Raw genomic sequence first — 57312 nt, forward strand, 5'->3', positions numbered from 1 at the left:
GTTCGATCATTTTTTCGATATCGGCCTTCAACAGCTCCAGACGCTCCCGTTCCTTGCGCCGGAACTCAGCCTGCGCCTCCTTGGAGAAGGAGGTTGCCTTCTTTGCTTCAACATCCCCCTTCTTGACCTGCCCGGATTGCCGGGTCAGATCCTTGCCGCCGCCCTGGAGTACGCTGGTCGCATCGCCCGAGCCCGCCCCCCCTTGCTGGGACAGCTTGAGCGGGTTCTGGAAGAAGTCGGCAATGCCCTGCAAATCGCCCTTGGCGGTCGAGCCGAGCAACCACATCAGCAGGAAGAAGGCCATCATCGCCGTCACGAAGTCGGCATAGGCGATCTTCCAGGCGCCACCGTGCGCCCCGCCTGCAACGACCTTCTTGCGCTTGATGATTATCGGGCGTGTCGAATCGTCGCTCATCTCTCAAACCTGATCATTGGCAACTTAATCACTTACCCTTGCGCGCCTTGAGTTCCTCCTCCAGTTCACGGAAGCTCGGACGCGAGTGGGAGTCCAGGGTCTTGCGACCGAACTCGATCGCCACCTGGGGAGCGTAGCCGGACATCGAGGCCAGCAGGACCATCTTGATGCACTTGTAGATGGTCGAACTTTCGTGCGCCTTTTGTTCGATCAGCTTGGCGATCGGCTCAACAAAGCCATACGCAATGAGAATACCGAGGAAAGTACCGACCAGCGCCCCACCGATCATTTTCCCCAGTACGGCAGGCGGCTGGCCAACGGAACCCATCACGTTGACCACCCCCATAACCGCAACGACGATACCGAAAGCCGGCGTCGCACCGGCAATGTTCGACACTACATGCCCCGGCTCAGCCCCCTCGTGGTGATGGATTTCCAGTTCGACATCCATCAGGCTCTCGATCTCGACCGTGTTGAGATTGCCACCGACCATCATGCGCAGGTAATCGGTCGTAAACTCCATGATGTGGTGGTCATGAACGAGCGCTGGGTACTTGCTGAAAATCGGGCTGGCCTCGGGATTCTCGATATCCCCTTCGATGGACATCAAACCTTCCTTGCGAACCTTCGCCAGAATCTCGAAAAGCATCGCCAAGGCATCAATATAGAAGGCTTTATTGTATTTGGAGCCCTTGACCACGCCAGCGACGGCAGCAACCGTCGCCTTGATCACCTTCATATCATTGGCGGCAACGAAGTAGCCAATCACCAGGCCAACGATTGCCACGTACTCGGTTGGCACCCACAAAGCGAGCAGGCTGCCGTGAATGGCGTAGGTGCCCAGCGCCGCTGCCAGAATGATGACATAACCGATGATTAGAAACATGTAGAACCCCTGAGTGCGCCTAACTGGCAGTGGCGCAGATACGCATACTTATTTTGTGTTCGCTATTGTAGCCACAGGCTCCGCCGTAGTGCAAAGGAAGACGCAGCCGCCGCCTGCTTATCACCCCTCTTTCCCGCAGATGGACAGTGATAAACTTAAGTTCATTGCCTTCGACAGGAATTCGCGTGATCCGATTCTGCAACCGCTGCGGCGCCGATGTCTCGTTTATCGTACCGGCAGGCGACTCACTTCCCAGATACGTATGCAATAGTTGCGGCCATATCCACTACGAAAACCCGCGCCTTGTTGTCGGCTGTGTAGCGACCTGGGAAGAACGCATCCTGATTTGCCGACGGGCCATCGAGCCGCAACTCGGCTTCTGGACCTTGCCGGCCGGCTTCATGGAAAATGGTGAAACCACCGCTGAAGCCGCAACCCGGGAGACCATGGAGGAAGCGGGCGCAAAAATCATCGTGGACGCCCCCTTTGCCATGGTCAGCATTGCCCACATCAACCAGGTACATCTGTTCTATCGCGGCCACCTCGCCTCACCGAACTATGCGGCAGGCGAGGAAAGCCTGGAAGTCGCCTTGGTCAGCGCCGATGAGATTCCCTGGAACGAACTGGCTTTTCGCAGCGTAAGGCATTGCCTGGAGCGCTTTCTCGAAGATCGTGCGAACGGCCGCTTCCAATTCCACGAAACTGCACTGACCCCGTTGCCCAGCACGCCTTGATCACTCGTCAAGGGAATAACGCACCGGCAGGCTTACGCTAACCGCCTTGCCGCGCAACGACTCGGGCAGCGAGGCGGCGAGCACAGCCTGGCCGATCATCTCCAGCGCCTGACGATCCAGAATCTCATGGCCGGAGCTTTTGCCCAGGGAAACCAGAGGCAAAGCCCCGGGCAGCGGAATGCTGATGGTGACGGTCACCACCCCCTCCCAGTTACGCTCACGGGCCAGCGCCGGATAGCGTTTATAGCGCCGCGCCTCTTTGGCCAGCGCCAGACGATACTGACGCAGACCATCGGCATCAATGACATCTGTCGGCACAGCTGCGATCGTTTGTGCAGTAGGGGCTGGCCCCCCACCATCCTTGGCTGACGAAACAGAATGCACTGCTGCGGTGGACGGTACATTTGCAGCCAAAACCGGCGCCTCGGAACGTGAGTTTTCACGCGCTGGCCCAATGATTCTCTCCCGCCTATCCGTGACAACTTTCGGAACGGGCCGCTCCTGCACCGAATGAGCCGGCGCCTCTGGCACCGCCGCTTTCGAGAGAACAGCCTCCAGCGCCTTGGGTGCGGCAGCACTCAGCGGTGCCAACGGCAACGCCATGCCCCGCAAGCCAAAAAAAAACAGCAGATGCAGAAGCAGCGAGACAATCAGGGAGCGCAGCAACATAGTCCCGATTATTCGCTAATTCGAAGTCCAAAAAAACAACCCCCACCAGAAATACATGGTGGGGGAAATTCCGCTCGAAAGCGGAGGACGCCGCAAGGGCTTATTTACCGAGCTTGCGGGACTCTTCTTCCATCTTGCTGGAATAGAGTTTGCCCATCACGCCCCCGATCACCAGAACGCCAACAATGACGACCAGGCTCATCAGACCGATATCGCTACTAAACAACAGTTCCCATGCCATGTGCCACCTCCCAGTAACAAAATAAAACTACTTATTAGCCCTGGCCGTCAGGCTCAGTGGCTCCTCTGAATCAGCCAGCCAGTCGCCCTGCAAGCGCCACTGACCAGCGGGATCCTCAATCGACACCAACCAGCGCCCAGCGACATCTGCACTCAGCTTTCCGGTGTACAAACCCTGTCCGTCAGAAGTCAGTTCGATCAACTGATCCTGCCCGGCTCGAGTCGGATGGGCGAGCTTCAAGGTGATCGTCGATGGCAGCCCGGCATCGCCGTCTGCACGAAGCAGCAGGCGAAGATTCAAGCCTGCACGCATCACGTCACCATGCAACCCCAGGCTGCTCGCCTGATGGTCACGCTTAAGGGTCTGATTTACCGCCAACCCCTGCTTGTAATAGTCATCGGTCACCAGACCGTCGTTGCTGACCACGGCCAGCCATGTGGTGACCACACCGGCAACGATCACGATTGCCGGACCAGCCATCAACAGCCAGGGCCAGCGCTCCTTGTACCAAGGCTTGTTGCTTGTACGCAGTGTCATTGCATTACTCATGTCAGGGCATCAGGAAAGAGGCCTTCTCATGAACCGCGATGGCATCGTGATTCAAGGCCTTGATATCAAAATAAATCGTGTTGGCACCTTTCTTCCCGGACTCTGGCGGCACCCGCACAACAATGGTTACTTCGTGATTTTCCGCACTGTCCACCGCAACGATTCGCTCGCCGACAATCTCTATCCCATCCATCCCCTCCACCGACAGCGCATAACGCTTGGGCTCCTCAGTGGTATTCATCACCTTCAGGTTATAGACGTTTTCAATCCGGCCATCATCCGCCTCCCGGGCGAGAATCGAACGGTCGCGGATGACATCGACCTTTAACGGCACGCGCGAAGCCAACGACCAGGCCGAGGCCACGATAATGCCAAGCAGAATGAGCGTGTACAGCAGAATACGTGGCCGGACCACATGCGCAACGACATCCTTGGGCGAAAAATGCTTGGCCAGTGCATTTTCGGTCGTATAACGAATCAGGCCGCGCGGCAAGCCCACCTTTTCCATTACCGGGTCGCAGGCATCGATACAGGCGCCGCAACCGATACATTCGTACTGAATACCGTTGCGAATATCGATACCGGTCGGACAAACCGCCACACAAAGACCGCAATCAACACAATCACCGACACGCCCAGCCGTCGCATCAGCACTCTTCTTTCGCGCCCCACGCGGCTCACCACGCTCGGGATCGTAGGTAATAACCAGCGTATCAGGATCAAACATCACCCCCTGGAAACGCGCGTAGGGGCACATGTACTTGCACACCTGCTCGCGCAGGAAACCAGCCTGCATGTAGCAGAAGCCACCGTAGAACAGGATCCAGAAAAGCTCCCAGCCGGAAAAATCAAACGGCAGGGCCGCCAACAACTCCCGCATCGGCGTGAAGTAGGCCACCAACGTAAAGCCGGTCCAGATCGAAATCAGCAACCAAACGGCGTGCTTGCTCGCCTTCAGACGAAGTTTGCGTGCCGTCAGAGGCCCTTTGTCGAGTTTCTGTCTGGCCGAGCGATCACCCTCGATACGGTTCTCCACCCACATGAAAATCTCGGAGTAAACCGTTTGCGGACAGGCGTAACCACAGAAAAGACGACCGGCAACCGCAGTAAACAGAAAGAGAGCATAGGCTGAAATAATCAGCAGCAGCGCCAGATAGAAAACATCCTGCGGCCACAGCACCAGGCCAAACAGGTAAAACTTGCGCTCCACCAGATGGAAAAGGACTGCCTGGCGATCATTCCACAGCAACCACGGCGTGCCGTAAAAAAGAATCTGGGTGAACCAGACGAAAACCCAGCGCCAAGTATTCCACCACCCCTTGACGTCGCGAATGTAAATCTTCTTATGCTTTTCATAAAAAGACACCGCAGCCGGAGGATCTGATTTCTTGGAGTTGAGTTCGCTAGGTTCCATGCACTTGACCGTATCGGTAGCAAAATTACGCTGAGGAGCTGTTTGTAGGCAGCAAGCAAACGTAATTTTGGTACAGATCAGACACTAACAATGTTGCCAGATAAGAAAAACGGGGCGGCGAACCGCCCCGCTTCGACAAACGATATTACTTGGTGCCCTGGCTCAGGCTGAGCACATAAGCAGACAGCAGATGAATCTTGGCATCGCCGAGGAACTCCTTCCAAGCCGGCATCTTGTTCTGACGGCCGTTGGTGATCGTTTCGGTGATGGTGGCTTCGGAAGAACCGTACAACCAGACCTTGTCGGTCAGGTTCGGGGCGCCTAGAGCCTGCATGCCCTTGCCATCCGGACCATGACAGCCAATACAACCGGACGATGCAAAAGCTTCCTTGCCCTTGCCGGCACGCACCGAGTCGTTCGGCAGACCGGACAGCGAACGGACGAAGTTCGCCAGATCCTTGATGGTATCCGCACCGAGGTGTGCATGCGGTGGCATCATGCCCATACGGCCGTTGTTGATGGTTTCCTTGAGCTGCTCAGGTTCGCCACCGTACAGCCAGTCGCTATCGGCCAGGTTCGGGAAGCCCTTGGCACCACGCGCATCGGCACCGTGACACTGCATGCAGTAGGTCAGGTACAGACGCTTACCCATTTCCATGGCCTGCTTGTCGCCAGCCACAGCCTTCAGATCCATGGCCATGTACTTGTCGAACAACGGCTTGACGGTGGCATCCATCTTCTCGACTTCAGTCTTGTGCTGGCCTACAGCAGTCCAACCCAGCATACCCTTGAAGTTACCCAGCCCCGGATAAAGCGCCAAATAAACCAAGGCAAAGATCACGGTGATGACAAACAACCAACTCCACCACTTGGGCATCGGGTTGTTGTACTCCTCCAGGGTCTCGTCCCAGACATGGCCCATGGTCTTGCCGGGCGTGAAGGTCGCTTTGCCCTGAACGATCAGCAATACGGCGCAGGCAAGAATACTCGCCACGACGATCACAATCACGTACAGGTTCCAAAAATCGCTAACGAAATCGCTCATTTGCTTTCCTTTATTTCAGCGCTGGTGCGACGTTGTTGACGCCGCACCTTCGTCATCATGCTCTGCGAACGGCAGGTTGGCAGCTTCATCAAACCCCTTTTTGCTGCCCCTGGCATAAGCCCACGCAACAATCCCGAGGAAGCAGAGCAGCCCCAGAACCGTCGTGATGGAACGCAGATCGTTGATGTCCATGGCTATTACTTGGTGTTCTTCAGAGCCGTACCCATACCCTGCAGGTAGGCAATCAGAACGTCCATTTCGGTCATGTCGCCGATCGCCGCCTTGGCACCCTTGATTTCTTCATCAGAGTAGGTCGGGATACCGCGAGCATTCGCGTAGCCACGCATGATTTGCATCTTCTTCTCGATGTCGGCACCAACCGAATCCTTGGCCTTGGTGTTTGCCAGGAAGGCAAAGGCAGGCATGTTGGATTCCGGCACCACGTCACGCGGATTCATCAGGTGGGCACGCTGCCATTCGTCGGAGTAACGGCCACCGACACGATGAAGGTCCGGACCGGTACGCTTGGAACCCCATTGGAACGGGTGGTCATAAACGTATTCGCCGGCAACGGAGTAATGGCCGTAACGCTCGGTTTCTGCACGGAACGGACGAATCATCTGCGAGTGGCAAAGGAAGCAGCCTTCACGGATATATACGTCACGGCCGGCCAGACTGGCCGCACTGTAGGGCTTCAGACCTTCAACCGGCGTCGTGGTCGACTTCTGGAAGAAGAGCGGAACGATTTCGAGCAGGCCGCCCCAAATCACGGTGAGCAGCGTCAGGACGATGAGCAATCCAACGCTTTTTTCAATTTGCTCGTGCTTGATCATTATTATCTCTCCCCAATCAGGCGTGATGAGCGGCAGGAACAACCACCGGCACATCCTTCACTTTGCTGCCGGCAATGGTCTTGAACATGTTGTAAGCCATGATCAGCATGCCCGTCAGGAACAGGACGCCACCCAACCAGCGAATTGCCCAGAACGGATAGGAACCCTTGACCGACTCAACAAAGCTGTAAGCCAGCGTGCCGTCGGTATTCACCGCACGCCACATCAGACCCTGCATCACACCGGCGATCCACATCGAGGCGATGTAAAGCACGGTACCAATGGTGGCGATCCAGAAGTGAACCGTAACCAGCTTGGTGCTGAACATTTCCTGCTTGCCGAACAGGCGGGGCAGCAGATAGTAGATGGAACCGATGGATACCATGGCAACCCAGCCGAGAGCACCGGAGTGCACGTGACCAACCGTCCAGTCCGTATAGTGCGACAGCGCATTGACCGTCTTGATCGACATCATCGGGCCTTCGAAGGTAGACATACCGTAGAAAGACAGGGAGGTGATCAGGAACTTCAGAACGGGATCATCGCGCAGTTTGTGCCAGGCGCCAGACAACGTCATGATGCCGTTGATCATGCCACCCCAGGAGGGAGCCAGCAGAATCAGCGAGAAAACCATACCGACCGACTGCGTCCAGTCCGGCAGCGCAGTGTAGTGCAGGTGGTGCGGGCCAGCCCACATGTAGGTAAAGATCAGCGCCCAGAAGTGGACAACGGACAGACGGTAGGAGTAAACCGGGCGGCCTGCCTGCTTCGGAACGAAGTAGTACATCATGCCCAGGAAGCCGGCGGTCAGGAAGAAACCCACCGCGTTATGACCATACCACCACTGAATCATTGCATCCTGTACGCCGGAGTAGGCAGAGTAGGATTTGGTTAGCGAAACCGGCACGGCGGCACTGTTAACCAGGTGCAACAGGGCTACGGCGATAATGAAAGCACCGAAGAACCAGTTGGCAACGTAGATGTGGGAAACGGTACGCTTGGCGATGGTGCCAAAGAAAACCAGCGCGTAGGAAACCCAGACCAGCGTGATCAGGATGTCGATCGGCCATTCCAGTTCAGCATATTCCTTGCCGGATGTAATGCCGAGCGGCAGGGTAATCGCAGCCAGAAGAATGATGATTTGCCAGCCCCAGAACGTGAAGGGAACCAGCGGGCCGCCCCAAAGGCGGGCGTGACTGGTACGCTGAACGCACCAGTAAGATGTGGCAAACAATGCACAGCCACCAAAAGCAAAAATAACCGCATTGGTGTGCAACGGACGAAGACGTCCAAAATGCAGCCAGGGGCCAATATTCAGCTCCGGCCACACAAGTTGCGCAGCAATGATGACACCGACAAGCATGCCGACGATGCCCCAGATGACAGTCATGACGGCGAATTGCCGTACGACCTTATCGTTGTATGTGGTTTGCGTTCCAGACATGAACCCACCTCTCGTTAATGAAAAACAGAATGTCCACCTCCCTGAACCCAAGGCGGCGCATAAAAGCGGATGGTATTCTAGATTAATAGCGGGGTTTTGACCTAGATCAATCTACCGATTATCTAGCCGGAAATAGTCCTAAATACCTAGCATTGGCGCCATTTTCGCGCTTCGCGTGGACAAAAAAAGGGTGCGTCGTAACGCACCCCAACCCCAACAGAGAATTTTTGCCAGGCACTCGCCTCGCATGACCGGAATAATGCCCGGCCATCGGATCCGAAGCGTTGACGCAGGTCAAATCTTCTCCCTATTGTTGTCGTCTGACTGAGTGGCATTTTGCGCTGGAGGCGGGCGCTCATCGTCGTCCATCAAGACCCGAAAGCCCGGCCCCTCGAGATCATCGAACTGGCCGCTACGCACCGACCACCAGAAAGCAAGGGCGATACCGAAAACCAGGATGACCGAAATCGGAATCAGCAGGTAGATACTTTCCATCAATCTTTCTCCAGGCGCTGAATGCGCAGGGAATTGAGCACAACCAGCAGAGAACTGGCCGACATGCCGATCCCCGCCAGCCAAGGCGTTACATAGCCGGCAATGGCCAACGGCAACGCGACAAAATTGTACGCAAAGGACCACCACAGGTTTTGCCGAATGATGAGCAAGGTCCGCCGCGCCCGGCGCAAGCCGTGGCGCAGGTGATCGAGATTTTCGGAGAGCAGCACAAAATCGGATTGCGTCCGGGCCAGCTGCGCACCACCGCCCATAGCAATCGAAACCTGGGCCTGCGCCAGCACCGGCGCATCATTGACCCCATCGCCAACCATCGCCACCACCGCCCCGGTCGCCTGCAACTCCTTGACACAAGCATACTTGCCCTGCGGAGTAACTCCTGCCCGAACGTCGTCAATCCCCAACTCGCCAGCCACTCGCCGGGCAACCGACGGCGCATCGCCGGTTAATAACAACACATGCCGGCCAGCGGCACGCAATTCGTGAACTAGAGCCTTCGACTCGGGACGCAGTTCGTCGCCGATCCGGAAAAGGGCAAGACAGCCATGACTATCGGCGAGTATCACCACGGTTTCGCCGCTTTCCAGCCAGTCAACCGCAGCACTCGGCAGCGAGACCCCGGACAGCGCCAGCGCATAGCCCGGTCGGCCAATCCGGAACTTCCGGCCATCAATCAGCGCCTCGACGCCCTGCCCTGGCTCGCTGAGTACCTGCTCCGCGACCGGCAGATTGCTCCCGGCCGCCTGACGCAGCGCGGCAGCCACCGGATGTTCAGAGGATTGCTCAAGGGCAGCTGCGATCGCGACACATTCTAGCTCGCTCAGGTCCGCCGTCGCCTGCACGCCGCAAAGATGCATCCGCCCACTGGTCAAGGTCCCGGTCTTGTCGAAGACAAAATGGGTCGCCCGCGCCAGTGTCTCAATGGCATGCCCACGCGTCACCAGCAGACCATCCTTAGCCAGCGCACCAGCCGAAACCGTCAGTGCGATCGGTGTCGCCAACGACAAGGCACAAGGGCATGTCACCACCAGCACCGAAACCGTGATCCACAAGGCCTTGGCCGGATCAACGAAATACCACCCCGTGGCAACCAAAACAGCAATCAGCAACAAGACCGCAACAAATATGCTGGCGATGCGATCGGCCATTTCAACAATGCGCGGCTTTTCGGTCGCGGCCCGCTCCATCAACTGAATGATGGCCGACAAGCGAGTTCCGTCGCCGACCTGCTCGACGCGAACTACCAGCGGGCTTTCAGCATTGATCGAACCACCGGTCACCGGATCGCCCGGCACCTTGGCCACCGGTCTGCTTTCACCGGTCAGCAAGGCCTCGTTGGCACAACTGACGCCCTCAACAATCCGGCCGTCCGCCGGTACGACATCGCCGGCCCGTACCAAGACGTAATCCCCGGGCAGCAAATCGGCCACGACACGCTGCTCGGTGCCGCGGTCGACCGGGAAATTGGGCATTTTTTGGGCAAAGGCCGGCAACAGTTTGGCCAACGCCTCGGTGACACCCAAAGCCTTCTGGCGGGCGTTCATCTCCAGATAACGCCCACCAAGCAGGAAAAAGACAAACATCGTTACCGAATCGAAATACACTTCGCCGGACTGGACAAGCGTTGCCCACAGGCTGGCGACGAAAGCCGCCCCCACCCCGAGCGCCACCGGCACGTCCATGCCGACCCGACGCAACTTGAGATCGCGCCAGGCATTGCGGAAAAACGGCGCCGACGAATAGAAAATTACTGGTAGCGTCAGCAGCAGGCTGGCCCAGCGCATCAGGCTTTCGATATCGGCCGTCATGTCGCCGTTGGCGATATACACCGGGTAGGCGTACATCATCACCTGCATCATGCCAAAACCAGCTACCCACAGGCGCCACATCGCTTCGCGCCGCTCCTTGCGGGAAATCTCCTCATTCTTGGCGGCATCGTAAGGATAGGCGCGGTAACCGATGGCGGCGATCGCTCCCAGGATATCGGACAGCTTGATCTGCGCTTCATCCCAGCGAACGCGGGCCCGACGCGTTGCATAATTGATATTGACGGCGGTTACGCCCTTCAGCTTGCCGACATGCTGTTCGTTGAGCCAGATGCAGGCGGCACAGGTGATGCCCTCGAGCAACAGCGAAGCTTCGCGCTCGCTCTCGCCCAGCGCCTTGACGAAACTCTTCTGGAAATCGACATGATCGTAGAGCGCCAACTGCTCGAGGATCGCCGGCATCGCCTCACGCGGCGACTCGGGCAGCGCATCACGGCTCCGGTAATAGTCCGCCAGACCGTTGTCGACAATCGACTGCGCCACTGCCTGGCAGCCATAGCAGCACATGGCACGCGGCAGACCGGCCACCGTGACCGGTAAATCAACATCGTCAGGGATCGGTTGGCCGCAGTGGTAGCAGGAGTCTTCAGACATGCAAATAAAAAAGGCACCGAAGTGCCTTTTTGGTCAATGGCGGAGCCGCAGTATAGATTATTTGACCCCCATCCGGATGGCACCATCCAGACGAATAACCTCACCATTCAAATAGCTATTCTCGGCAATGTGCTTGACCAGCGCGGCATACTCGGCCGGCTTGCCCATCCGCGAAGGAAAGGGAACCATCTTGCCCAGCGATTCCTGCACTTCAGCCGGCATGCCGAGCAGCATCGGCGTTTCCATGATGCCTGGCGCGATGGTGACGCAGCGAATGCCGCTGCGCGACAGTTCGCGCGCCACCGGCAGCGTCAAAGCGACAATCCCGCCCTTCGAAGCGGCATAGGCCGCCTGCCCCAATTGACCTTCATAGGCTGCAACCGACGCGGTATTGACGATCACACCACGCTCGCCGCCGGCATCCGGCTCACCCTTCATCATCGCCTCAGCCACCAGGCGGATCATGTTGAAGGTGCCGACCAGATTGATATTGATGACCTTGGCAAAGCTTTCCAGGCGGTGCGGTCCTTCCTTGCCGACCACTTTTTCAGCCGGCGCCACACCGGCGCAATTGACCAGGCCATGCAGGCCGCCAAAGCTGGAAATTGCCGTCTGCACCGCGTTGACCGCAGAACTCTCGCTCGCCACATCGGTTTCGACAAATTTTGCGCCGCCACCCAACTCTGCCGCCAGCTTTTCTCCGGCCTCGCGGTTCAAATCAGCCAGCACTACTTTTGCGCCAGCCTCTACCAGCGTCCGCGCCGTCGCTGCGCCCAAACCCGAACCGGCACCGGTGACCAGAAAGACCTTATCCTTTACCTGCATAGCTGCTATCTCCTTCTCTCTCTTCGAAAAAACCTCAAAAAAGAACCCTTTCTCCAGACGGTAGCGTATGGAGAAAAACATCATCTTAACCCGAGCAGGCAAGGCATACATAGCCACATGAAAAATGACGGATGGCAATTCAGCCTCCCGCCAACTAAAGTGAAGGTGTACGGAAAACACCACACTTCAGACTGGAGGCAATTGCCATGTCGATATTCGATTCCCCGATCGCCCGCTGCGAAGCGGTCCGCGAAATGGTTCTGACCGACGAAACCCAGGCCGAATGCGCTCGCGAACACGACTGCGCACCGGGTCAAGTCTGCCCGCTATGCGGATACTTCAGCGAAACCAGCGGCCTCACCGAGACCCCGCCGCCCACAGCCAAGCCATCGTGCTGAGCCGCAGGACACAATCGGGAGTGATATGATGTCTGGGCAAGCCACACCCCGCCAAACCGCATAGCCACCCGATACTCACGCTGCTAATGGACGATACAGAGAGACAAACCGTACTGGTCATCGATCGCTCTGCAGCCCATCGCACCCTGATTTGCGAATGCTTGGCCCAGCTTCCTGAAATTCGCCCCTTGGGTGCCGCCACCGGTGCCGAAGCTTTTCGCTTGTACCAGCGCCACGCCCCCAGCATGGTCCTGCTCGACATTGCGCTGCACGACACCGATGGTATCGCCTTGGCCAAGGAAATACGCAACCTGGAATCGAGCCTCGGTCATTCCGGCCTCGCCAACTGGACCCCCATCATCTTCCTCTCCACCGTTCAGGATGAAGAGCAACTGGCTCAAGGCATCCTCGCCGGCGGCGACGATTTCCTCTACAAGCCGATTTCGGAAGTTGTCCTACTAGCCAAGGTACGCGCCATGTTGCGCATCGCCGGCATGCAAAAGGCAGTACACGAGGCGCACCGCAAACTTAAGGAAACCTCCCTGCTCGACGGGCTGACCAACATTCCAAACCGCCGCCACTTCGACGAAACGCTGGCCATTGAATGGAAACGCTGCATCCGCCAGGAAAGTCCGTTAAGCATCATCATTGGCGACGTCGATTTCTTCAAGCAATTCAACGATCTCTACGGCCACCAGGCGGGCGACACCTGCTTGCGCGCCGTGGCTGGCGCCCTCAACGAATCGCTATTTCGGGTCGAAGATACCGTGGCCCGCTACGGCGGTGAGGAGTTTGCCGCCATCCTGCCCGGCACGGACAGTCATGGCGCCCTCGCCGTTGCCGAACGCATGCGGCGCTCAGCACGCGAACTGGGAATTCCACACGAACAAGGGGTTGGTGGGCTGGTCAGCTGCAGCTTTGGCATCGCCACCGGCCTCCCCTCCACCGACCTGGCACCTCACCAGTTGCTACAGGCTGCCGACAGTAAGCTCTACGGCGCCAAACGCGCCGGGCGCAACCGGGTTGCCCTCGATCTGGACGCCATCTTCGCCTGCCCCCCCCGCCAAAAGCTCAACTAGTGGCGGGCCGTATCAATCAGCCGATAGGAAGCGAGGTCGCCATCGATCAGGCGAACGCCTTCAACATACACCCGCGGCACAGGATTTTCCTGGACGACCTTGCCATAGCTCCGCAGCACTTCCTGAACATATCCCCGGGTTTCCGGATAGGGCGGGATTGCATTCCCGAAGCGACGCACCGCCCCTTCCCCCGCGTTATACGCGGCAAGCGCCAAGGACACATTGTCAAAGCGATCAAGCAGATGGCGAAGGTAAGTCGTCCCCGCCTTCAAATTACTCTCCGGCTGCTCCAAGTCGCTCACCCCAAAGCGGCGGCCGGTCGCCGGCATGACCTGCATCAGCCCGACAGCTCCCTTCGGCGAGACAGCCTCCGGCCGATAGGCTGATTCGGCCTTGATCACCGCATGCACCAAGGCCGGATCGAGCCCCCGAGCGGCGGCATGCCGCTCAATCATCGGCGACAGACCCTGTGCCGCCCCTGATTTCACTTTCGGCGACGACGCATCGGAAACAATCCGGTACTCCGAACGCTGAATCTCAAGACGAAAAGGGCTGGCTTCAGGCAATCTCTTTTGAACCGGCATACGCGCCCCCAAAGGCGGCGCCTGCCGAGCATTTTCAAGTGCGGCCAACGGATGCAAAACGACCTGCACGGCCAGCAGGAAAGCGGCCAGCGATACTTCGCGGCCAATCCGGCTCACCGGGAAAGCCCGCCCCTGGCAGCCACACTCAATAAGCACTCGCATCCTTGAAGACCAGCAGGACGGTACGCACAATGATGTAGATATCCAGATGCGGCGACCAGTTACGCAGATATTCCAGGTCGTAATCAATACGCGCCTGCATCTTGTCCAGCGTTTCCGTTTCGCCACGATAGCCATTGACCTGCGCCCAACCGGTAATACCCGGCTTGACCTTGTGACGCACCATGTAGCCCTTGATCAGCTTGCGGTACATCTCGTTGTGGGCAACCGCATGGGGGCGTGGCCCGACAATGCTCATCCGCCCCTGCAAGACGTTGAGGAACTGCGGCAACTCATCCAGCGAAGTTTTGCGCAGAACCGCACCAACCCGGGTGATCCGTGCATCACCCTTGCGCGCCTGGGGAACATTCGGGCCATCCTCGCAAACCGTCATCGAGCGGAATTTGTAGACCATGATCTCCTTGCCATCCAGACCATAGCGCCGCTGCTTGAAGATGATCGGTCCCGGCGAACTCGTTTTGACCAGCGCGGCCACGACGAGCAGCACCGGAGAAATCAGCAGCAGAATCAGCAGCGAGAGCACAATGTCGCTGACCCGCTTGACGATACCGTTCAGACCGGAGAATGGCGTATCGCAAACGGCCACCACCGGCACCCGACCAACTGCATCCATCCGCGCCTGAATCAGGTCAGTGACAAAGATATCCGGGACAAAATAGACCGATGCCGTTGTATCGTTCAGCGACTCGAGCAGCGAAAGGATACGGGGCTGCGTCGCCATCGGCAGCGCCAGATAGATGATGTCGATCTCGTTCTCCTTGACGTAGTTCGCCACGTCAGAGAAGCGACCGATCAGTCGACCATGACCGATATCCAGGCGCTCGATCAAGCGGTCATCAAAGTAACCGTCGAGTTTGATGCCCTGCATCGGATGTGCGTCGATTTCGCCCGCCAGATGGCGGCCCAGTTCGTTACATCCGACAACCACTGCACGCTTGGGAAAACCACTTGCCGCAAGCACGGCCGGCGTCACAAAGCGAAATAAAAAATGGCTGAACAGCTGCGCCGTCGGCGCCATCCACAACCAATTGAGCAAGACCTCTTCTGGGAAAAGCGCATAGAGGCCAGTTGCCAGGCCGAAAAATATCAACAACGCGGCAATGCCCAACCAACTCAGGACAACCTCGCGAATACTGCCCAGCACGCTCTCCTGAATCAGGCTCTTACCGGGAAAGGTCAGCGAAAAAACGAGCACGCCAAGCACCGCATAGTGCGCATACTGATCATCGCGAAACCAAAGCATCAGGCCGAACAAGGTGGCAAGCACCGACACCGGATCAACGAGCGACTCGAAAAGCCGGAAAAGCGCCCCACCAACACGCTCCATGCCCAAAAATGGACGGTTAGCAGTGACTCCACCAAATCTGGACGAAGAGAGTATGTTCATGGAATTAAATAGAAAATATTTCCCGGTTGGCATCAGTTCGATTGTATACCAACTCTAATGTCATGCTGCAAAGCAGCATTGCGAAACATTGTGAAATATTTAATGCTAAAGAAGAGCGATGAATTGATAATATGCTGACACACTGAAAAGGTAGCAAAAAACACCAATGGCATCGCTCGACACCGCCTTCGACCCCGATCTTGTCGTCAGAATCATGCGGAACTCCTTGTCCATACAGAGCCATTTTCAACTCCTGCTCTGGCTACAAGGAGACTTCCAGGAAGCCATCCCACATGATGTTCTTATTTCTTTCAGCGGCGCAATCGGCGGCGAGACATATCACTACGATATCGTTTCTGCGATTCCCGGAATACGTACAGCAAAATTGCCGCACAGCAGCATACGTGACTTCAGAGCCGGGGTTCATCAGCACTGGTCGGAAGGTGGCGGCCGAGTAACTTCAGCCTCAATTTCAGAGGGTTGCGGCAGTAATCTTGATGTTTCAGAGCTACACACTGAATTACGTCAGATGAAACATATTTTATTCCATGCAATTCCTGACACGCGATTCAACGCAGATCACCTGTATATCCTGCTGCGGCATGACCAAGGATTTTCGGACCATGAAAGAAAGCTCTTCGAGCTTGTCCTCCCACACGTCGACGCCGCCGTCCGGAAAATCGATGGTTTACCGGTATTCGAACCCGACCAAGTCGCAGCCCCGACCCTGCTCAACTCTCTGATCAAGGCCGGCCTGACCACTCGTGAACTCGAGATTCTGGAGTGGGTACGCAGTGGCAAGACCAATATCGAGATCGGCATGATCCTCGACATCAGTTCCTTCACCGTCAAGAACCACCTGCAGCGGATTTACAAGAAGATAAACGTCAGCAACCGCGCCCAAGCGGTTGGCAAACTAGAAGACATTGCCAGCAATGGGCTTCCTGAAATGGCAAACGATTACAACTGAAAGCAATCGCCCTGGCTTAGCGGCGGCACCAAACCGCACGTAGGGTAGCTGCGGCAAGAACACTGAGTAGCCCCGCCAGCCAGTCACCAAGCCCAGGCTCACGGCCCGGCAAAACGAGCTGATGCAACTCATCCGCCGCTGAAATCAGTAGCGGAATACATAGCGCCAGCCATAGCGGCATTACCAGCGCACTGTCCAGCACAAGAAACAGGATCGCAAAAGCCACGGCATGGGTCAGCTTGTCGAAAGGCGGCGGAACAATACCCACCGCAAATGGCTGTGCCCCCAGCACAAACAAGGCGGCGACACCGAGTATTGCCACCACAAGCCAGAAGCGGCTGCGCACCCAGACAGGATGCGCAGCCATCGATTTAGCGTCCGTAACGATCTTCGAAGCGAACGATATCGTCTTCACCCAGATAGCTGCCGGACTGCACCTCGATCATCTCGAGCGGCAATTTTCCAGGATTTTCAAGGCGATGCAGCGTACCAAGTGGAATGTAGGTGGATTCGTTTTCCGAAACCAGCAGCGACTCCTCGCCCCGGGTCACCCGCGCCGTACCGGAAACCACGATCCAGTGCTCGGCGCGATGGTGATGCATTTGCAGCGAGAGACTGGCACCAGGATTCACCACAATGCGCTTGACCTGAAAACGCGGTCCGGCATCGATACTGTCGTAATAGCCCCACGGGCGGTACACCTTCCGATGGGCAGCAAATTCGGTGCGCGAATCAGCTTTCAGCCGGCCAACGATGTCCTTGACCTTCTGGATCTGCTTGCGGTCGGCCACCAGCAAGGCATCCGGCGTTTCAACGACGACCACATCCTTCAAGCCGATACAGGCAATCAGACGACTATCGCCAACCACCAGGGTATCGCTCGTATCCAGTGCCAGCACATCGCCCATCAGCACATTTCCGTCGGCATCATGGGCACCTATCTCCCACAGCGCGCTCCACGCCCCGACATCCGACCAGTTTGCTGCCAACGGCACCACGGCGACCTCACCGGTGTTTTTTTCCAGGCCGGCCAAGCGCTCCATCACGGCATAGTCGATCGAATCGGACGGGCAAGCTGCAAAAGCCGCCTTGTCCGGACGCAGAAAATCGTTATCTTGCTGCCGGCCTTCAAAAGCCTTCAGGCAAGCCGCTGCAATATCGGGACGACATTGCTCCATCTTGCTCAGCCAGGTCGAGGCCTTGATTGCAAAGATGCCACCGTTCCATAAATACTGACCCGAGGCCAGATATTGCTCAGCAGTCGCCTGATCGGGTTTTTCGACAAACTGCTGTACCAGACGGGCATCTCCCTCCAACTCGCCGAGGCGGATGTAGCCGTAACCTGTCTCCGGCGCATTCGGTTCGATGCCGAAAGTGACCAGTTTGCCCGCCTCGGCCAATTGGGCAGCTTTGGCTACAGCTTGGCGGAATGCGTTTTCATCGAGAATGACGTGATCCGCCGGCATCACCAGCATCACCGGATCCTCGCCTCCCGCCTGAGCGGCCAGCGCCGCCAGCGACAAGGCGGGGGCAGTATTACGGCCACAGGGTTCAAGCACCAGCGGTGCATGCGGTATGCCGACCTGACGCAATTGCTCGGCGATCAGGAAACGATATTCGTCATTACCAACCAACAAGGGGGTGGCCAGACGATCCCCCGCCCCCAGGGCCATGCCATTCAAGCGCAAGGCGGTGGCCTGCAGCATCGTGTGCTCACCGGTCAGCTTAAGCAGTTGCTTGGGATACTGCTCGCGGGAAAGCGGCCAGAGCCGGGAACCGGAACCACCGCAAAGAATGACGGGCTGAAGAATCATGATGGAATAAATGCCTGCAAAAATCGAACAATCGCTAGCGTAGCCGAAGGACGCGCAACTGGCACGAGCTAAGGCTTAGCAAATTATAAAAACCTTACCGATTTCGTGAAAATCGGCACCCGAAAGCAATATAAAAAGCCGCCCGAAGGCGGCTGTTTACACAAGAGCACTAAATCAGATGCTCTTCCGACGACGACGTGCCACCGCACCAACAATACCAAGGCCAGCCAGGAACATGGCATACGACTCGGGTTCCGGCACCGGTGCCAGATTCCCGTACAGGCTGTACAAACCACCACCGGATGGAGCTGCCCCCTTGATGGTCAGCGTATAACTGCCTACGCCGAGGCTGGTTGCACTGAAGGTCGCGGCATTGCCGGTATAGCTGACATTCAGACCGGGACCGGTCAGTGAAAGCTCGCTGAAATTCAGTGCCTGAACGGTAACGAAACCGAAATCGAGATCCCGGGAGCCGACACCACCGACCAACGATGACAGGCTAGTTACATTAAAGGTAAAGCTATCTTCAAAGGTGTTGCTGGAAACCTGGAAGAGACCCGGGGCACCTTGAGGCAGCGCATAGGTGCTGGCATTGGCAGCACACGCAGCAGTCAGTGCAGTAACTGCAAGCAGCGACTTGAAAGCGACAGGCATTTTCATGGTGGAACCCCTCAAAATAAATTACAGGTTCATAGTAATGGCATACCCGGAAGGCAAAAATAGCCCGAATGGACTAAGCGAAACGTCATACTGCAATGCAGCACAAAAATGCATAATCATTAGCCACAATAGATCTACGGGTGCTGCAAAGCAGCATTAGCAGTCAACCCCGGGCATCGCCCCAGCGCAACTTGCAGCGATCATCACCAACGTAAGTCGTCTCGCCAGCCCGATCTACGCAATAGCGTGGCGAAACGATCATTTCCGAAAACTCCATACCCTCGCCGATCCGGGTGTACTCGAACAACACGCTACGAATCACCTTGGCTCCCTTGCGCAGGTGGCTACCATGGCCGATCCAGGCCGGGCCGATCACCGAGCAACCCGGTTCGATCTTGACGCTCGAACCGATATAAACCGGCCCGACGATCTTCGAGCTATCCCAGTTAATCGACGTATTCGGGCCAACCCAAACGCCCGGCTTGATCTCCTTGCCCGGCATATCCATCTCAGCCACTTCGCCGCGCAGCACGCGCTGCAGCACCGACCAATAGTCGGTTACCCGACCGATGTCGATCCAGTTGAAAAAGCGGCTCTGGGCGTAAAACGGAAAGCCTTTCTCGGCCAGCAACGGAAAGAGCTGGCTGCCGATATCGAACTCGACACCGGAGGGCACCAGATCCAACACCTGCGGCTCAAAAATATAGATACCGGTACTGGCCAGATTGGACTTGGCCTCGGCCGGCTTCGGCTTTTCCTGGAAGGACTCGATCTTGCCATCGTCATCGGCCACCACGATGCCGTAGTTCTGCACCTGCTCGTTCGGCACCTCCAGCGTCACCACACTGGCCAGCGCGCCCTTGCTGCGGTGTTCGAACAAGGCGGCACCGATATCGAGGTCGATGATTGCATCGCCACAAATGACCAACGTCGTTTCATCAAAGAAACCGCTGAAGTCCTGAATGGCCTTCATGCCGCCAGCGGAACCCTTGGGCTTGGGAATGATGTCGCCGTGATCGGCCACGCCCTCGTAGGAATAGCCGATGCTGGCGCCCCAACGACGGCCATCGCCGAAATACTCTTCGATTTTTTTATGGTGATAGGCCACATTGACCATGATCTCGGTAATACCGTATCGGACCAGATGTTCGATCAGGTATTCCATGACCGGCTTGCCGAGAATCGGCACCATCGGTTTCGGCCAGTCCTTCGTCAACGGGCGGACCCGCGTCCCCTGGCCGGCGGCCAGAATCATCCCTTTTGCCACAGCCCTACTCCATAACAGCCAAAAAAAAGCCGCCCGAAGGCGGCATCCTGCTGCCTGATCCTGAAGATCAGACGTTCTTGCGGCGCTTGGCAATCATGCCAATGATGCCCAGACCAGCCAGGAACATGGCGTAGGTTTCCGGTTCGGGAACCGGGGCCATGCTGACCGACGGGGTGCCCGAGGTTGCCCAATTGACGCCATTCGGGCCACTCCAAGTACCGATGAAGCTCAACGTGTAAGCTGCACCGGAAGACAGGGAGCTAAAGGTCTTGACGAAGGAACCCGAGGTCACGCCGGCGATATCACCAGTCACGGCATCACCGAGATTATTCTTGTTGAAAATAATCTGGTTGGTAATGCTGTCGGTCAGCGTCAGCGAGTACTTGCCATCAACTTCGGTAGACCAGCCCTTTTTGGCATTGGCGGAAATCAGATCTTCCCAGGAGAGCAGGAAGGAAGCAGTGGAGGAAGTCGCCGTGAAGTTCAGCGTGGCGATATCCTGAAACGATGCCGCCTGAGCAACGCCCGGCAGAGCAGCAGCAAAAGCAAGCGCAAGCAATGTCTTTTTCATGACATACCCATTGGAAGTTAATGACAACGGGAAGGTAACAATAAAGCCCCGGGTGACCAATAGTCTGAACAGACTAACGGGCTCTCGACAACCCGCTCAAAGCCTCCGCCAGCAAGGGAAGCGCTGATTAAATCCGGCACGTCATTCCCGCGCAGGCGGGAATCCAGAAAAGTCCAGGCACAGGATCTCCGCCTGCGCGGGGATCACGAATATGAGGCTTCCAGCGTTAGCCGGTAGCCTCCCGAAAGGCAATTCCTGCTGCATCCTTGGCTGAAAGCGAGGGCATTCCGTCAATCGGCCAGGCAATGGCCAGATCCGGGTCATTCCAGGCAATGCAGCGCTCATGGGCCGGCGCATAGTAATCGGTCGTCTTGTATAGAAATTCGGCCGTTTCCGACAGGACGACGAAGCCGTGTGCCAAGCCCGGCGGAATCCACAATTGCTTCTTGTTGTCGGCCGAGAGAATCTCGCCAACCCACTGACCGTAGGTTTTTGAGTCTTTTCGAATGTCGACCGCAACATCGAATACTTCGCCCTGCACGACGCGCACCAGCTTGCCCTGCGGCTGCTGCACCTGGTAATGCAGGCCACGCAGGACGTTTCTGGCCGACTTGGAGTGGTTATCCTGCACGAACCGGACATCGAGCCCTGTGGCTTCGTGAAAGGCCTTCTCGTTGTAGCTCTCGTAGAAGAAGCCGCGCTCGTCACCGAAGACCTTCGGTTCGATAACGAGGACGTCGGGAATGGCGGTCGGTGTTGCACGCATCAGAATACCTTTTCCTTCAGAACGCCCATCAGATACTGGCCGTAGGGATTCTTCAGCATCGGTTGGGCCAGCTTTTCCAGTTGGCCGGCATCGACCCAGCGCTTGCGATAGGCGATCTCTTCCGGACAAGCCACTTTCAGGCCCTGGCGCTTTTCGATGGTGGCGATGAACTGGCTGGCGTCGAGCAGGCTTTCGTGGGTACCGGTATCGAGCCAGGCATGGCCGCGGCCCATGACCTGGACATTGAGTTGCTGGCGTTCGAGATAGACACGGTTAACGTCGGTGATCTCCAGTTCGCCACGCGGCGATGGCTTGAGATCACGAGCGATGTCGAGCACCTGGTTGTCGTAGAAGTAGAGGCCGGTGACGGCGTAATTCGATTTCGGCTGTATCGGCTTTTCTTCGAGACTGATCGCCTGCCCCGCCGGGTCGAACTCGACCACCCCGTAACGCTCGGGGTCATGCACGTGGTAGGCAAAGACGGTGGCGCCGCTCGGCTGGGTGCCGGCGGCAGCGAGATCGTTGGCGAATTCGTGACCGTAGAAGATGTTGTCGCCGAGGACCAGCGCGCTGTCGCCATTACCGACGAAGTCGCGGCCGATGATGAAGGCCTGGGCGAGGCCGTCCGGGCTGGGCTGGATGGCGTATTGCAGGTTCAGGCCCCATTGACTGCCATCGCCAAGCAGTTGCTGGAAGCGCGGCGTGTCCTGCGGCGTCGAGATGATCAGAATGTCCCGGATACCGGCCAGCATCAGCGTGGTCAGCGGGTAGTAGATCATCGGCTTGTCGTGGATCGGCAGCAGTTGCTTGGAGACGGCGAGCGTGACCGGGTAGAGCCGGGTGCCGGAACCGCCGGCGAGGATGATGCCTTTACGCATGGAGTTGTCCTTCAATCAAAGTATTTGTTGCATCACGTGGGCCAGGCCGTCTTGCCAGGCGGGCAATTCGAGTCTGAAGGTCTGGCGAAGCTTGCCGGTGTCAAGGCGGGAGTTGGCTGGACGCGGTGCGGGCAGCGGGTAGTCGCGGGTGGCGATCGGCTGCACGTCGTCGGCGCTCAGCTTGAGCGGCCGGCCGGCGACCTGGGCGGCGCGGATGACGGTCTGGGCGTATTCGTGCCAAGTGGTACAGCCAGAGGCGACCAGGTGGTAGAGGCCGAACGGGAAGTCAGCCCGGCCCTGGCGTTGGTACTGGCCGAGGATCTGCGCCGTAACGTCTGCAAGCAGCGCGGCCGAGGTCGGGGCACCGAACTGGTCGGCGACGATGTTCAGGCGGTCGCGCTCGGCAGCGAGACGCAGCATGGTCTTGGCGAAGTTGCCGCCGTGCGCGCCGAACACCCAGCTGGTGCGGAAGATCAGGTGATCCGCCCCGCTCGCCTGCAGCGCCTGCTCGCCGGCCAGTTTGCTCTGACCATAGACGCTTTGCGGGTTGGGCGTGTCGTCTTCACGGTAAGCCCCCTCTTTGCTGCCGGCGAAGACGTAGTCGGTGGAGTAGTGGATGACCAGCGCGCCGCGGCGGGCGGCTTCTTCACCGAGGATGCCGGGGGCCACGGCATTGACGGCGTGGGCCAGGGCGGGTTCGGATTCGGCCTTGTCCACCGCGGTGTAGGCGGCGGGGTTGATGATGACTTGCGGCTTGAAGTCGGCAATCAGTTGGCGGATGGCGTCCGGGTTGGAAAGGTCACATTCCTGATGGTCGACCGCAGCAATCTCGCCCAACGGCGCCAGGGCGCGCTGCAGTTCGAAGCCGACCTGGCCGTTCTTGCCGGTAAGCAGGATCTTCATGTCAGGCGCCGTATTGTTTGCCTAGCCACTCGCGGTAGGCACCGCTGGTGACGTTGGCGACCCAGGCCTGGTTATCGAGATACCACTGCACGGTTTTCTTGATGCCGCTCTCGAAGGTTTCGGCCGGTTTCCAGCCGAGTTCGCGTTCGATCTTGCTGGCGTCGATGGCGTAGCGGCGGTCGTGGCCGGGGCGATCCTTGACGTAGGTGATCTGGGCCTTGTAAGGCTGGCCGTCAGCGCGCGGGCTGAGATGGTCGAGGATGGCGCAGAGGGTATGAACGACGTCAAGATTGGGCTTTTCGTTCCAGCCGCCGATGTTGTAAGTCTCGCCCAGGCGACCGGCTTCCAACACGCGGCGGATGGCGCTGCAGTGATCCTTGACGTAGAGCCAGTCGCGGATTTGCTGGCCATCGCCGTAGATCGGCAGCGGCTTGCCGGCCAGCGCGTTATGGATGACGAGCGGGATCAGCTTTTCCGGGAAGTGGTAGGGACCGTAGTTGTTGGAGCAATTGGTGGTCAGCACCGGCAGGCCGTAGGTATGGTGGTAGGCGCGGACCAGATGGTCGGAGGCGGCCTTGCTCGCCGAGTAGGGGCTGTTCGGTTCGTAGCGGTGGGTTTCGGTGAAGGCGGGGTCATCCTTGCCGAGCGAGCCATACACTTCATCGGTCGAGACGTGCAGGAAGCGGAAGGCGGCTTTGGCCTCGTCAGGCAGCCCGCCCCAGTAGGCGCGCACGGCTTCGAGCAGGCGGAAGGTGCCGACGATGTTGGTCTGGATGAAGTCTTCCGGGCCGTGAATGCTGCGGTCGACGTGCGATTCGGCGGCAAAATTGACCACGGCGCGCGGTTGGTGCTCGGCCAGCAACTTAGCGATCAGGTCGAAGTCGCCTATGCCGCCTTTGACGAAAAGGTGGTTTTTGTTGCCTTCGAGGGTGGCGAGGTTTTCCAGGTTGCCGGCGTAGGTCAGCGCATCCAGGTTGATCACCGGTTCATCTGACTGTGCCAGCCAGTCCAAAACAAAATTGCTGCCGATAAAGCCGGCGCCGCCAGTTACGAGAATCGTCACAAAACACCTCTTATTTAATCAAACATCATTAATATGCTGAATTTGGTGCAATCGGGCAATAAGGCAAATGGATCATTCGCAAGCCATCAGCGAAAAAGCCCCTTGACCCCCGGTGGGGAAAAAACAGGAATCCGGTACTTCTGCCGAAATATCTTCAAGCTACGCAAATGCATTTTTCCAGCGTTGCTTAAGGGCCCCGCGCTGCTTGAACGCTGATGGTCGTGAATCAGGCGAACGTTAGGTGCGCAGACTACCCTGAGGCCCGCCCGCCATACTCGTGCACACAGATCGACATCTTCCATGTAAAGAAAATAGGCCTCATTCATACGACCAATTTTTTCGAACAAGGATCGACGAATGACAAAACCGGTACCCATCACCCAGTCGGCATCGAATGGCAGTCCCTTATCCCAAGCCGTGAACATCATGTGCCGATCAATCATTGGCTTGATCGGCCAATAACGCCCTAAAGGCGTACGCCGACCAACAATGTCGAGAACGCTGTAGAACCGCCGCGCCGAAAACTGCCGTTCGCCATTGGGATAGGTCAGGTCAAGGCCGACCAAACCAATGGTCTTATCCGTTTCCATGAGTTCCAGGGCACGTGAAATGCTCTGATCAACGAAGTAGGTATCCGGATTCAGAACAAGCAAAAAATCGCCTGTAGCCAAAGCAGCCCCCACATTTACCCCCGACGAAAAACCGCCGTTGCGCTCCGCCAACACGAGCCGGACATCTTTCGGCAATGCTGCTTTCAAACGGGCAAACGAATCATCCGGCGAAGCGTTCTCCACCACGATGATATCCTGGGGTTGCGCAACCCCCATCTCAATGATTGAGGCAACGCATTTCAGCGTCAGATCGGGGGTACGATAATTGACTATTATCGGATTGATTTTATTCATGAAATAAACGCTCAGCGAAGTTGGCTTGCAAGCTTTGGTTCCACAGCCAGCAAACTGCGAACCAAAATGTCGGCGGAATTTTCCCAAGTAAATCGATTCAACACCGCCTCACCCGCCTGCCGACGCCGGCCGCTCTCCGTATCGGCAGCCAGTGCATCAAACGCCGCGGCCCAAGAACGACGGTCACCCAACTCAACGAACAAGGCAGCATCGCCCAACACCTCGCGGTGCACCGGAATTCCCGAGGCGATGACCGGCGTGCCGCACGCCAAGGCCTCCAGCGGCGGAATTCCGAATCCCTCCCACTTGGAGGGATAGAGCAAGGCGGCCGCCCCCTGATACAAACGCAGCAACTCATCCCGTGAAAGGTAATCCAGAAACTCGACCCTGTCGGTCAGCCCACGAGAAGCCACGAGCTGCTCCAGATGTTCGCGGTATCCGCCCGAACACGAAGTCACCAGAAGACGAAATTTCGGCGACCACATCTCGGACATCGCAAGAACCTCATCCACGTTCTTGTGCGAATACCTGGCGCCGACCATCAGGAGATAAGGATCGCCCTCCCGCGCAGCCGGATTGGCAGAAAACGACGTGGTATCCACCCCATTGGGAACAACATAAATCCGATCGGCAGGGTAACCATAGGTTTGAGCCACATCCTGCCTTGTCGTTTCGGAAACGCAGAACACCGCGCGGCACTTCTTCAACAATCTCGGCAGGCCGAACTTGAAGAACAAATACTGTGGCTTATGTTGCGAAGGGAAGCGGAGACAAATCAAATCATGAATCGTGATGATCTGATCTCTTACCCCGGGCAAACCATGGTGCGTTGGGGAATAAACCAATGAGCCCGCATCGAACGAAAGCGAACGCATCCAAAGCTGCCGACGAATCGCCGCCAACTTCCCGCCACCGATAGCAACAGACTCAGGAGCCTTAACCAGAACCTCGCCCGGAGGACATGGGCTCTGCCCGGCAATGAAGGACGCAGTAAAGCGGCTCGCCAAAGCCTGCGAACAATGCCCCGAATACACACCCAGTCCGGTTGGCTTGGGCCCCAGCATGGATAGGTTAGCGATCAATTTCATACCGTTATTCACTCGTTCAATTTCTTGGCTGCAGCCAACTAAGCTCTTCAATCTGGAAACCGTGCTGCTGACCGGCCTCACCACCGTACCCCCCCCAACCAATCATGACTTCGCGGACATTGTTCAAATCCAGCACTCCATTGTCATCTCGCCCCCAGGGGGCCGCATGAGCCAGATTGAACAACCCTGACAACTCTTTCCTGTCAGTACCGGGTCGCAAATCGATCATCCATACACCACCACTTTTCTCAACCAACTGAGCCATCAAGGGTCGAGGAACAGACGCTACTGACTGAACATCACTTACCTGCAAGCGAATGCCCGCAAAAGAGCGCAAATCAACCTCTCCCACTTGGGCTGCCGCAAAAGCCCACGATTCACCCCGTTTAAGAATTTTCGTGGTCACCTCAATCGGTGGGCACCCGGCATTCGAGTTACTCAACAGTCGAATCGCCATGTCCTGGTTATTCGAATGACGCGCCACCCATTTCGGGCATCCGGCGGCACTCAACATCGAACGTGCCTTCAACGAACCCGACGAAGCGACATCGGGGACGACGGCAATCGTCGCCCGATCACTGGCAGTTCCATCAGTCACTTTGACGCCAATATGGCTCTGCCCTACCGCGATCAAACTGGCTTTAAAACGGCATGAAAAAGACACTCCATTCGCATTAAGGCTCGGCAAGGTTTGCTTCGGCAGCGAAGTGATCTCAACGCCACGCCCAGCAAGGCATTCAAGACTCGGCACCACACCATCCCTACCAAAAACCACGCCCGTCAACTCGATCGGCACATCGTCCGGCACGCTGATTACGCTGCGATTTACCCCCGGGCTGCGCTGACTTTTTCCGTCAACCGTCACATTTGCAGAGATACGCAATGGTGCAGGCCCTCGCAAACCTCGGCCGGGAAGATTCACGACAGTAACGCCCGCCGGCAAAGCCTTTATCCCGGATACAAACACCGGCTTGGCAGCAGAAACCTCAGCCTCAGACGCCGCATGCGCCTCCCCGAAAATATCCCTCACCTCGATACCGGCCCCCAATCGGGCGAGGCCTACGCCATCACCCCACACAACGGCCACGTACTCGCCATTTGGCTTACGGAAATAGACCGAACGACCGTTCCCTGACCGTTCCGTTGCGGCAACATTGGCCCCCGCCAGATGGCGCGTCAGCATTGCCAAAGCGAGATACGCCGGGCGTGGCGAATGGTCTTCGTGAAAAATTCCCCACGTATGCAACTCCGCCTCTACAAGCTCCCGCCAGAAAAAATAAAAAACGCGCTCATATCCGGCTGCAAAACCACCGGCATAGGTCTTCACCAAATAAGCGGCCTGCTCAATCTCAGCCTTCCGCCACGCCCCTTGCACATCCCGACGCAGTGAATACCCCATCTCCGTCAGCCACCCGGGTACCTCACTCAGCCCCGCATCACGCTCCAGGGCAAGCAAATGAGTCTTTTGAAAATCCTCAATTTCCGCCTGCTTCCCGTAATAGTGCTGGTTACGGGCATCCATGAAAGCCGCAACGTCGTTCTTATATATTTCCTCGAAAAACTTACCGGGCTGGCCAGCCGCGGCACCAATCAAGACCCGTATCCCCGGATCAACCGACTTGACCCCCGCGCTGAACGCCTTGAAACCACTCGCATAGTGATAGGGATAGCCAAGAAAAAAATCACTGTTCTGCTCGTTCCAATACTCGACGCTACGAACGAACTGCCCCAATCCCAACGCGAAGCTCCGCCCAAAGGTAAAAGCCGCAGCATCATCCATGGGCGGCAGGCGATCCCAGGTTAAGGTCGCGCCCCCACCAAGCCGCGACCACGTCGGCGAGTCATGAAAAACCTGAACAGACTCCATGCCTTTTTCGGCAACTGCCTTGGCAACAGGAAGGTACAAACTCCAATCGCTTTGGTTTCTGCTCGGCTGAACCTTGCTCCACAGCATTCGATCCCGGACGGAGCCAATGCCCGCCAGTCGCATCATTGCAAGCGACTGCTTAACCTCCTCCAAACCGCCGCCGTACCAACTCAGAGCGGCGTCCATGCCAAACCTAGGTTCATTCGGTACAGCACCAGACGGCAAAACAACCAGAGACGAAATCCACTTAGCAGCAGACCCCGCTGCTGACTCAAGCTTTACAGAAACGTCGTAATAGCCGACCGGCAACCGCCCTAAATCGACATCAACGCGCTCTCCGCCTCTGGAGGAAACCCGGCGCGAAACACTCACTTTGCCGCGATGATCCTTGAGTTCCAGCGAAAATGCCCCGGCAATGGCAGGCACGCTGGAAAAATGCCAGCGCGAAGTCGAATCGGCCGTGATCACGGTTCCATTCACAGCCTCACCAACGATAACGCTACCTGGCGATACCCGAAGATTCGAAATCCCCCAACGGCCGCTCCCCTCTTTCTTTTTGCTCTCTACCGCGGCAACAACGATCAGGCGCTTTGCCCCGGATGGAACAGCCACCGATTCATCAAGAGCAAACGAAGAAAACGTCCCGAGCCAAGGACCGCGCCTCGCAGTCCACACACGCTTTCCAAATGCATCAATAAAAGCTATCTCGAGATAGCCTCTGGCCAAGACCAACGACGAGGTTAGTTCCCCAGCGACATGAATAGCGGCCTCACCATTCAATGCGCACTCCAACGCAACCGATTGCTTGACCCGAGCCCCCTCTGCAACAACGGCAAGCTCCTTGGCTGATGGAACGCAATCCAGCGACGAAGCAGCCAAGCTAGCCAGCGATAACCCGAGGCCAAACAAGAGCAGGATGGGGCGCAACAGCCTCAGCTTCATCTAGGCGGAACCTTGCGCAGGCCAAACAAAACCGCTGCCATCAGCCTCGCATGGCCCCATCGCCCCTGCAGACAACGGCGCAATATCTGTAGTAGCGAAAAGCAGAACACACTCGGCAAGGCCCACGGATAAAACTTCCGTGTAAAAACCAGGCGATTTCGAACACCATAGTATTCGGCTAATAAACTACGCCCTTCGCTTTTACCTGAACCAAGCGCCGCACCTTCTTTATGGTAAACAATAGCGTCCGAGGCATAACCCAAGCGAAAGCCCTTCTTCCGCGCTCTTATCGCCCAGTCGATTTCCTCGTAATAAAGAAAATAGTCTTCGGAAAGCGGCCCTACAGTTTCGAGAAACTCCTTGCTGACCAACATTGAAGCGCCGGAAACGTAACTCATGCGCTTTTCAACCGACTGTTGATCGATCGGGAAACCAAGTTGAGTACGGTTGCCAATTTCCCGAACAGCCCCTGTCCATTTCTGATACTCAGCGCCCCCGTAGGCTTGAATGGTCAGCCTATCGAAATCATACACGAGCGTACTACCACAAATCCCGATATTCGAATTTCCATTCATTCGTGTGAGCATATGATTCAGCGCACAAGGCTCCACAACCGTATCGTTGTTAAGAAACCAGAAATAATCCGCTTTAATGAGAGGAGATGAATACTTAAGGGCGATATTATTACCTCTCGAAAAACCTGAATTTTCTGAATTTATAACCAATGTCACTAAAAGCTTATTTTGATAATTACCTTTTTCAAAATAATCTACAACTTCAACAGAATCATCGGTGTGCCTACAACGGGGCTCGAACGTAGCCCCCAGGAAATTCTTAAAAATTTCTGCCGAGCCATCCTGCGAAAAATTATCACAAACAACCAAATACCAATTCGAATCCGCAGAGTTCTGTATAGAGGATATGCAAGCACAAGTGTCGTTAGCGCGCTTCCAATTTACTAGAACGATTTCGGTCAGCATGACACATCCATTATTAAATTAGGCCAAAAAATAAACTTATTACACAAAAACCGTCGGGAAGCATAAAAAAACCCAGCAAACTGAGTAAATCAAACAAAGCGACGCTGCCGAATCATTTCAGCACAAACAATATGTAAGCAATATATAACCCCGCTAGCCGAGGACACTAAATATTGATTAGTAAACCCTCCAATTACAAACATTGATAAGGTCAACAACAATATGTAATGCTCTTTGAAACGCTCGCTTTTTAAAACAATCCAATAGATGTAACCAAGTAGAAAAACTAGAAATAAAACTCCAACCGAGCCTAACTTTGCAAGAAAGCCAACCCATTGAACCTCGTAGCTATAAGGCACAGAGGGATCTCGTATTACATTCTTCGAATACGCGCCGAAGCCTTTCCCAATCAGTGGGGAATCGCTCCACTCATCAAGCAACGCTGCGATTTGCTCGACGCGAATATCATCGCTTACTGCCGAACCAGATGACCTAAAACGTTGATCAAAGGCTCCTGCCAACCACTCTGCTGACAAAACCAAAACGAGCAAAACAGCAAAAATTGCTATTAGCTTTCCTCGGAATTTAAGGTTATAAACAAACGAGAAAAACCATCCAATAAACAACAACCCAAAAAGCAATCTTGAGAACGCAAACACTACGCAAGCCAAGCCAACGAAAAAAAATGAAATCTTACTTACTTTGGAGATACTCGAAAAACACCGTGGCGCCACCACCATAAATATCAAAAAAAACACAACCAAGTAATCGTAAATAATTAAATTAATTCTAACCAACCCACCAAAAATACCTGATGAAACTATTCTATAGCCAGCCTGATTCAAAATAAAATCATAAACCTGATCAAATGACAAAACTCGTAAAACCAAGCCAAGCACGACTAGAACTTTCCATGTAGCAAAAATCAGCGCACCGTAAAACGAATACGAAACGATTGTTGTGTAACTTACCTTTCCGCTATCTGTGGCAACGATAGCCAGTAAAACAACAGTTACCGCAGTAAACATACCAGAGGCTTCTTTTACGACGTAAGGAAATGGGGTTACAGCCTGAAAAGAACCAATCAAAACATAAAAAGATATATAGCAACAGAATAAAAACAAAACGACGAGCAGACCACTTTTTATAGCCATTTCGCCACGCCACCATGCCAGAGTTATCATCACTAAGGTGGCAACATACGCAGCATGTTTAAATGGAACCCCAAACAAAGCTCCTGAAGGTAATGCCGCAGAGAATAAAAGCAGAAAACCTAAGGATATTGAAATAAATTGACCAACACCCCCCCCACCATTCTCTTTAGGGCAATCAATTACACGAACAAAGCGCACAATTATTTTCTCATTTCAAACAAATTGCGCAATCCACAATCCGCTTGATTTATTACTTTTCCAGACAACGAAACGCATTCTGCACCCCCGACACTGAGGACCTTCGCAATTAAATCATTGTTGCCATCAACCGGTAGCGCAGCGGAAAACTCGTTCAAATCCCAAGTATTTAAATACTCCTGCAGTTTCCTAACCTCTCCTGTATAAGCAAGGCGAGGAATGCCAAACGACATAGCAGTAATGGCACCGTGTAAACTCGTCCCAATATATATGGCGGCCGAAGCTATCGCAGCCATGATTTCCCATACAGAGCCATTAAACATTGGATAAACATTACATGCTGCCGGAAGATGACGCCGAACTTTTTCTAACGCGATGTGATCTTCATGAGCCGTAGCCGTTCCAATCGCAAGCAACATAATTTTGAGGCCTTGTTTTGAAGCAATATCCGACACTGTCTTTGCAATGATTTGCTCGCGACCTTTGACAAACTTCGTTCCAATTTGGAAGACCAGATATTGACCGGAGTTTTCGGCCAAATAGTTTCTTAACTCATCCCTCACGCGCGTCAGTAGTGTGGGAAGGGGAAAAATCCGGCTCATGACCACTGCAGAGTCCGGCATTAGGTCGGCGTGTATTCCAAATTTGGCAAGCGCGTCGCGCGTCGCACAGTCGCGAACCGATATATAGGCAGCCTTTTCCAAACCACGACGAAGTGCCTCTAGATAACCCGGACGCAAGGAATCTATCTCAGCCCCGCCAACCGCGTTGTAAACCACGCCAACACCTTCGGGAAGCCCACCCTCTGGCACTACAAATGGCTGCGGCCAGGATAAGCCTGCAATCCTTCGAGCAAGAGTATCCGTCGTTCGCTCACCTAATAATTTTCGAATAGCGCGTACCGTCAAATCCGTTCTCGGCCCGAGCAAATACCCCAGGATTGCGGTCCAGCGAGCGTCTAGAACTTGTCCCCCGGCAATAACGAAGCGATCACAACGCTGAACAAGCCCGTTGCTGAATGCATCCTTAATGCTTATCGTCGGCAATCCACCTTGATTTGAGAAATCGCTTTCAGCAATTGCTAGATTATAAATATCGGAACCTGGGCGATATTGTTTGGCAGCCCACTCCACGACCAAGGGAAATAGAAGGTCGCCATAGTTGAATCGGTCCGTTGCTCCGTATATTGCGATTTCGTTCATTTGTCGGGCTATCTATCCAGTTTATTCAAAATTATTAATCGTTCTTAGTTCAGATCGAGCGCATAGCGACAAGTCGAAATCCGATCAAATGGATTACTGCTGCCGCCGCAATGCACAAGGCCAACTTCGTTTCCGAAAATCCACCTGAAATTGAAAGCATGGAAATTGCAGCAAAAATAAATACGACTAAAGCAATATGTATAAATGTTCTTGATTTTTGTTTTTCAAAAACAATTAGCTTAAATCCATCAATGGAGGACAGATATCGAAGCGCAACAATCAAACCAATAATCGGCATGATATTCGCCAATGTTGAAAAGTCATTTCCAAACAACAAGACAGGGATGACATCGGCACCCAGCCAAAATATTAGGGGCGAAGCCATGCTTACAGCCGCAATTGCAACCAGCATCAATTTTGGCGTTTTAACGATTCCGGTTTTTTTCTGTGCAACAAGGGTCGGAATAAAAACGTTCGACAACACTGGCAATCCTGACAAAGCAGCCTGAACAAGCCGGCTACCCGCCATATAAACCCCGGCAGCGTCAGAACCCAATACGTATTTGGCTATAAGTACATCGATATTGGTTAGCAATTGTACGGCTCCGCCATCGACTGCAAACTTGAATCCGCTTCTCAAGGTTTTGGCGGCTCGCCTAATATCAAAGAATATTGCGATTTTGCTTTCGAAACCAACCGCGTACTTGGCTGCCAAGAACTGGTAGTACAGCACCAGCATTCGCACAACAAGCATTACAAGGCATACAACAATCAAGCTATTTGTGAAATAACCAGCAGTCGCACTTCCAACACTTGCTACAAATGTTGCAAAAAAGGAGCGCAACGCTTCGTTCTGGTAACTTCCTCTAGCCCGCAACATCACACCAAAAAAATCTATCAGCGTTGCAAAGGCACACGCTATTAATAGAGGAATAATCCAATATAAACTTTTATGATCGCTCGAGTTGAATAGAGAAAAAACTATCGCAAGAATAAATAGAATGCCAACCAGTATTGACTTAGCTGCTATTAGTCTTTCCCCTTCCGTCTTTATATTCTCAGACGAATCGGATACAAGACGAATTAGGATTTGTTGAGCAAAGCCATAGTCTGACAGGGCTGCCAGTAATATTCCGATGGTGTACCAGTACGTAAACTCTCCGAACCCTGCCGGCCCCAGCATTCGCGCAAGCAAGGAATAGAGAATCAATACACCGATAAGCCTAGATGCAGTTGTTCCGCCAACAGCCAGCAGATTCCAAAAAGAACGACTGAGTCTCACGGATTAATCCTTGAGCGCTCTAGTGACACCAGACAAAATTGTGGTGGCTGAATTCGAGGAAACGGTGTCGCCAATAAATTGCGAGCGATCCACTGGATCAAGTGCACCGATCAAATCATCGACAAATTGGTCTTGTAGTTGGTAAGCGGCCACGGTGTCATCTTCAATAGATGAAACTCTGAACAGCAGGCCATCCGGAATGCGTCCGCGCAAACCAAACTGCACTCTCGCCAAGTTCTGTTCAATGGCGCCTCTAGCGAGTTTGTCTCCGACACGAATCCAGTATGTAACCGGCTCCACACGCCGCCCTTGTCGCGTTTGAACGCGCATCACGGGGATATTGCCGAAGCGGGTCTGCATTAAGTCTTTCTTGATACCCAGCAATTCGAAGCCTTGTGCTGGGTAGCAAACCTCGGGCTTATGAATTTGATTCTCATGCCTTTGGTCTGCGCTGTACGCGATTGAAAGCATGATTTTTCGGCCGCTTGAAGCTTGCACGTATATTTTGGCCACGACTTCCGAGTACAGTTCTTTCAGTTGTTCTTCTTGCTGTGGATTAACAACCAGGCTTCCTTCATTTTCCTCGGTAAGCCAATCCCCGAATTTATTGGGGATTATTTTTTCGTATCCCTTTTGTGATGACGGATCAACTTCGAAGTGCGTTGGCTTCAATACGATTGCCAATGCGGCAGCAATGAACATCAGGGCCAGCAATGACAGGTTTCGGAATGACAGGCTTTGCATGGTCATGCCGCACCTCGGGCTGTTGCGCTTTTCCATCGCCGCTCAGCGAACTGCAGCAAGGAATCGACCCCGATGATGATGAGCAAGGCCGTGATGAACAGCACCAAGCCAGCAAACCCATGTAGAAACCCCTGCCCAGCTGCATCGCCAAAATGGTAGGTAATGAGCGTCAGGGCCATGACCCGAATGACGTTGGCGATGAAGGATATTGGAATGATCAGGATGGCAAGGGTCACGTTCCGGAACAGGGAATCGTGGCGCACGACGTTGAGATACAGCAAGCCAAGCGCTTCAAGTGTGAAAAGCGTTTGTAGGCCGGCGCAGGCATCTGCAACCAGTAGTTTGTATTGGCCGATCTGCAGGATGACGCCGGTGCGCGAGATGGGGTAGCCCACCCAGTAGAGGACGTTTTCGGCGACGTAGGAGACGGCCATTTTCATAGGTAGCGTGAGCGCATCAACGAAGGTGCCGGGCAGCGGAATCATGAAGAGCAGGAAGAAGAGCGGGAACCATGCTGCGCGCGCCGCGGCCCAGCCGCGCAGGATAAGCAGCAGGCTGATGATGACGAAGATTTGCGAGCCGACTTCGAAGAGCAGGATGTCTTGCGAGCGGCCGATTACGTAGAGCAGCAGGCCCAGGACGAAGAGCGGCCAGCCGGTTTTGGCGGGCTGGGCGGCCAGTTCGTGGATGACCGGGCCTTGTTTCCAAAGGAACCACAGGGCGACGCCAAGGATGATGGGACCGTGGGCCTGCGCTTCGGCGGCCCAGATGGTGCGGGAGAGGTCGACCCAGGTGGGGACATAGAGGGCAATTAGGCCGATGAGGATGGGGAACCATTCGGCCATGACTAGGCGGCTCGAAGCCGAAAGTGCCGGGGTGTTATCTGCCATGGGATTTATTGCCAACCCCTTGGCAACTGATTGCTACGGTCAACCGCAAATTTTGCCAAAATTTGAAATGTGGCCAACCCGGCTTTTCGTAAAAACCGGGGACAGACCCCGGTTTTTTCAGCGTTCCAAACGATAGAACAATTGTGCTTTTCTCGGTAACGCACATCCAGAGGATGAAGCGAGAAGATGCTGATCGGCATTTAGCCTAGCCGTTATTGAGCACGGCGCCGACGACGGCGACACCGGCGTGCTGCAGCGAGGAAACCAGCGTCTGTAGCTGCGGCGCCAGGCTGAGGTCCTTGCGTGCGACGACGACGGCACCCCGGGTGCGGGCGGCGATGGTCTGGTTGTCGGCGGTTTCGGCCCCGGCCGGAGTGTCGACCACGACGATGTCGTACTGGCCCTGGACGGTGGCCATCAGCGCATTGAAGACCGGGCGGGCGAGCAGTTCCTGCGGGTTGGGCGGGATAGCGCCGGCTGGCAGGATGGAAAGGTCGATCAGGCCGGGAATGCGGGTCACCGCTTCGCCGAGTTCGGCGCGGCCAGCCAGCAGGCTGGACAGGCCGAGCTTGTTTTCGAGGCGGAACAGTTGGTGCTGGCGCGGGTGGCGCAGGTCGGCATCGATCAGCAGCGTGCGTTCGCCCAATTGCGAAAAGACGACGGCCAGGTTGGCGGCGGTGAAGCTGCGCCCTTCGCCCCGGCCGGCGCTGACCACGGCCAGCGTCTTGTGACCGGCTTCGGCATCGAACCAGCGCAGCATCAACTGGCTGCGCAGGGCGCGCAGTTGCTCGACAACCGGGCTGAAGGGCTTGAAGGCGGCGATCACTTCTTCGCTGACCCGCTCGTCGCCCGGCATCAGATAGGGGTAGTCATACTGGCGGGAGAGCGCCTGCTGGATGTCGGCCTCCGAGAGTAGGCCGAGCTGGATGGCGGCATCGCCGAAGCGCAGGCCCTGCTCTTTTTGCAGCTTGAGGATGCGCTCGGCCGCTTCCGGCGTCAGGCGGCCGTTGTCGATCAGGATGGCGCCGATGGAACGGCCCGAGCCGCTAGTGAGTTTTTCGTTGATTGCGTTCATCGCGGATCAGGCCTCCGAAACGGCTGGCTGTTGCTGATTGCTGTCCCGCAAGGGGACTTCCTTCGGGGCGCGGTCGACCGGCATTTTTTGCCAAAAACGCCAGCTCTTGCGGGCAGCCGGCGGCAAGGTCGAGTCGAGTTCGGCCAGGACAGGTAGGTCGAGCGCCAGCCGAAGGTCTTCGGCCGAGCGGATGCGGCGTTGCCCCAGTTCGAGGACGAGCGCGGCGCCGACGCCGAGCATGCCGCCGAGGAAGATGGAAACCAGTACGTTGAGGAAAATCTTCGGGCGGGAATGCCTGACCGGCTCGGTGGCCGGGCTGAGGACCAGCACGTTGGTCTGCTGCGACTGCCCTTCCAGATTGCTTTGCGTCATGCGTTGGCCGACTGCCTCGTAGGCGCGGCGGGCAGTTTCGACATCGTTGACCAGCACCGAGAGCTCGTCACGCTGCGACTTGATTTCGAGCACGCGCTTTTTCTGCTCTTCGATGGCGGCCTTCAACTCTTCCTGCTTGACCGCGCCGAACTTGTTGGCGACGGCAGCACCGCCGGAGATGCGGGCAATTTCCTCGCGCAGTTGCTGGCGCTGGCCCTGGATCTGGGCTTCGAGCTGCTGTACTTGCGGGTGGTTCTTGCCGAGGTTGCTGTTGAGTTCGGCCAGCTTGGACTCGGAACGGGCGATCTCGGACTTGAGGTTCTGGATCAGCGGGTTCTGCAGCACTTCGAGCGACAGTTCGCTGGTGCCGCTCTTTTGCCGGCTGGAGGCATCGGCCTTCTGGGCCTGGGCAGCGGCCAGCTGGGCGGTCAACTCGTTGAGGCGGCCGGTTTCGTTGTCCATGATGCGCTCGTCGGTGATGACGATGCCCTTGTCCTGCTGATAGGCGGACAGGCGGGCCTGGGATTTTTCCAGCGCGGTGCGCAGGCCTTTTTGCCGCTCTTCGAACCAGGCGCTGTACTGGCGGGCCGGCTCGACGCGCAATTCGATCGAGGTATCGATGTAGGCCTGGGCGAAAGCATTGGCGACGGCGGCCGCGAACTGCGGGTCCTTCGCCGAGAAGTTCACGTTGATGACGTTGCTTTCGCGCGACGGCTTGATGTCCAGCTTCTTTTGCAGCAGCGTCGCGTAGAAGCCTTCGATCGTGCCTTTACCATCGCCGTCGTCCTGCCAGGTTTCGATGGCTTCGGCGTTCTTGTCGATGCCGAGCAGCTTGACGACGCGGGTGGCAACGCGGTCGCTGTTGATGATGTCCATCTGCGTCGCCATGTAGCCGGGCGCCATCATGCCCTGCATGACCATGCCGGCAATCGGGTCCGGCGATTTGACGTCGATCACCAGCGAGGTGGTGGCGGTGTATTCCTTGGGCAGGATCAGGCTGATGACGAGCGTCGTCATGACCGTGACGCCGAGCACCGACAGCGCCAGTTTGCGGCGGGCCCAGAGGATGAGGAGAAATTGCTGAAAAGTCATGCGGGGCTTTCAGTGATCTTCGTGGTCAGAAGAAGCTTTCCTGGACGTAAAGCACGTCGTCGGCCTGGATGGCGTCGGATTTCTCCGGCGAAACGACGATGACCGAACCGTCCGGCCCACGGCGATGGATGCGCAGGCCGCGTTCGGTGCCGCGAATGGTCAGGCCGCCGCCTTGGGCCAGGCCTTGCAGCACGGTCATGTTGCGTTCGAGGCGGTAGGAGCCGGCACGCTGGACTTCGCCATAGATATAGAACAGCGGGGCGCGATGGACGTAGATGACGTCGCCGCCGGCCACTGGAATATCCAGTTCGGTATTGCCGGTGATGAACATCGCCGGAATGTCGATTTCCTTGCGGAAGGGCTTGCCTTCGCGAATGCCGGCCAGGGTGACGACATCGGCGCCGCCGCCAATTGTCCCCGAAGGCATGGCGCCGCCGGCCGTGGCCAGCATGTCGGTGACGCGGGTGTTGCCGGTCTCGATCGGGAAACGGCCCGGGCGGTTGACCATGCCGAGCACGGAAACCTGGTTGCCCCTGACCTGAACGAGCAGGATATTGACCTGCGGCTTTTGCACGAAACCGCCTTCGCGCAGCTTGGAGGCGATGGCCAGCTCGGCATCGGCAATCGACAGGCCGCCCAGTTGCACGGCGCCGATCAGCGGATAGGTAACGGCGCCGCTTTCGGCGACACGGGTTTCAACGGTGAGGTCCGGGTTCTGGAAAACGCTGATCTTGATCGCGTCGCCGGCGCCGAGTCGGTAATCGGCCTGCTTGTCCTGCGCCGAGGCGCCGAGCACGAGGCCCAGCGCGAGCAGAAAGCCAAGGGAGAGTTGCTTGAGGTAGTTCATAGTCTGCTTGCCCACGCCTTACTTGAGGCCGCCGATGCCTTTGTTGATGACGGCATCGCCGCCCGTTGCCGCGGCCTTCTCCGGAGCGGCGGCAGTCGCCGCGGGGGTGCCGGAAAATTCGCCGACGTATTCGATCTTCGCCTTGTCGCGCAACTGCTTCATCGAGTCGCGCGCCAGATCGGCCTTTTGCTTGTTGCTCAGGTAGTTCTCGATGAACGGCTGGGCCTTGGCTTCGTCGAGCGGCTCGGACTTGGTGGCGAGCACGGTGATGATTGCGGCACGGCCCGGGCTTTCGATCAACTGCGGCTGGCCTTCCTTCGCCTGGGCCAGCTTGGGCAGGATTTCCAGGGCCAGTTGTTCGGCCGGCTTGACGGCAACGCCGCCGACCACTTCAACGCCCTTGGCCTTCAGGCCGGTGACGATTTCGGCGACGCTCTTGCCCTTGCCGAGCAGTTCCCTGACCACGGCCACATTGTCCGGCGTAGCGGCGAAGAGGACTTCTTCCAGGCGATAGATCTTGCGGTTGGCAAAGAGCTCGGGGTGTTCGGCGTAGAACTTGCCGACTTCGCTGGTCGAGGCCTTGCCCAGCTTGCCGACCGATTGCTCGAGGTAGGCACGGGCGAGGATTTCGCGCCGGGCATTCTCGATCGCCTGCATGACGGTCGGCGTCCGTTCGAGCTTGGCTTCCATCGCTTGCTGGACGGCCAGTTCCTGGTCGATCAGGCCTTCCAGCACCTGGCGCTTGGCAGCATCGGCCTGGGCCGGCGGGATGTTGGGCGTGCGTTGCAGAACGTAATTGACCTGATGCACGGAGATTTCGCCGCCATTCACCTTGGCCACGACTTGGGTGGCGGTTTTCTTCTCCGGCGGGCGTTCACCGCAGGCACTGAGGACAAAGGCGGAAATGACCAGACTGGCGATGGTGCTGAGCTTGTTCACGTGGACGCTTTCAAAGTTGGGCATACGGAATTCGGGTAGCCGGCCGATAGCGGGCGGCAGATGCGGGTTGTTTGGGACAGGCGGCGCATGTCAGTACTGGGCCGAGGCCGAGACAAAGCCGATGCGGTCTTTGTAGTCGAGCGAGTCGTAATTGACGTTGCGGTTTTCGTAGGCAACGCCGGCCTTCAGCTCAACCCAGCGCACCGGCAGATAGGCCAGATCGAAGCCGACGCGGGTGAACTTGTCTTCCCGCTGCTCGGTGCCGGCCGGCAAGGCGACGATCTCGCCTTTGTAGGAGCGCAGGCCGTAGCCAAGGCGAGCGGTGGCGGTCAGGGTATTGGTGGCGGCCCATTTGGTGGCCAGCGTCAGTTCATCGAGCACGTAGTAGCTGGAGGTCAGTTGCTGGAAGGTTTCCAGGCCGCGCTTGTAGCCGAGATTGAGGCTGCCCTTGGCGGTTGCCGCATAGGCGAAGTCGAGATTACCGACCCAGCCGTCGTAGTCGCGGTCGGCGAAGTGGTCGTGCTTGCGCGCCAGGTATTCGAGGCGGCCGCGCACCTGGCTCTTGCCGGTCAGACGCCAGTCGGCATCGAGTTCGTAGCTGTCCTGGACGAAACCGTTGTCGAACTGCAGCGTGCTGTTGAACTGCCGTTTCGAGTAGGTGCCGTCGAGATGCTTGGCGCGCACGGTCACCGTGTTGCCGGACAGCGGCCGGTAACGCAGGCCGTAGTTGTAGCCGTTGGCATCGTAGTCGCTATCGGCCAGAAAGGGCTGTTCGTTGGTCAGGCTGTAGCGCGAAACGCCGACCACGGCCGCCCAGTTCGAATGAAACCAGTAGTTGGCGCTGAAGCGCTCATTCTCGATGGTACGGACGTTGCGGACACGAAAATTGCGGTAATCGGAAAACGAGTTCAGCGACTCGTTGCGATCGACGGCGAGTTCGCCGGTCCAGCGCGTACCGACTGCCCAAAGCCACTTCGCATCGTAGTTCAGGGCCTGGAAATCGAGATAATCATTGGTCTTGTAGCGATTATCGACCAGGCTGACATTGGCGATCAGGCGCTGCAAACCGAACAACTTGTTGAAATTCAGACCGAGCGCCATGGTCGTGATGGTGTCCGACTTGCCGTCCAGGCCGACACTTTTCGGGTCAACAGACGGCGCCAGGCGAAAAAGGTTGTCATCATGCATCGACGACAGTGTGGCACTCAGATTTAGGACGTCACCCTCATTGGCCCGCACCCCGGTCGCTTGTAAAAGCACCAGGCAAGCGAACGCGAGCAGCGATTTTTGACATGACATCATGCTTGCGATCTTATCACATTGCACTGCAACATTTTAAACAAATGGCATTATGCAAAAAACGAAAGACGGGGCCATGGCCCCGTCTGAATCTGGCGTACCGCAAGGCACGCCACGTCACAACCGGTTTGTGCACCGCACTTTTATAGGCGCGGCACCGGCTCGGCGAAACGCTGCGCCTAGACCTGCCGCGCCTTGCGTCGAGCAATACCGGCGATCAGGCCAAGACCGGCCAGTAGCATGGCGTAGGTCGCCGGTTCAGGTACGGCGCTGACCGACTGGGCAAAGGTGGCATGCAAGGTGAATTGGGCATTGTCCTTGGCGGCCAGCCCGGAGACCACGACCTTGTAGGCAGTTGCCCCGGCCAGATCGACATCCTGGTTGGCGGAGTCCTTAAAGCTTGCCGTTAGATTGCCGGAGTTGTTCTTGCTGGTAATGGTGCCGGTCAGGCTGTTGCCCGACAGGGTGTAGACGTTGATCGACAGGTTGTCGAACAGACCGTTCAGGCTGGAGGCGTAAATCCGCCCCTGATTGGGCGAGTAGTCGCTACCCGTCACCAGCAGAAACTCCTGGGCGAAGGAGCCCGGCTGGGCGACGAAGGAGGAAATTGCCGTTTCCGACGGCTTGGCAAGCGCCGCCCCAACGGCGAACAGCAGTGCTGCGGTAAACAGGCTGTTTTTGATGATTTTCAGCATGATCGGCCTTTCACTTGCCAAGGTGGCGACGACGCGCCAGCGCCATCAGGCCCAGCCCGCCGAGCAGCAGGCCGAGGCCGGCCGGCTCGGGAACGGCCAGCGCTGCTGCCTGCAGGGAATAGCTCTGCCCCAGGTCGGCTGACTCCGTACCGCTAATGGTCAGGGTGTAGATTTGCCCGGCTTGCAGACCACTCAGGACTTGCCCGACGGAGACCAGGTCATCGGCCAGAACGACGTTCGGCAGATAGGTGCCCGCCCCGCTACCGCCGGTCAGGCTGAAGCTGAAACCGGGCAGATCGGCCACCGAAGCGCCCCAGAAGAAGGAGGTCAGGCCGAATTGCACGCTGCTGCCGGAGAGCAGGCTGAAACTGAAGCTGTCGAAAAACGGATCGCCATCCGGCAAGGCAACTTCGAGCGGCGCGGAACCCGAAACGCCGACCGGGCCGAGCGTGTAAAACGCGGCATTGGCGGTGCCGGTCAGCGCCAGTGTGGCGACGGCAAAGGCCAGTTGTTTGAGTTTTGACATGGGGATAACCCGGGGAAATATTTGATGGCGCCGATTTTACCCAGCCGCCGGCAAGGCCCCATTAGTCCATTCAGCCTATTCCGTGAGTTATTTCACGGAGCGACGGGGCACCGGAAAAGGCCTTTCGAGGCGTGTTACCGGCAGCGGCTGGCGGGATTTGCATGCCCGTTGTCCGGCCCGGCAATGGCCGCCGAGCCACCGGGGCGCCTACGATAGCGGCTGGCAATAACAACCAGGAGACAACATGCAGGCCTTTCAGGATTTTTACCCGGAGAACGTGGCGCACTGTTACGGCTGCGGCCGGCTCAATGCCGATGGACACCAGATCAAGACGTTCTGGGACGGCGACGAAACGGTGACCCGCTTTCAACCCAAACCTGAACACACGGCGATTCCCGGCTTCGTCTATGGCGGTCTGCTCGCCTCGCTGATCGACTGCCATTGCACTGGCACCGCCGCTGCCGCGATGTACCGGGCGGAGAACCGGGCCATGGACAGCCTGCCGGCTTTCCGCTTCGTCACCGGGTCGCTGCAGGTCAGCTACCTGAAGCCGACCCCGCTCGGCCCGGAACTGGAAATCCGTGGTCGGGTGAAGGAGATCAAGGGCCGCAAGGTCGTCGTCGAGGCAACGGTTTATGCCGAAGGTGTCGCCACCGCACGCGGCGAGGTGGTCGCCCTGCAGATGCCGGACAGTTTTACGGCTTAGGGAGACACTGAACAAATCGTCATCCTCGCGAAAGCGGGGATCCAGTGCCTTGACGATTCTGGATTCGCGCCTACGCGGGAATGACTAATCGGATTTAATCAGCACTTCCTTAGGCAGTTGCCCTTCAGTCAGCGGCGGACGCGGCGTAAAGCAGCAGACGGCGCCGCTGGCATCGAAATGGACCTGACAACCGCTTTCCAGTTGCCGGCGCAAGCGGGCCCGGGCCCGCTGGACGCGGGACTTGGCGCCGGCCAGGGAAATGCCGAGCTGATCGGCCAGCGCCTGTTGCGAATGCCCCTCGATGTCGCAGAAGGTGATCGCCAGCCGGTCCTCGGCCGATAGTTCGCTGAGCACTCGCGGCAGGCACTGGCTGAGTGCCTCGACAACGGCCGGCTCGGTACCGGGCATCGCCGGCAGATCGTCCGGCAAGGCAATCGTTTCGCGGCGGCAGCGCAGGTGATCGGCCAGGGCATTGCGCGCCACCTGGAAAAACCAGGCGCGCGGCTGGTTGACCGCAGCAAAGGCCTCACCCTGCCGGAGCGCCTTGATGAAGACTTCCTGCAGCAACTCCTCGGCATCTTCCGGCCGGGCACAGCGATGGCGCAGGTAGCCGAGCAGTTCGCCGGCCACCGCCTGCCAGGCGGCCAGCAGGCAGCCCGCCCCAGCGGATTCAGCCACGCTCATACCACCCCTGGCTGGCATTGACGACGCGGACGACGAGCAGCATGACCGGCACTTCGATCAGCACGCCGACCACCGTCGCCAGCGCCGCCCCCGATTCGAAGCCGAACAGGCTGATCGCTGCCGCAACGGCCAGCTCGAAGAAATTGGAGGCGCCGATCAGGGCCGACGGGCAGGCGATATTGTGCTTCTCGCCAAGCGCCCGGTTCAGCCAGTAAGCCAGTGCCGAATTGAAGAAAACCTGGATCAGGATGGGTACGGCAAGCAGCGCGATGACCAGCGGCTGGCGCAGGATGGCTTCACCCTGGAAGGCGAAGAGCGGGACCAGCGTCAGCAATAGGGCGGTGATCGACCACGGGCCGATTTTCGCCATGGCCGCGGCGAAAGCCACCGGGCCGCGCGCCAGCAGCGACTTGCGCCACCACTGGGCGAGCGCCACCGGAATGACGATGTAAAGGCCGACCGAAATCAGCAGCGTCGCCCACGGGACGGTAATTGCCGAAATCCCGAGCAGGAAGGCGACCAGCGGCGCGAAGGCGAAGACCATGATCAGGTCGTTGACCGCGACCTGCGACAGCGTGAATAGCGGGTCACCATTCGACAGCCGGCTCCAGACGAAAACCATCGCGGTACACGGTGCCGCCGCCAACAGGATGAGGCCGGCGATGTAGCTGTCGAGCTGTTCGGCCGGCAGATAATCGACGAACAACTGGCGGATGAACAGCCAGCCGAGGAAAGCCATCGAAAACGGCTTGACCAGCCAGTTCACGAACAGCGTGACGCCGATGCCGCGGACGTGCTGCCGTACTTCGTGCAGGGCGCCGAAATCGACCTTGACCAGCATCGGGATGATCATCACCCAGATCAGCAGCCCGACCGGCAGATTGACCTGCGCCACCTCCATCCGGCCGATCGCCTGGAAGACCCCGGGCATCGCCTGGCCGAGGGCGATGCCGGCAACGATGCAGGTAAAGACCCAGAGCGACAGGTAGCGCTCGAAACCGCTCATCGCGGCCGCAGCCGGCCGTTCGAGCGCCACTTCGCAGGGCGCGCTCATGCGGCGGCCTCGGCGTGAATCTGGCGGGCCGCATCGACGATTGCTGCGGTCGACATCGTTTCCAGGGGCAATTTCAAAAAGGCCGTGATGCGCTTTTCCAGTTCGCCATAGGCGGTTTCGAAGGCGGCCCGGCGGGCGGCCAGCGGTTCGACATGGGCCGGGTCGGCGATGCCCCAGTGCGCCGTCGCCGGGTGGCCGGGCCAGATCGGACAGGCTTCGCCGGCCGCGCTGGCGCAAACGGTAAAGATGAAATCGAGCGACGGCGCCCCGGCCGCGGCGAACTCGTCCCACGACTTGCTGCGCGGCTGCCCGCCATTCGGCCAAGGCACGCCGTGCGCCGCCAGCGTTTCGAGGGCGACCGGATTGACCTGGCCGCTCGGCTGGCTGCCGGCTGAAAAGGCACGGATGCGGCCCGCGCCGAGATGGTTGAACAGCGCCTCGCCGAGGATCGAGCGAGCCGAATTGCCGGTGCACAACACCAGCACGTTGAAAATTTTCATGGGCAGATTTCCGGTTGGCAAAGATCGACCGCTTCGCCGCAGGGCTGGCCGCCGCAGCAATCCTCGGTCAGGTAGCGCAGTAGTTCGTTCATCGCCGTGTAGTCGGTCGAGTAATAGATGAAACGGCCTTCCTGGCGGGCCACAGCCAAGCCGGCCGCGACCAGTTCCTTGAGGTGGAAGCTGAGCCGGCCATTGGCTTCGATGACCAGCGCCTCGGCGATCTTGCCGACCGACAGCCCCGCCGCGCCGGCACGGACGAGCAGGCGGAAGATTTCGAGGCGGGTGGCGTGGGCCAGCGCCCCCAATGCAGTGACGGCAGTTTTTGATTCCATATTTCAATAATCGTTGAAATATTATCCGAAGGCAAGCACGACCCGCCACTTTCCGCGCCTGGACAGTTCTGGATTCCCGCCTGCGCGGGAATGACTAAGCGGAGCCCCCCTGCTTGCTGGCCCCCTGGCGCACTGCCTGCAATTTGCGATACAGCGTGCGCTGGCTGATGCCCAACTGCCCGGCCAGCGTCGGCAGATCGCCGCCCAGCCGGTCGACCGCCCAGGCCAGGTAGCGCTGCTCGACACTTTCCAGATCGAGCACTTCGGCCAGTTGAAAAGCGCCGCTGCCATTCGGCAAGATCGCCGGCAGATCTTCGGCCATTTCGGTCAGGTGCGGCAGTTCCAGCGTGTCGCCATCGGCCAGCAGGGAAGCGCGCTCGATCAGGTTGCGCAGTTCGCGGATATTGCCGCTGAAGCGCCGGCCACTCAGCCAGGCCAGTGCCGCCGGCGAGAACTTGCGGCCGGGCTTGCGATCGACCCGTTCGAGCAGGGAAGCGGCTAGCAGCGGGATGTCCTCGGCCCGCTCATGCAGCGCCGGGGTGTGGATCGGGAAGGTGTTGATGCGGAAATAAAGGTCGCGGCGGAAGGTTTCGGCCTGGACCATGGCCCGCAGGTCGCGATGGGTCGCCGTGATCAGCCGGAAATCGGCCGGCAGCCAGTCCAGCCCGCCGACCCGGCGATAGGTGCCGGTTTCGAGCAGGCGCAGCAGCTTGACCTGCAAGGACAGCGGCAATTCGCCGATTTCATCGAGAAACAGCGTGCCGCCGGCTGCAGCCTCGACCAGCCCCTGCTTGCGGTGCGTGGCGCCGGTGAAGGCGCCCTTCTCGTAGCCGAACAGCTCGCTCTCGAACAGGGTTTCGGTCATGCCGGCGCAGTCGACCGCGACGAATGGCCCCTCCTCGCGGGCACTGGCCTCATGGATGGCATGGGCGACCAGTTCCTTGCCGGTGCCGGTTTCGCCGAGCAGCACGACCGCCGCATTCGAGTTGGCGACGCGCAAGACCTTTTCCAGCATGCCGATGAAAGCCGGCGAACGGCCGACCAGCCCCTGCGCCGCCGCCCGGCTGCTGGCCTGGCGAACGACGCGCATGGTTTCGACGAAATAGGCGATCTGCCCCCGGTCGTCGCGAATCGGCGTCGTTTCGACCGCGACATGCTCCTCGCCGCGCGGCGTGTGATGCAGGTGCAGGACGTGCTGCGGCGTGCCGGCTTCGAGGCTTTGCTTGAGCGGGCAGGATTCGCCGGCCTGGTCGCAGGGCACGTCGAAATGGTGCGACACCTCGTAACAAGTGCGCCCGACAATCGGTTTGCCGCCTCCGAACTCGCGGATATAGGCGGCGTTGGCGGCGACGATGCGGTAATCCGCATTCATCACAATGCGTGGCTCGGGCAGGCCATCGAGAAAGGAAAGCAGTTCGCTGAGAAAGTGTGCCGTCATGTCATCGCCACCCGTTTTGCCAATTTTGACTGTCAATATTGTCACAAGCACTCGCCACAGGCCAGCAGCGCTGCCACAAAAACTGGCCAAGACATTGATTTATCGACCAAGCAGCCAGCTTGCCCAGGCAGGCACGTATTTTGTTACTAAAGTCATGGAGACCGGACGTCACGCCATCCAGAGCAGCGCTTTCCTCCCTTTCCCCCAGGGGGTGGTCAAGCTACCCGGAGAGCGTCGGCGACATGTTCAACGCATTCGCCCCGCAGGCTTGCTTTGATGTCGCCAGAACACTCCGGACAGCAGTGAGGCCGGTTTCCAACCCTAATTCAGAGCCAAGAGATCAATGAGCCAAGTCAGCCCCAGCCAGACCCCGGAAACGCCCCCGATCGAAGTTTCCTTCTACGAAAAACGCAAGAAAATCTACGCCAAGGGGGTCCGCGGCCTGTTCGACAACTGGCGCATCGGCCTCGTCATCTTCACCCAGATTCTCTTCTACGGCGGCCTGTGGCTGGACTGGAACGGGCGCCAGGCGATCCTGCTCCATCTCGTCGAACGCAAGTTTTACATTTTCGGCCTGGTCTTCTGGCCGCAGGATGTCATCTACCTGTCGGCCCTGCTCATCGTTTCGGCCTACGCCCTGTTCCTGGTCACCGCCATTGCCGGCCGGCTGTTTTGCGGCTACGCCTGTCCGCAGACTGTCTATACCCAGTTGTTCATGTGGATCGAGAACTGGATCGAGGGCGAGCGCAATGCCCGCATCAAGCTCGACAAGGCACCGCTCGACGCCCGCAAGCTGCGCCTCAAGGGCACCAAGCACTTGCTCTGGCTGCTTCTCTCGCTGTGGACCGGCTTCACGCTGGTCGGCTACTTCACGCCGATTGAAGAACTGATGGAGAACGTCCGCACCTGGAACCTTGGCCCGTGGGAAGCTTTCTGGATCTTCTTCTACGGCGGCTTCACCTACCTGATGGCGGGCTTCATGCGCGAGCAGGTGTGCAAGTACATGTGCCCGTATGCCCGCTTCCAGAGCGTGATGTTCGACCCCGACACGCTGATCGTCACCTATGACCCGGCCCGTGGCGAAACGCGCGGCGCCCGCAAGAAAGGCGTCGACGCCAAGGCGGCCGGTCTCGGCGACTGTGTCGATTGCGGCCTTTGCGTCCAGGTCTGCCCGACCGGCATCGACATCCGCAACGGCCTGCAATACGAGTGCATCGGCTGTGCCGCCTGTATCGACGTCTGCGATCAGGTGATGGACAAGGTCGGCCTGCCGCGCGGCCTGGTGCGCTATTCGACCGAAAACGCGCTGGAAAAGCACCTGACGCGCCAGGAGATCATCGCCCACATCGTCCGCCCGCGCATCCTGCTGTACACGGTGATCCTCGCCATCATTCTCGGCCTGACCACCTGGTTCCTGGCGCACCGCATCCCGCTCAAGGTCGACATCATCCGCGACCGCTCGACGCTGGCCCGCGAAGCCGACGACGGCAGCATCGAGAACGTCTACATGCTGCAGATCATGAACACCGAGGAACAGCCGCACCGCTACAAGGTGACGGTGGATGGCCTGAACGGCGTCGGCATTGCCGGCGACAGCGAAGTCGAGGTCCCGGCCGCAACGCTGCAGGGTTTCAACACCGTCGTCCGCGTGCCGCCGGAATCCGGCAAGCAGGGCGCCAATCCGATTCATTTCGAAATCGTCGCCAGCGAGAATCCGGAGATCAAGGTTCGCGAAAAGGCCTCTTTCCTGATGCCCTGAGTTCAGGGCAAACCGACTCCGCCTTGGCGGGAGCTGGTCTCCCGCCTTTTTTTCGTCCGCCGAGCGGGCAGCGGGACCGGACAGACCAGCGGCATTTTTGCTATAGTCCGGCCAGCCCCATCCCGCCGAGAAGCACAACGTGCCAGCGTTTTCCCCGCCTCGCCCAGCCCGCCGCCGACTGCTGCGCCGTCTGGCCGCCGCATCGCTGGTGCCTTGGCTGTCCGGCTGCCAGAGCCACGCCCCGCTGGCTGTCGCCAGCCATGCCTGGCCCGGCTACGAAATGATGTTTCTGGCGCGCAGCGAAGGCTGGCTGCCGAACGAGGCAATCCGCCTGTTCGAAACAGCCTCCGCCTCACAATCGATCGCCGCCCTCGCCCAGGGCCAGGTCCAGGCTGCCGCGCTGACCCTCGATGAAGTGCTGCGGGCCCGGGCCGAGGGGCAAGCGCTGACCGTCGTCCTCGTTTTTGATATCTCGGCCGGCGCCGACGTCGTGGTCGCCCGCCCGGAGATCCGCCAGCTGGCTGACTTGCGCGGCAAGGTGATCGGCGCCGAAACCTCGGCCCTCGGCGCCCTCGTCCTGGCCAAGGTACTGAACCTAGCCGGACTGCAGGCGCGCGACGTCGAGATCCGCCCAATCGCCCTGGAAGGACATCTCGACGCCTGGCGCAGCGGCCGGCTCGATGCCCTGGTCAGCTACGAACCAACCGTCGGCCGCGTACTCGCCGCCGGCGCCCACCGCCTGATCGACAGCCGGCAATTCCCGGAAACCATCTTCGACGTACTGGCAATTCGCCAGGATGCCATCGAGCGCCATGCCGGAGCGGTCAAAACCCTGATCGGCGGCCATTTTCGCGGTTTGCGCCAGCTCCGTCAGAATCCCCAGGACACCGCCTACCGGATTGGCAGCCACCTCGGGCTACCCGGCGACGATGCCCTGCAAGCCTTCCATGGCCTGCACCTGCCGGGTCTCGCCCAGAACAAGAGCCTGCTCACCGCCAACGGCCGCCTGGCCGCGGTCGGCCGTGAGCTGTCCAGCCTGATGCTGGCGGGCGGCCTGCTGAGCAAGACCGATGATCTGCACGGCCTGATCAGTGACGCTTATCTGCCGGACAGCGACCACATATGAAACTGCGCCCCCTGATCGCGCTCTGTCTCGCCCTGGCCTGCCTGCCGCCCACCGCGCAGGCCGAGGAGGTGCTGCGCCTCGGCCTGTTCGCCTATCGCCCGCCCAGCGTGCTGCGCAGCCAGTGGCAGGCGCTGGCCGACTATCTGGGGCAGACCATTCCCGGGCACAAGGTGGAATTGCAGATCCTCAGCCAGGAAGAAATGGATGCGGCAATCCGCAACAACCAGCTCGATTTCGTGCTGACCGACCCGACCCACTTCATTCACTTGCGCGAGAACAGCGCGATGACTGGCGCCCTCGCCACGCTGGCGCGGCTCGAAGACGGTATCCCGGCGCCGGCCCTGGGCGGCGTCATCGTCCGCCGCCGGGAACGCAATGAACTGCACCAACTGGCCGATCTGCGCGGCAAGAAGGTGGCCGCGGCCGGCCCCGTCTATCTGGCCGGCTATGTCGCCCAGGCCGAGACCTTGCGCCAGCAGGGCATCGATATCCATGAACTCGACATTATCTTTACCGGCCAGCCGCAGGAGCAGGTGATCGATGCCGTGCTCGACGGCCGGGCCGATGCCGGCTTCATCCGTACCGGTACGCTGGAAAGCCTGATTCACGAGGGCAAGCTGACGCCGGGGCAACTCGACGTCATCAACCGCCAGCCGCTATCCGGCTTTCCCTTCGTCGCCTCGACCCGCCTTTACCCGGAATGGCCGTTCGTCGCCATGCCGCACGTCGATCCGCAACTGTCCCGCCAGGCAACGATTGCCTTGCTGACGCTGAACCGGGAGCACCCGGCGGCGCGCGCTGCCGGCATCCAGGGCTTCAACATTCCGGCCGACTATTCGCCGGTCGAACAGGCGATGCGCGACCTGCGCCTGCCGCCCTTCGCGGCGCCGCCCCAATTCACCTGGCAGGACGTCTGGCAGCGCTACCGGCTGTTCCTGCTGCTCGGCGTCGGCGCGGCGCTGGCGATCAGCTTTCTCGCCATCCGGCTCAGCCTGAGCAATCGCAAACTGAATTCGGCCCGCCGCCAGAGCGAAAGCTACGCCGACAAGCTATCCCAGGAACGCGGCATCCTGAAAACGCTGGTCCAGACCCTACCCAACCTGGTCTGGCTGAAGGACCTGAACGGCACCTACATGGCCTGCAACCCCGCTTTCGAAGCCTTTTTCGGAGCCCGGGAAAGCGAGATTGTCGGCAAGAGCGATTACGACTTCATCGAGCGCGAACTGGCCGATTCTTTCCGCGCCAATGATCGCAAGGCGCTGACCGCCGACCAGCCGAGCATCAACGAGGAATGGGTCAATATGGCCAGTGACGGCCGGCGCATCCTGCTCGAAACGACCAAGGTGCCGATGCGCAGCGAAAGCGGCGAAGTGCTCGGCGTGCTCGGTGTCGGCCATGACATTACCGAGCGCAAGCGGACCAACGACGAACTGGAACAGCACCGTCACCATCTCGAAGAGCTGGTCCGCGAGCGGACGCGCGAACTGGTCGAGGCGCGCGACCGGGCCGAGGCAGCCAACCGGGCGAAGAGCAGTTTCCTGGCCAACATGTCGCATGAAATCCGCACGCCGCTCAATGCCATCACCGGCCTGGCCTACGTCATGAAACGCAGCGGCCTGCCGCCGCAACAGGACGAGCGGATCGACAAGATCGAGCGAGCCGGCCAGCATCTGCTCGGCATCATCAACAACATTCTCGATCTGTCGAAGATCGAGGCCGAGAAACTGGCGCTGGAGGAAAGCGACTTCTCGCCGGCCGCCATCCTCGGCAACATCGCATCGATGATGGCCGAGCACGCAACGGCCAAGGGCCTGGCACTGCGGGTCGCCACCGACATACCGAGCACTTTCTGGCGCGGTGATCAAACCCGGCTGCAGCAGGCCCTGCTCAACTACACGTCGAACGCGATCAAATTCACCGAGCAGGGCAGCGTCACGCTGGCTTGCCGCATCATCGACGACGACCCGGCATCGAGCCTGCTGCACTTCGCAGTCAGCGATACCGGCATCGGCATCGCGCCGGACGATCTCGCCCGCTTGTTCGAAGCCTTCGAGCAGGCCGACAGTTCGACCACCCGCAAGTTTGGCGGCACCGGCCTCGGCCTCGCCATTACCCGGCAACTGGCCCGCCTGATGGGCGGCGACGCCGGTGGCGAGAGCCGCCCCGGGCAGGGCAGTACCTTTTGGTTCACCGTCCGCCTGAAAAAGGTCGCGACGCCGCAGCCGCTCGCCACCCCGGCCGTTCCGGAAGACCCCCGGCAGCATCTGCTGCACCGGCATGCCGGGCGGCGCATCCTGCTGGTCGAGGACGAGCCGGTCAATCGAGAAATCGCCCTGCACTTCCTGCGCGAAGTCCACCTGCAGGTCGACACCGCCGACAACGGCCTCGCCGCGTTGCGCCGCGTCGAAGCCAGCGATTACGACCTGATCCTGATGGACATGCAGATGCCGGAAATGGACGGCCTCGAAGCCTGCCGCCAGATCCGCCTGCTGCCCAAGGCCCGGCACCTGCCGATCGTCGCGATGACCGCCAACAGTTTTGCCGAAGACCGCCTGAACTGCCTGTCGGCCGGCATGAACGATTTTCTCGCCAAGCCGGTGAAACCGGCCGTGTTGTTTGCGACGCTCAACCAGTGGCTGGAGCAAGGCCGCTGAAAAACGGCCTGTAGCGCCGGTCGACCGCAGGCCTGCCGCGAACGCTCAGATTTCGCCGCCGGCCGGTCCCACCGGACAGGCGCGCGCCATGAAAGCCAGAATGGCACCGAACTGCAGGCCGATATCGCCGTAGTCGTCATGACTGCCGGCGACCAGCAGCAGTTCGACCCGTTCGCTGCGCCGCCGGGCGTGGATCGCCCGCGCCTCGTCAACCGGCACGACCGGGTCGTTCAGTCCATGCACCAGCAGCACCGGGCAGTCGATCGCGGCAATGCTGTTGAGCGGCGCGATCGCCTCGAAGCGGTGGCCGATCACGCGCTGCACATAAGCCAGCACATAGGCGCCGAACGGCCAGTACGGCACGCCCTTGGCCGCCAGCCAGCGCCGCATCATGGACGCCGGATGGGCGAAGGCAGCCAGGCTGAGGACGACCTTCAGCTCCGGCTGGCGCGCGGCAACCAGCAGTGCCGCCCCCGCCCCGACCGAATGACCGACCACGCCGAGCGCCGCCGGATCGACCTCGGCTTGCTGGCGCAGCCAGGCCAGTCCGGCCTCCAGATCCTCGGCGAAGCGGGGCAGCGAAGCAAAGCTGTCGCCATCGCTGCGGCCGTGGCAACGCGCATCGAGCAAGAGCAGCGAATAGCCGGCGGCATGCAGCGGCCCGGCCAGCGGCAACATCATTTCGGCATTACCGCCCCAGCCGTGCATGACGGCCAGCGCCGGCGCTCCCGGTGCAGCCGGAATAAACCAGGCAAACAACTGCTTGCCATTCGCCGTCGGCACCCGCACCGCACGCCAGGGCAGGCCTTCCGGTTCGGCCGACTCGACCACCCGCTCGGCGGCCAGGGCGCGGCGGATGGCGAAATTCAGGCCACCGAGCCCGAGGCCCAGCCCGAGCGGAATCAACCAGCCGAGCATTCAGCGAAGCCCTTGAAAGCTGCCAGCCCGGCCCGGGGCAAAGCGGCAGGAATTCTGGGCAAAATCCGGGTGGCGCATGGCACGTCCTTCCTGAATATCGGTTTTTGCTGATTTTACGCCGTCGACCGCAGGAATCGCCGTCCGGCAAGGAAAACCGCCGCTCAATCGGCGCTATACTGGTTCGCAAAAGAGGAGGAAACCATGCGCCCAGCCCCCTGCCCCGATCTGCCGGCCAGCCCCGCCTGACCCGCCGGGACGCGCGATGGACACCCTGCTCATCCTGGCCATTGCGACGGTCGTCATCGTCCTCGTTTTCGACTACACCAACGGCTTTCACGACGCCGCCAACATCGTCGCCACCGTCATCGCCTCGCGCGCCATGACGCCGGCCCAGGCGGTGATCATCGTCGGCGTCTTCGAGTTTCTCGGGCCGCTGCTCGGCGGCACCGCGGTCGCCAACACCATCGGCAAGTTCGTCGCCCTCGACGGCGTGGCGCCGCTGCTCTCGCTGTCGATCCTGCTCTGCGGCCTGCTCGGCGCCATCGTCTGGAACCTCGGCACCTGGTATTTCGGCATTCCGTCGTCGTCCTCGCATGCGCTGGTCGGCGGCCTGATCGGCGCCGTCGTCGTTTCGGTCGGCAGCGAGCATGTCGTCTGGGGCTTTGCCGAATTGGCCGAGGGGCGCCTGACCGGCATCGTCAAGGTCCTGGCCGCCCTGCTGCTGTCGCCGCTGATCGGTTTCTGGGCCGGCTTCGTCACCCACCGTCTGCTGACCACGGCGCTGCTCGCCGCCAACCCGGCCGCCAATTCGCGGCTGCGCGCCGCCCAGTTCGTCACCGCCGCCGGCCTCGCCTTTTCGCACGGCGCCAACGATGCGCAAAAAAGCATGGGTATCCTGACCCTGGTCCTGCTCCTCGGCGGCTTCATTCCAAGTTTCGAAGTGCCGTTCTGGGTCATGCTCGCCTGCGCCTCGTCGATCACGCTCGGCATCATGTCCGGCGGCTGGCGTATCGTCCGCACGCTCGGCTTCGCCATCTACCGGGTGCGACCGATCCACGCCCTCGGTTCGCAACTGACCTCGGCCGCAGTGATCCTCGCCGCCTCGCTCGGCGGCGCCCCGGTGTCGACGACCCATGTCGTCGCTACCTCGATCATGGGCATCGGCGCCTCGGAGCGGCCGCGCGCCGTGCGCTGGAGCAAGGCCAAGGACATCGCGCTGACCTGGCTGATCACCATCCCCGGCGCCGCCCTCGTCGCCATCCAGGCCTATGCCCTGGTCAATCTCTTTCTCGGAGGCCAGCCATGAGCGAAGAAAACCGCCCGCCCATCTTCCGCCGCCTGTTCGAACGCGTTTTCCCGAAAATGCCGGACTTCTTCACGCTGCTCACCGAGCAGTGCCAGCATGTCGCGCACACCGCCGGCCTGCTCGTCGAATTCATGGAAAGCGGCGATCCGGCGACCGGCCAGCAAATCCGCCAGGACGAGCACGAAGCCGACCGCATCAAGGTGCGCAACCTGCACACGCTGAACGAGGCCTTCGCGACGCCGATCGACCGTGAAGACCTCTACCGCGCCATCATCGACCTCGACGAAGTGGTCAATTACTGCAAGACGACGGTCAGCGAAATGGACGTACTCTGCCTTGCCCCCGACAAGCGCTGCCTGGAAATGGCGATGCACATCAAGCTCGGCACCGATGCGCTGGCCCTCGGTTATGCCAAGCTGGCCAAGCAGCCGGCCGGCGCCGCCGAAGATGCCGACAGCGCGCGCAAGGCCGAACGCAAGGTCGAGAAAGCCTACCGCCGGGCGATCGCCGAACTGTTCCAGGGAGACGATTACATCCACATGTTCAAACGGCGTGAAATCTATCGCCACCTGTCCAATGCCGCAGACCGCATGGCCAATTGCGCCAACACCTTGCACGACATTGTGGTCAAAATGTGTTGAGGATCAAATTCACCATCACAAAATCTGTTTTATGATGATCAAGCCCCGCGCCTGAAAGCGCCGCCAGAGCGCTTCAACCACACCAAGCTCAGGAGATTGCGAGGAATGACGCAGAAGCTGAAAATTCTGCTCGCCTTCATTTTGCCCGCCATTGTCGCTTTGGCGACGATTGCCATTTTCCTTGAACACTCGCACCGGCAACTGGCCATTGAGCGCTGGTCGGTCGAGCACAAGGCACTGGTCCGCTCGATCGGTCAGGCCATGCAGCGGCAGATCGACGAAGCGCGCACCCTGCTCTCCTACACCAGCCAGTTCAAGGAATTTACCCGGCTCGATGCGATTGCCGCGGTCGACCGCCAGTTGAACGGCATTCCACCCGAGCACGAAGCCGACAAGCGCCGGGTGCTCGACACCCTGCTCGCCCAGAGCGATGCGCTGTCGATTGTTTTCATCCTGCTGCCCAATGGCGACCATTACCTGTCGCACCCGTACGAGGTTCAGCGCTCGCTGAAAAAGTACAACCTGGCCGACCGCGCCTACTTTCAGGAAGCCAGCCGGACCAAGCGGCCGGCCATTTCCGACAGCCTGATCGGGGCCGATGGCAAACTGGCCGTCGTCATCGACATTCCGCTGCTCGATGCCGACGGTGAAATCTATGCCCACTTCGGCGCCGTGCTGCTGCTCCAGCAATTGTCCGAACTGGTCGCCGCCCAGCACATCGCGCCCTTCGATGTCGGCCTGCTGACCGACCGCCAGGGCAAGCTGATCGCCCATACCGACCCGGCCCAGATCGGCCCGGAAGGCCAGTTCTTCCGTTACGAGCACCCCTTGCTGCAAGCCGGCGCAGAGACCGGCCGCGAAGTGCGTTTCACGCGGTGGACGGACAGCAGCGGCACCGAATGGCTGAGTTTCTTCCAGCACCTCAACGCCGGCTGGAACCTGGTCCTCCAGCGCCGGCTGGACGGCGTGCTGGCCGAATACAAGGACGCCGTCCGCGAGAGCGTGCTGCTCGTCGCACTGATCCTGCTCGCTTGCGGCAGTGTCGGCCTGGCCACCGCCTTCGTCGTTGCCCGGCGCTGGGAAATCGCCGACCAGGCACTGAACGAGGCGCGCAGCGAACTGGAAAGCCGGGTCGCCGCGCGAACCGCGGAACTGGCGGCGAGCGAGCGCGAAGTCGGTCGTTCGCGCGACTTCTATCTCTCGGTACTGGAGAGCTTCCCGGCCCTGATCTGGCGTTCCGGACTCGATGCCAAATGCGATTATTTCAATCGCACCTGGCTCAACTTCACCGGCCGCCCGCTCGATCAGGAACTCGGCGACGGCTGGGCCGAAGGCCTCCACCCCGAGGATCGCCAGGCGACCATCGCGCATTACCTCGACAGTTTCCAGCAGCGCCAGCCCTTTTCGCTGGAATACCGACTGCGCCGGCACGATGGCGAATATCGCTGGCTGCTCGACGTCGGCCGGCCTTTCCTCGACATCAACGGCGAATTCATCGGCTATCTCGGTGCCTGCTTCGATGTCTCCGAACGACACGCCGCGGCCGAGCAACTGCGCCTGGTGGCCAGCGTCTTTTCCCACGCCCGCGA

General features: G+C 58.6%; 57 protein-coding genes (2 of these 57 cut by a window edge). 11 read left to right on the forward strand and 46 right to left on the reverse strand.

The annotated features are described in order from the left end of the window. Both motB and motA read right to left on the reverse strand, forming a co-directional pair. Window positions 1–415: the beginning of a flagellar motor protein MotB gene (gene motB, locus GH663_RS14725; protein ID WP_066884210.1), read on the reverse strand. 533 nt of this gene lie to the left of the window's left edge; only the first 415 of its 948 coding nucleotides appear in the window; the start codon lies at window positions 413–415; the stop codon falls past the left edge of the window. Window positions 416–443: 28 nt separating this feature from the next. After that, window positions 444–1301 carry a flagellar motor stator protein MotA gene (gene motA / locus GH663_RS14730; protein WP_153132466.1) on the reverse strand — a complete coding sequence of 286 codons (858 nt, stop codon included), beginning with the start codon at window positions 1299–1301 and terminating at the stop codon, window positions 444–446. Window positions 1302–1489: 188 nt separating this feature from the next. On the opposite strand from motA, the gene GH663_RS14735 reads away from it, so the two are divergent. Beyond that, a complete protein-coding gene (locus GH663_RS14735) occupies window positions 1490–2035 on the forward strand; it encodes an NUDIX hydrolase (protein WP_153132526.1) in 546 nt (181 codons plus the stop codon). Here the strand turns inward: GH663_RS14735 and GH663_RS14740 are convergent, their stop codons facing one another. The 11 genes from GH663_RS14740 to GH663_RS14790 all read right to left on the reverse strand — a co-directional run bounded on the left by GH663_RS14740 (window position 2036) and on the right by GH663_RS14790 (window position 11988). Further along, window positions 2036–2704: an energy transducer TonB gene (locus tag GH663_RS14740; protein WP_153132467.1), complete on the reverse strand. Its 669-nt coding sequence runs from the start codon at window positions 2702–2704 to the stop codon at window positions 2036–2038. A gap of 100 nt (window positions 2705–2804) precedes the next feature. Beyond that, window positions 2805–2945 (reverse strand): DUF3149 domain-containing protein, encoded by a 141-nt coding sequence (locus tag GH663_RS14745; RefSeq protein WP_153132468.1) that lies wholly within the window; start codon window positions 2943–2945, stop codon window positions 2805–2807. A gap of 27 nt (window positions 2946–2972) precedes the next feature. After that, window positions 2973–3482 carry a FixH family protein gene (locus GH663_RS14750; RefSeq protein WP_246181598.1) on the reverse strand — a complete coding sequence of 170 codons (510 nt, stop codon included), beginning with the start codon at window positions 3480–3482 and terminating at the stop codon, window positions 2973–2975. Between the two features lie 13 nt (window positions 3483–3495). Beyond that, on the reverse strand, window positions 3496–4908 hold the full coding sequence (ccoG, locus tag GH663_RS14755; protein WP_153132470.1) for a cytochrome c oxidase accessory protein CcoG: 1413 nt from the start codon (window positions 4906–4908) through the stop codon (window positions 3496–3498). 145 nt (window positions 4909–5053) lie between these two features. After that, window positions 5054–5953: a cytochrome-c oxidase, cbb3-type subunit III gene (ccoP, locus tag GH663_RS14760; RefSeq protein ID WP_153132471.1), complete on the reverse strand. Its 900-nt coding sequence runs from the start codon at window positions 5951–5953 to the stop codon at window positions 5054–5056. 15 nt (window positions 5954–5968) lie between these two features. After that, on the reverse strand, window positions 5969–6145 hold the full coding sequence (locus GH663_RS14765) for a CcoQ/FixQ family Cbb3-type cytochrome c oxidase assembly chaperone (RefSeq protein WP_066884223.1): 177 nt from the start codon (window positions 6143–6145) through the stop codon (window positions 5969–5971). A gap of 5 nt (window positions 6146–6150) precedes the next feature. Further along, on the reverse strand, window positions 6151–6792 hold the full coding sequence (gene ccoO, locus GH663_RS14770; RefSeq protein WP_153132527.1) for a cytochrome-c oxidase, cbb3-type subunit II: 642 nt from the start codon (window positions 6790–6792) through the stop codon (window positions 6151–6153). 10 nt (window positions 6793–6802) lie between these two features. Continuing rightward, window positions 6803–8230: a cytochrome-c oxidase, cbb3-type subunit I gene (gene ccoN, locus GH663_RS14775; protein WP_066884228.1), complete on the reverse strand. Its 1428-nt coding sequence runs from the start codon at window positions 8228–8230 to the stop codon at window positions 6803–6805. Window positions 8231–8524: 294 nt separating this feature from the next. After that, on the reverse strand, window positions 8525–8725 hold the full coding sequence (ccoS, locus tag GH663_RS14780) for a cbb3-type cytochrome oxidase assembly protein CcoS (protein WP_153132472.1): 201 nt from the start codon (window positions 8723–8725) through the stop codon (window positions 8525–8527). Beyond that, window positions 8725–11163: a heavy metal translocating P-type ATPase gene (locus tag GH663_RS14785; RefSeq protein ID WP_153132473.1), complete on the reverse strand. Its 2439-nt coding sequence runs from the start codon at window positions 11161–11163 to the stop codon at window positions 8725–8727. Before GH663_RS14785 ends, ccoS begins: the two co-directional genes overlap by 1 nt. 57 nt (window positions 11164–11220) lie before the next feature. Next, window positions 11221–11988 (reverse strand): 3-hydroxyacyl-CoA dehydrogenase, encoded by a 768-nt coding sequence (locus tag GH663_RS14790; protein WP_153132528.1) that lies wholly within the window; start codon window positions 11986–11988, stop codon window positions 11221–11223. Window positions 11989–12194: 206 nt separating this feature from the next. Here GH663_RS14790 and GH663_RS14795 point away from each other — a divergent pair, with 206 nt between their 5' ends. Further along, window positions 12195–12386, forward strand: a complete 192-nt coding sequence (locus GH663_RS14795) for a hypothetical protein (protein WP_153132474.1) — start codon at window positions 12195–12197, stop codon at window positions 12384–12386. An 86-nt stretch (window positions 12387–12472) separates the two neighbouring features. Further along, entirely contained in the window at window positions 12473–13465 is a 993-nt protein-coding gene (locus GH663_RS14800; RefSeq protein ID WP_153132475.1) for a diguanylate cyclase, read from the forward strand. On the opposite strand, the gene GH663_RS14805 is transcribed toward GH663_RS14800, so the two are convergent. Then, entirely contained in the window at window positions 13462–14166 is a 705-nt protein-coding gene (locus tag GH663_RS14805) for a lytic transglycosylase domain-containing protein (protein WP_246181600.1), read from the reverse strand. The genes GH663_RS14800 and GH663_RS14805 overlap by 4 nt on opposite strands. A 28-nt stretch (window positions 14167–14194) precedes the next feature. Continuing rightward, a complete protein-coding gene (locus GH663_RS14810) occupies window positions 14195–15616 on the reverse strand; it encodes an undecaprenyl-phosphate glucose phosphotransferase (protein ID WP_246181601.1) in 1422 nt (473 codons plus the stop codon). 166 nt (window positions 15617–15782) lie between these two features. Here GH663_RS14810 and epsA point away from each other — a divergent pair, with 166 nt between their 5' ends. Further along, window positions 15783–16586, forward strand: coding sequence for an XrtB/PEP-CTERM-associated transcriptional regulator EpsA (epsA, locus tag GH663_RS14815; RefSeq protein ID WP_083518421.1), 804 nt, complete (start codon window positions 15783–15785; stop codon window positions 16584–16586). Between the two features lie 16 nt (window positions 16587–16602). On the opposite strand, the gene GH663_RS14820 is transcribed toward epsA, so the two are convergent. The 25 genes from GH663_RS14820 to GH663_RS14940 form a co-directional block, all read right to left on the reverse strand. Then, on the reverse strand, window positions 16603–16953 hold the full coding sequence (locus GH663_RS14820; protein WP_170291433.1) for a VanZ family protein: 351 nt from the start codon (window positions 16951–16953) through the stop codon (window positions 16603–16605). Window positions 16954–16957: 4 nt separating this feature from the next. Then, window positions 16958–18400 carry a mannose-1-phosphate guanylyltransferase/mannose-6-phosphate isomerase gene (locus GH663_RS14825; protein ID WP_153132477.1) on the reverse strand — a complete coding sequence of 481 codons (1443 nt, stop codon included), beginning with the start codon at window positions 18398–18400 and terminating at the stop codon, window positions 16958–16960. Window positions 18401–18574: 174 nt separating this feature from the next. Beyond that, window positions 18575–19060, reverse strand: coding sequence for an FxDxF family PEP-CTERM protein (locus tag GH663_RS14830; RefSeq protein ID WP_153132478.1), 486 nt, complete (start codon window positions 19058–19060; stop codon window positions 18575–18577). 163 nt (window positions 19061–19223) lie between these two features. Further along, a complete protein-coding gene (locus GH663_RS14835; RefSeq protein ID WP_211371164.1) occupies window positions 19224–20327 on the reverse strand; it encodes a nucleotidyltransferase family protein in 1104 nt (367 codons plus the stop codon). Window positions 20328–20394: 67 nt separating this feature from the next. Next, window positions 20395–20898: an FxDxF family PEP-CTERM protein gene (locus GH663_RS14840; RefSeq protein ID WP_083518422.1), complete on the reverse strand. Its 504-nt coding sequence runs from the start codon at window positions 20896–20898 to the stop codon at window positions 20395–20397. 226 nt (window positions 20899–21124) lie between these two features. Next, window positions 21125–21664, reverse strand: coding sequence for a dTDP-4-dehydrorhamnose 3,5-epimerase (rfbC, locus tag GH663_RS14845; protein ID WP_066884254.1), 540 nt, complete (start codon window positions 21662–21664; stop codon window positions 21125–21127). Next, on the reverse strand, window positions 21664–22542 hold the full coding sequence (gene rfbA / locus GH663_RS14850) for a glucose-1-phosphate thymidylyltransferase RfbA (protein ID WP_153132479.1): 879 nt from the start codon (window positions 22540–22542) through the stop codon (window positions 21664–21666). Before rfbA ends, rfbC begins: the two co-directional genes overlap by 1 nt. Window positions 22543–22557: 15 nt before the next feature. Then, entirely contained in the window at window positions 22558–23445 is an 888-nt protein-coding gene (gene rfbD, locus GH663_RS14855) for a dTDP-4-dehydrorhamnose reductase (RefSeq protein ID WP_153132480.1), read from the reverse strand. A gap of 1 nt (window position 23446) precedes the next feature. Further along, window positions 23447–24508 carry a dTDP-glucose 4,6-dehydratase gene (rfbB, locus tag GH663_RS14860; protein ID WP_153132481.1) on the reverse strand — a complete coding sequence of 354 codons (1062 nt, stop codon included), beginning with the start codon at window positions 24506–24508 and terminating at the stop codon, window positions 23447–23449. Between the two features lie 86 nt (window positions 24509–24594). After that, entirely contained in the window at window positions 24595–25413 is an 819-nt protein-coding gene (locus GH663_RS14865; RefSeq protein ID WP_153132482.1) for a glycosyltransferase family 2 protein, read from the reverse strand. A gap of 11 nt (window positions 25414–25424) precedes the next feature. Then, complete coding sequence (locus GH663_RS14870) at window positions 25425–26501, reverse strand: glycosyltransferase family 4 protein (protein WP_153132483.1); 1077 nt, start codon at window positions 26499–26501, stop codon at window positions 25425–25427. A 16-nt stretch (window positions 26502–26517) separates the two neighbouring features. Further along, complete coding sequence (locus tag GH663_RS14875; RefSeq protein WP_153132484.1) at window positions 26518–29310, reverse strand: hypothetical protein; 2793 nt, start codon at window positions 29308–29310, stop codon at window positions 26518–26520. Next, entirely contained in the window at window positions 29307–30290 is a 984-nt protein-coding gene (locus GH663_RS14880) for a glycosyltransferase family 2 protein (protein ID WP_153132485.1), read from the reverse strand. The genes GH663_RS14875 and GH663_RS14880 overlap by 4 nt, the downstream gene beginning before the upstream one ends. Before the next feature lie 89 nt (window positions 30291–30379). After that, window positions 30380–31642 carry an O-antigen ligase family protein gene (locus GH663_RS14885; RefSeq protein ID WP_153132486.1) on the reverse strand — a complete coding sequence of 421 codons (1263 nt, stop codon included), beginning with the start codon at window positions 31640–31642 and terminating at the stop codon, window positions 30380–30382. Between the two features lie 2 nt (window positions 31643–31644). Continuing rightward, complete coding sequence (locus GH663_RS14890) at window positions 31645–32844, reverse strand: polysaccharide pyruvyl transferase family protein (protein ID WP_153132487.1); 1200 nt, start codon at window positions 32842–32844, stop codon at window positions 31645–31647. Window positions 32845–32893: 49 nt separating this feature from the next. After that, window positions 32894–34126 carry an oligosaccharide flippase family protein gene (locus GH663_RS14895; RefSeq protein ID WP_153132488.1) on the reverse strand — a complete coding sequence of 411 codons (1233 nt, stop codon included), beginning with the start codon at window positions 34124–34126 and terminating at the stop codon, window positions 32894–32896. A gap of 3 nt (window positions 34127–34129) precedes the next feature. After that, on the reverse strand, window positions 34130–34906 hold the full coding sequence (epsI, locus tag GH663_RS14900) for an exosortase-associated protein EpsI, B-type (RefSeq protein WP_153132489.1): 777 nt from the start codon (window positions 34904–34906) through the stop codon (window positions 34130–34132). Next, complete coding sequence (gene xrtB / locus GH663_RS14905) at window positions 34873–35760, reverse strand: exosortase B (RefSeq protein WP_153132490.1); 888 nt, start codon at window positions 35758–35760, stop codon at window positions 34873–34875. Before xrtB ends, epsI begins: the two co-directional genes overlap by 34 nt. Before the next feature lie 205 nt (window positions 35761–35965). After that, window positions 35966–36835, reverse strand: coding sequence for a chain length determinant protein tyrosine kinase EpsG (gene epsG, locus GH663_RS14910; protein ID WP_153132491.1), 870 nt, complete (start codon window positions 36833–36835; stop codon window positions 35966–35968). A 6-nt stretch (window positions 36836–36841) separates the two neighbouring features. Beyond that, a complete protein-coding gene (gene epsF / locus GH663_RS14915) occupies window positions 36842–38299 on the reverse strand; it encodes a chain length determinant protein EpsF (RefSeq protein ID WP_153132492.1) in 1458 nt (485 codons plus the stop codon). A gap of 25 nt (window positions 38300–38324) precedes the next feature. Continuing rightward, the gene (gene epsE / locus GH663_RS14920) at window positions 38325–39146 is read right to left on the reverse strand and encodes a polysaccharide export protein EpsE (protein WP_153132493.1); all 822 of its coding nucleotides are present in this window, start codon (window positions 39144–39146) and stop codon (window positions 38325–38327) included. Between the two features lie 18 nt (window positions 39147–39164). Continuing rightward, window positions 39165–40109, reverse strand: coding sequence for an EpsD family peptidyl-prolyl cis-trans isomerase (locus GH663_RS14925; protein ID WP_153132494.1), 945 nt, complete (start codon window positions 40107–40109; stop codon window positions 39165–39167). A 66-nt stretch (window positions 40110–40175) separates the two neighbouring features. Continuing rightward, the gene (epsL, locus tag GH663_RS14930; RefSeq protein WP_153132495.1) at window positions 40176–41387 is read right to left on the reverse strand and encodes an XrtB/PEP-CTERM-associated polysaccharide biosynthesis outer membrane protein EpsL; all 1212 of its coding nucleotides are present in this window, start codon (window positions 41385–41387) and stop codon (window positions 40176–40178) included. 176 nt (window positions 41388–41563) lie between these two features. Beyond that, window positions 41564–42079 (reverse strand): FxDxF family PEP-CTERM protein, encoded by a 516-nt coding sequence (locus tag GH663_RS14935; RefSeq protein ID WP_153132496.1) that lies wholly within the window; start codon window positions 42077–42079, stop codon window positions 41564–41566. 10 nt (window positions 42080–42089) lie between these two features. Further along, complete coding sequence (locus tag GH663_RS14940; protein ID WP_153132497.1) at window positions 42090–42605, reverse strand: FxDxF family PEP-CTERM protein; 516 nt, start codon at window positions 42603–42605, stop codon at window positions 42090–42092. Between the two features lie 244 nt (window positions 42606–42849). On the opposite strand from GH663_RS14940, the gene GH663_RS14945 reads away from it, so the two are divergent. Beyond that, entirely contained in the window at window positions 42850–43311 is a 462-nt protein-coding gene (locus tag GH663_RS14945; protein ID WP_153132498.1) for a PaaI family thioesterase, read from the forward strand. An 84-nt stretch (window positions 43312–43395) separates the two neighbouring features. On the opposite strand, the gene GH663_RS14950 is transcribed toward GH663_RS14945, so the two are convergent. From GH663_RS14950 to GH663_RS14970, 5 genes are all read right to left on the reverse strand, one after another. Continuing rightward, a complete protein-coding gene (locus GH663_RS14950; protein WP_153132499.1) occupies window positions 43396–43995 on the reverse strand; it encodes a sigma-70 family RNA polymerase sigma factor in 600 nt (199 codons plus the stop codon). Continuing rightward, a complete protein-coding gene (gene arsB / locus GH663_RS14955; protein ID WP_211371165.1) occupies window positions 43982–45049 on the reverse strand; it encodes an ACR3 family arsenite efflux transporter in 1068 nt (355 codons plus the stop codon). Before arsB ends, GH663_RS14950 begins: the two co-directional genes overlap by 14 nt. Next, window positions 45046–45549: an arsenate reductase ArsC gene (locus GH663_RS14960; RefSeq protein ID WP_153132500.1), complete on the reverse strand. Its 504-nt coding sequence runs from the start codon at window positions 45547–45549 to the stop codon at window positions 45046–45048. Before GH663_RS14960 ends, arsB begins: the two co-directional genes overlap by 4 nt. Continuing rightward, complete coding sequence (locus tag GH663_RS14965) at window positions 45546–45881, reverse strand: ArsR/SmtB family transcription factor (RefSeq protein ID WP_153132501.1); 336 nt, start codon at window positions 45879–45881, stop codon at window positions 45546–45548. Before GH663_RS14965 ends, GH663_RS14960 begins: the two co-directional genes overlap by 4 nt. 94 nt (window positions 45882–45975) lie before the next feature. Continuing rightward, on the reverse strand, window positions 45976–47319 hold the full coding sequence (locus tag GH663_RS14970) for a sigma-54 interaction domain-containing protein (protein ID WP_153132502.1): 1344 nt from the start codon (window positions 47317–47319) through the stop codon (window positions 45976–45978). A 343-nt stretch (window positions 47320–47662) separates the two neighbouring features. On the opposite strand from GH663_RS14970, the gene ccoG (GH663_RS14975) reads away from it, so the two are divergent. The 3 genes from ccoG (GH663_RS14975) (at window position 47663) to GH663_RS14985 (ending at window position 52858) form a co-directional block, all read left to right on the forward strand. Then, window positions 47663–49078 (forward strand): cytochrome c oxidase accessory protein CcoG, encoded by a 1416-nt coding sequence (gene ccoG, locus GH663_RS14975; protein ID WP_153132503.1) that lies wholly within the window; start codon window positions 47663–47665, stop codon window positions 49076–49078. Between the two features lie 139 nt (window positions 49079–49217). Continuing rightward, window positions 49218–50204: an ABC transporter substrate-binding protein gene (locus GH663_RS14980; RefSeq protein WP_153132504.1), complete on the forward strand. Its 987-nt coding sequence runs from the start codon at window positions 49218–49220 to the stop codon at window positions 50202–50204. Continuing rightward, window positions 50201–52858: a PhnD/SsuA/transferrin family substrate-binding protein gene (locus GH663_RS14985; protein WP_153132505.1), complete on the forward strand. Its 2658-nt coding sequence runs from the start codon at window positions 50201–50203 to the stop codon at window positions 52856–52858. The genes GH663_RS14980 and GH663_RS14985 overlap by 4 nt, the downstream gene beginning before the upstream one ends. A gap of 45 nt (window positions 52859–52903) precedes the next feature. Here GH663_RS14985 and GH663_RS14990 read toward each other — a convergent pair whose 3' ends face one another. Then, entirely contained in the window at window positions 52904–53776 is an 873-nt protein-coding gene (locus tag GH663_RS14990) for an alpha/beta hydrolase (protein ID WP_153132506.1), read from the reverse strand. 262 nt (window positions 53777–54038) lie between these two features. Here GH663_RS14990 and GH663_RS14995 point away from each other — a divergent pair, with 262 nt between their 5' ends. The 3 genes from GH663_RS14995 to GH663_RS15005 form a co-directional block, all read left to right on the forward strand. Beyond that, window positions 54039–55082, forward strand: coding sequence for an inorganic phosphate transporter (locus GH663_RS14995; protein WP_153132507.1), 1044 nt, complete (start codon window positions 54039–54041; stop codon window positions 55080–55082). Beyond that, entirely contained in the window at window positions 55079–55723 is a 645-nt protein-coding gene (locus GH663_RS15000) for a DUF47 domain-containing protein (RefSeq protein ID WP_153132508.1), read from the forward strand. The genes GH663_RS14995 and GH663_RS15000 overlap by 4 nt, the downstream gene beginning before the upstream one ends. Window positions 55724–55828: 105 nt before the next feature. Then, window positions 55829–57312, forward strand: the 5' end (the start) of a protein-coding gene (locus GH663_RS15005; protein WP_153132509.1) for a bifunctional diguanylate cyclase/phosphodiesterase. It continues 1675 nt past the right edge of the window; 1484 of the gene's 3159 nt are visible here — the first part of the coding sequence; it begins with the start codon at window positions 55829–55831; its stop codon lies beyond the right edge, outside the window.

It is taken from the genome of Dechloromonas hortensis, from assembly GCF_009469765.1.
Taxonomy (GTDB): domain Bacteria; phylum Pseudomonadota; class Gammaproteobacteria; order Burkholderiales; family Rhodocyclaceae; genus Azonexus; species Azonexus hortensis.

Coding starts and splice junctions, on each gene's coding strand:
- GH663_RS14740 (WP_153132467.1), bottom strand. CDS start 2,704: ATGTTGCTGCGCTCCCTGATTGTCTCGCTGCTTCTGCATCTGCTGTTT.
- GH663_RS14745 (WP_153132468.1), bottom strand. CDS start 2,945: ATGGCATGGGAACTGTTGTTTAGTAGCGATATCGGTCTGATGAGCCTG.
- rfbA (WP_153132479.1), bottom strand. CDS start 22,542: ATGCGTAAAGGCATCATCCTCGCCGGCGGTTCCGGCACCCGGCTCTAC.
- epsI (WP_153132489.1), bottom strand. CDS start 34,906: ATGGAAAAGCGCAACAGCCCGAGGTGCGGCATGACCATGCAAAGCCTG.
- GH663_RS14785 (WP_153132473.1), bottom strand. CDS start 11,163: ATGTCTGAAGACTCCTGCTACCACTGCGGCCAACCGATCCCTGACGAT.
- GH663_RS14750 (WP_246181598.1), bottom strand. CDS start 3,482: ATGACACTGCGTACAAGCAACAAGCCTTGGTACAAGGAGCGCTGGCCC.
- GH663_RS15000 (WP_153132508.1), top strand. CDS start 55,079: ATGAGCGAAGAAAACCGCCCGCCCATCTTCCGCCGCCTGTTCGAACGC.
- GH663_RS14965 (WP_153132501.1), bottom strand. CDS start 45,881: ATGGAATCAAAAACTGCCGTCACTGCATTGGGGGCGCTGGCCCACGCC.
- GH663_RS14840 (WP_083518422.1), bottom strand. CDS start 20,898: ATGAAAAAGACATTGCTTGCGCTTGCTTTTGCTGCTGCTCTGCCGGGC.
- GH663_RS14960 (WP_153132500.1), bottom strand. CDS start 45,549: ATGAAAATTTTCAACGTGCTGGTGTTGTGCACCGGCAATTCGGCTCGC.
- GH663_RS14985 (WP_153132505.1), top strand. CDS start 50,201: ATGAAACTGCGCCCCCTGATCGCGCTCTGTCTCGCCCTGGCCTGCCTG.
- epsA (WP_083518421.1), top strand. CDS start 15,783: ATGGCATCGCTCGACACCGCCTTCGACCCCGATCTTGTCGTCAGAATC.
- GH663_RS14950 (WP_153132499.1), bottom strand. CDS start 43,995: ATGAGCGTGGCTGAATCCGCTGGGGCGGGCTGCCTGCTGGCCGCCTGG.
- GH663_RS14790 (WP_153132528.1), bottom strand. CDS start 11,988: ATGCAGGTAAAGGATAAGGTCTTTCTGGTCACCGGTGCCGGTTCGGGT.
- GH663_RS14870 (WP_153132483.1), bottom strand. CDS start 26,501: ATGAAATTGATCGCTAACCTATCCATGCTGGGGCCCAAGCCAACCGGA.
- epsE (WP_153132493.1), bottom strand. CDS start 39,146: ATGAACTACCTCAAGCAACTCTCCCTTGGCTTTCTGCTCGCGCTGGGC.
- GH663_RS14820 (WP_170291433.1), bottom strand. CDS start 16,953: ATGGCTGCGCATCCTGTCTGGGTGCGCAGCCGCTTCTGGCTTGTGGTG.
- GH663_RS14995 (WP_153132507.1), top strand. CDS start 54,039: ATGGACACCCTGCTCATCCTGGCCATTGCGACGGTCGTCATCGTCCTC.
- GH663_RS14970 (WP_153132502.1), bottom strand. CDS start 47,319: ATGACGGCACACTTTCTCAGCGAACTGCTTTCCTTTCTCGATGGCCTG.
- GH663_RS14800 (WP_153132475.1), top strand. CDS start 12,473: ATGGACGATACAGAGAGACAAACCGTACTGGTCATCGATCGCTCTGCA.
- GH663_RS14890 (WP_153132487.1), bottom strand. CDS start 32,844: ATGAACGAAATCGCAATATACGGAGCAACGGACCGATTCAACTATGGC.
- ccoG (WP_153132470.1), bottom strand. CDS start 4,908: ATGGAACCTAGCGAACTCAACTCCAAGAAATCAGATCCTCCGGCTGCG.
- GH663_RS14765 (WP_066884223.1), bottom strand. CDS start 6,145: ATGGACATCAACGATCTGCGTTCCATCACGACGGTTCTGGGGCTGCTC.
- GH663_RS14825 (WP_153132477.1), bottom strand. CDS start 18,400: ATGATTCTTCAGCCCGTCATTCTTTGCGGTGGTTCCGGTTCCCGGCTC.
- arsB (WP_211371165.1), bottom strand. CDS start 45,049: ATGAGCGCGCCCTGCGAAGTGGCGCTCGAACGGCCGGCTGCGGCCGCG.
- GH663_RS14810 (WP_246181601.1), bottom strand. CDS start 15,616: ATGAACATACTCTCTTCGTCCAGATTTGGTGGAGTCACTGCTAACCGT.
- GH663_RS14830 (WP_153132478.1), bottom strand. CDS start 19,060: ATGAAAATGCCTGTCGCTTTCAAGTCGCTGCTTGCAGTTACTGCACTG.
- GH663_RS14880 (WP_153132485.1), bottom strand. CDS start 30,290: ATGCTGACCGAAATCGTTCTAGTAAATTGGAAGCGCGCTAACGACACT.
- epsG (WP_153132491.1), bottom strand. CDS start 36,835: ATGAACGCAATCAACGAAAAACTCACTAGCGGCTCGGGCCGTTCCATC.
- GH663_RS14925 (WP_153132494.1), bottom strand. CDS start 40,109: ATGCCCAACTTTGAAAGCGTCCACGTGAACAAGCTCAGCACCATCGCC.
- motA (WP_153132466.1), bottom strand. CDS start 1,301: ATGTTTCTAATCATCGGTTATGTCATCATTCTGGCAGCGGCGCTGGGC.
- ccoP (WP_153132471.1), bottom strand. CDS start 5,953: ATGAGCGATTTCGTTAGCGATTTTTGGAACCTGTACGTGATTGTGATC.
- GH663_RS14945 (WP_153132498.1), top strand. CDS start 42,850: ATGCAGGCCTTTCAGGATTTTTACCCGGAGAACGTGGCGCACTGTTAC.
- GH663_RS14990 (WP_153132506.1), bottom strand. CDS start 53,776: ATGCTCGGCTGGTTGATTCCGCTCGGGCTGGGCCTCGGGCTCGGTGGC.
- rfbD (WP_153132480.1), bottom strand. CDS start 23,445: ATGAAGATCCTGCTTACCGGCAAGAACGGCCAGGTCGGCTTCGAACTG.
- ccoG (WP_153132503.1), top strand. CDS start 47,663: ATGAGCCAAGTCAGCCCCAGCCAGACCCCGGAAACGCCCCCGATCGAA.
- GH663_RS14935 (WP_153132496.1), bottom strand. CDS start 42,079: ATGCTGAAAATCATCAAAAACAGCCTGTTTACCGCAGCACTGCTGTTC.
- epsF (WP_153132492.1), bottom strand. CDS start 38,299: ATGACTTTTCAGCAATTTCTCCTCATCCTCTGGGCCCGCCGCAAACTG.
- ccoN (WP_066884228.1), bottom strand. CDS start 8,230: ATGTCTGGAACGCAAACCACATACAACGATAAGGTCGTACGGCAATTC.
- ccoS (WP_153132472.1), bottom strand. CDS start 8,725: ATGGAAAGTATCTACCTGCTGATTCCGATTTCGGTCATCCTGGTTTTC.
- epsL (WP_153132495.1), bottom strand. CDS start 41,387: ATGATGTCATGTCAAAAATCGCTGCTCGCGTTCGCTTGCCTGGTGCTT.
- GH663_RS14795 (WP_153132474.1), top strand. CDS start 12,195: ATGTCGATATTCGATTCCCCGATCGCCCGCTGCGAAGCGGTCCGCGAA.
- GH663_RS14940 (WP_153132497.1), bottom strand. CDS start 42,605: ATGTCAAAACTCAAACAACTGGCCTTTGCCGTCGCCACACTGGCGCTG.
- GH663_RS14875 (WP_153132484.1), bottom strand. CDS start 29,310: ATGAAGCTGAGGCTGTTGCGCCCCATCCTGCTCTTGTTTGGCCTCGGG.
- xrtB (WP_153132490.1), bottom strand. CDS start 35,760: ATGGCAGATAACACCCCGGCACTTTCGGCTTCGAGCCGCCTAGTCATG.
- GH663_RS14865 (WP_153132482.1), bottom strand. CDS start 25,413: ATGAATAAAATCAATCCGATAATAGTCAATTATCGTACCCCCGATCTG.
- rfbC (WP_066884254.1), bottom strand. CDS start 21,664: ATGCGTGCAACACCGACCGCCATTCCCGACGTCCTCGTTATCGAACCG.